The following is a 43,103-nucleotide window of genomic DNA, read 5'->3' as shown; positions in this document are numbered from 1 at the left end:
CACCACCATGCCCCGGACCCGGTCGCATCGACAATGAACGATCGCAGACGCGGGGCCGGAACGCCCGACATCAGCCGTGAACGATCGAGGCTAGCGCCGCCTCGATCTCCTGACCGCGCGCACGCGAACCGGGCCGCCCCCAGCCACGCCGGCTCCTCGACCTCCTCCCCGCGGCCAGCGCGAGCCGCGCGGCGTTGAGCGCCAGGTGCCGGGACCCGAGATGTCGCAGGCACGTCGACGCCTTGCCGACCTGGGCGAGCATGATCCCACCGGCCGCGGCGACCGCCCGGCGCGCCGGGACAGCCCACCCGCACACCGTCGGTCGGCAACTACTCATCCTGGTCGAGGGTGCTGATCGCGGCGCACCACGACACGAGCGGCGCCGGCAACTACGCCAGGCAGGCGCCCCTCGCCCTATTGGATGCCGCCAGCAGAGTCGGCTCGCCGGCGGCTGATGACACCGCCAACCGCCCGACGGGTGTGCGGGCCCGGCGGCCCGCGAAGGGCCGCGCCGCCGCTGAGGATCCCGGATGCCGTATGGCATCGGCGGGTTCGTGCTCGCGTCGACGGCACCCCCGGCATTTTTCTAACGGGAAGACCACCAGGTCGAGGGCGTCACGGCACGGAAGCCCAGCGACTCATACAGCGGCCTACCCAAACGGGAAGCCGTCAGCGTGACCGGCATGTCCACCATGTGGGCGAGAGACCCGAGCATGACCGCCCGCCCGACACCGGCGGACCGGAAAGCCGGCGACGTCCCCACCCAGTAGTGGCTGCCGAATCCGTCTTCCACGACGGTCACACACGCTCCAGCGACCTCGCCGTCACGCCGGGCCAGGAACACGTCCACCCCCGGCTGTTGCAGCAGGGCGGGAGGGAACATCTCACCGCCCCGGTGGGGCTCGAACCTGGCCAGCTCGAAAGCCGCGATCACCACCCGCTCAGCCGCGCGGAGGTCCTCCGCGGTCCTCGGGCGGATCACCTCCAGCGCCGGTTCGGCAACGGCGCCCGGCTGGCGCGCCATCACCGGCATCTGCCAACTGCGCATGTTGAGGTGGCTCAGATCCGTCGAGCTGAACGGGTCCTCGGCGTCGACCGGGCCGGTCGCCTGGTCGGCAAGGTCGGTTATCTCGGCCATCTCGTCGGCGCGGAGGTCGGGCGCCTGGATCAGGACGCGCAGGCCCGCACGCTCGTCGCCGACGACGGCCAGAAAGCCAGGTCGACGGATGACCTCGTGGCCACGGGCCCGCCCGGTGGCCGTCCAGAAGGCAGCGGAGTTGCGGGCCTGTCGGAAGGCGGCCTCAGTGCGAGTAGCGCGGTTGGTGGCGTCCAGTTCGATCGTCATGGCGGCGGCGGTTCTTTCCTCGCGGTCGGTCACGGGTGGAAGGCATCCTCAGGTCCGTTCGCAACGATTCAAGCCGCCGCCTCGAGCCACTGGCAGTGCCGATCAGTGTTGCGTTGCTTGGGCCAATGCAGCCGCGCGTGCCGCACCTTTCTTGTGCGTCCGCCATGGCAGGGCGAGGGCAATGGCTCGACCCGATCAGGGATGAAATCTATCAGTGACGATGCGTCACTAGGCATTGGGCAACAAACTCCGCGACTGCCTGGTTGACGGCGGCCGACCGGATCGATTCGAACAGGTCGAAGTTGTGGTGCGCGCCGGGCAACTCCGCGTATCGGACCGGAGCGCGGGATACCGCCCGTACCCGCTCGGTAAACGCGCGCGTCCGAGGCCGGTACCACGACATCGTTCTGGCCATGGATGATCAGCAGCGGCGGTCCGTCGCTCAGCGTGAGGTCTCCGTAGTTGCCGTAGCGTCCGATCAGCCCCGCGATGCCGTCCGCGCCCTCGCCGGCCACTCGCACCGCCAGGTATGCACCGGCCGAGCTGCCGGCGAGGAACAGTGTTTCCGGATCGAGGTAGCCGCCCGGCATTACGCACCCATCAGCCGGCGCCACACGGCCACATACCCGCGCAGGATCCACGGTACGAGCAGCCAGAAGGCGATGCCGGCGAGCGCGTGAACCGCCCAGGCGCCGGCGAGCGTCGGGCCGCCCCAGGAGTCGCGGTACTCGCCGCTCATGCCGAACAACGACCGTGCCGGGTACGCGAGGTTCACCACCACGCCGATCCAGCAGTACCCGACCACCGCCAGCGCCACCACATCCACCGGTACCGCGGCCAGCCCGTTGAGCCGGGACCGCCGCGGCTCACGCCGCAGCAGGGCGCTCCCGACTGTCCGCTGGGCTTCGCCGCCGTCCACCAGAGCCCAGAGCCCGAGCGGGACAGACAGCACAACGAAGACCGTGTATTTGTAAGGTTCTGCCGTCAGCGGCAACCTCCACCAAGGCACGTCGCACAGCGTAGCGACCATCGGCAATGAACTGATCTCAGCAAGAGTTGGATGGCGATGACGTTTCACGCTCTGCTGACCTTGGTGCTGTGGGAGTCGGCCGTCGGCATACTGGGAGACGCTGCTGGCGATGCCGGGCATGCTGTGGGCATGACCGAGCAACCCAAAGATCGTTCCGCCCTGTCCGGCGACACGCTGCCCGCTGCACCGCCAGTGATCTCTGTGATGTTGATCGTCTCCGATGCAGACGCCGCAGTCGCCTGGTACAGGACTGCACTGGGCGCGACGGAGCTGTGGAACCTCGGTGGCGTGGCCGGCCTTGAGATCAGCGGCGCCCCCTTCTTCCTCCACGAGGTCAATCCCGAGAACCCTACAGAGACCAGTCCCGGACAGGCGGGGGCCACGAGCACCCGCATCGAGGTGTTCGTCGATGACCCCGACACCTTCATCGAGCACGCCGTCGCGGCCGGCGCAGTCGCCGGAGCGGCAATCGAGGATCACCGCGTGCCGTGGGGGACGCACCGTCAAGGTGGCTTCACGGACCCGTTCGGTCACAACTGGTCCGTGGGCGATAGGTCGCCCCTGGGCTCTACAGGTATGCCGTACCCTGCCTCCTGACTGGCCGACTGCTGGCCCGCTGATCCGATGTCATGCCCGTTCGGCGCGCCTTGGCAGGTAGACGGAATGGGCCGGCCCACCCTGCCTGCGGTGCCTCGAACCGCCAGACCCGAGGAGTCGATACTGGGATGACGGCAGCGCGACCGACGCCCACGCAGGACGATGTGTTCGGGTACTTCCACACGTTGTCGAACTGGGGACGTTGGGGCGACGACGACGAGCTCGGCACTCTGAACCACATCACCGACGACGTCCGGCTGGGGGCGGCGCGGGCCGTGCGCCACGGCAGGAGCGTGTCGTGCGCATGGGAGGTATCCGTACCGGAGGAGATGGAGCGGTCGACGACGACGTGCCCGTGCGCCGCGGACATGCCGGGTGCCGAGAACATGCCGCTGCCCGGGTTCCGCAAAGACCGGCGCTGGGGCTTTTCATCCGAGCGGCTCAGCATCACGTTCCACGGCAACACCGTCACCCACCTCGACTCGCCGTGCCACATTTTCTGGGACGGCGCGATGTACAACGGGCGGTCGCACTCGTTGGTCGACGCCACGACGGGATCCGGGTGGGCGGCCGTCACGGCCGCGGCGAACGGGATCATCACGCGCGGCGTCCTGCTGGACATCGCAAGGGTCCGTGACGTGCCGTGGTTGGAGCCGGGGCAGGGCGTGTTTCCTGAGGATCTTGAGGAGGCCGAGCGTCGTCAGGGTGTGCGGGTGCGATCCGGCGATGCGGTACTCCTGCGCACCGGCTATGGCCGGGTCCGGCACGAGGCCGGTGCGGCCAACGGATTCACGCAGGCCGGCTGGCACGCGTCCTGCCTGCCGTGGCTGCATGAGCGGGGAGTCGCGCTGATCGGCGCCGACAGCCCCCAGGAGGTTCAGCCGTCGGGGTACGACGAAATGTTGATGCCGGTTCACGCCGTGGGCCTCGTCGCGATGGGGTTGTGGCTGCTCGACAACTGCGACCTGGAGGGGTGCCCGACGACGGCTGCTGAGCTCGACCAGTGGGACTTCCACCTCGCAGTCGCGCCGGTCCGCTTCGCCGGTACCTCCGGCAGCCCGGTGAACCCGATCGCCACCTTCTGACCGCGGGACTCCCGCCCGGCGGTGTCGGCACCCTTCACCGCCTCCCGCAGGGTGTGGAAGTGCTGCTTCAGGAATTCGTCGCGGCGGACCCGGTCGGCAGGGACGCGGAACGCGGCGCGCGGCCCGGGCCGCCCCGACCATCGGCACCCGTCCACATGGGATGATCAATCAGGCGTGATCTTCGCGCCTGAGGACTTCTGGGAGGACGTGTGCGCGGATCAGCGCGACGACTGGCCGTCTCGATTCTCGCCGTGGTTGCCGGTGCGGTGACATTCGCCTCGCCCGCACGGGCTGCGACCAACCCCTTCACCGCGGCGCAGGCCTGCAACAACGACTTCGGCGGATCGTGGGCGTATGCCAGCGACGGGCACCGGACGATCTATGCGTCCGACGGCACGAAGGTGGGCGATGTCTACCTGATGTACAACAGCGCCACCGGGTACAACTGCGTCGCGACGCTCAAGGCCGTGGCCGTCGGCTCGACGACCGGGGTCTCCGCCGGGATCCGGGTTTACGGCGGTTCCTGGGCCTACGACTCCGGCAGCTACAAGTACTACGCCGCGATCCAGCGTTCTGCGGTCGACAAGTGCGTGATGTACAGCGGTGAGGTGTTGTACGGCACCAGCTGGCAGAGCGCCGGCCGGTACAGCTGGGGCAACTGCGGCTGAGCCGCGGCTCCCCGCCACCGTGGTTTCGTGACGGTGAGGGCGCCGTGGCGGCGGCATGGGCTCCGATGTGGGGGTCCATGCCGCGCTGGCGCCGAGCCGTTCACCGGCGCTCGATCGCCTCAGGACGGCAGGGGACGCAGCGGCCGGCGGGCTGACCGATCTGCCCAGGAGGCTGGCACCAGCCACCAACGGTTGGCGTGGCGGCGCGCCGCCAGGCGGCGGTCCCCGCCGGCGCCCGCCGACGCGCCGGCATAAGCCGCCGCCACCCCCCGCGGCGCTTACGGGCGTGTCGCCGTTCACCCGGTCTTTCAGGACTTTGGGTGGCACGCTGACTGTCACCCCCGGCGTGTCCTGCGCACGGTCGCGCACGGCGCCGAGGACGTGTCGAGACCGGGCGACTACTTCGCAAGGGTTTGAGCGCGCGTGCGGCCGTACTCGGCCAGGGCGTGGAACGCTGCCTTCGGCGTCCACGAGCCGTCCGGCAGTACCCGCACGATCCCCCGCGCGGCCAGGTCGTAGTCGTGCTCCGGGTCGCCGGTGGTCGGCAGGTGACGGTTCGCGAACGTGTATACGAACGCCGCCTCCACCCCGCCCGCCTCGTAGTCGCGCAGCAGGTCCAGGACGTAGCGGGCCTGGCCCTCCTCATCACGCTCCAGTTGCGCGGTGAGCTTCGCGGCGCGCCCGTGCTCGTCGTACGTCACCGGCTCCGTCCGTCCCGCGACGTCGGCCGCGCCGCGGAATGTGCAGCAGCCGAACTCGGTCGCGGCGTACGGCTTGCCCTGCCCCACCGCCGACGCGAGGCCTTGCGGGAACGCCGCGGCGTTGGTCGCGTCGCGGTAGCCGGCGTCGCTGGCGATGATGTCGAACGGGGTCCAGTCGACGTCCTCCAGCGGGATCGAGGCGTAGCCGACGGGGCCGCCGAACCGCTCCCGCACCGCGGGCACCACCTCGGCGAGGAAGTCGCGTACTGCGGCGCGCGCGGCCGGGACCGCCTTCCGCATCCGCATCGGATCGGCGAACAGCGCCATGCGCTCTGCCAGGTCACGACCGGGCAGGAAGCCGGCGGTGAACATGGAGATCTCGGAGCCCGTGAGGTACACGACCGGAGTCCCGCCGCGCCGTAGCCGCTCGGCGCGCTCGGCGCCGTCGAGCAGGAACGCCATGAGCCCGTCGCGGTCGAGGTCGTTGGTGAAGGGGCAGTACCACACCTCGAGCCCGGCCTCGGCGGCGAATCGCGCGGCCATCTCCAGCCGGTCCTGGACACCGCCGGTGATGCGCACCGCGTCGCAGTGCAACTCCTCCCGGATGACGCGCAGGTCGCGCCGTACGGTCTCGGGCTTGAACGGCTCGTGCGTCGTGGAGCCGGCGCTTACGAAGCCGGTGTCGTAGTTCATGCCGAAGACGCGCATAGGGAGTTCTCCTCGCTCGTAAGGTACGCCCCGTACCCTATAGGGTACGTCGAGTACCCTGCAAGGCATGACCACGAGGCGCCGGGGAGCAGAACTGGAACGGGCCATCCTGCACGCGGCGGCGGAGGAACTGCGCGAGTCCGGCTACGCGGGGATGACCATGGACCGCGTCGCCGCCCGGGCCGGTACGAACAAGAACGCCATCTACCGCCGGTGGCCGAATCGGGCGGCGCTGGGCATCGCGGCGTACCGCCACCTCTCCGACGCCGTGATGCCGAACCCCGACACGGGCACTCTGCGCGGCGACGCGCTCGAGATGCTGCGGCGGGCGAACGAGACGTGGTCCTCGCCGCACGGAGCGGTGCTACGCGGCCTGCTGGCGGCTGCGGCGGATGACCCGGCGCTGCTCGAACTCATGCGTGAACGGTCGGGCGCGGAAACCATGGACCGCGCCTGGCTGACCATGCTCGAACGCGCCGTAGCACGCGGCGAGGCGCCGCCGGCGGCCGCCCATGCGCGGGTTGCGACCACGCCGATGATGCTGCTACGAGCCGAGTACGCGATGCGCGGCGTCCCCTCGGTCCCGGACGAGGTACTGATAGAAATCGTCGACGAGGTCTTCCTGCCTCTTGTACGCGGCCGCGCCTGAACGCCCACACCGAACGCGACCACGCGCGACTCGATGCGGGCCGCAGATGTGCCCCGTGCAATCCGGACCTTGCATCCACTCACCGGAGCCACGACCAAGTGCCCTGACAGTGAGGATGTAGGAGTGCTCGAGCACTACCGCTCGCTCGGCAAACTGGCATCCATCGGCGCGGCCCTCACACCAGCGGAGATCACCGCCAAGGCAGTGGACCACGAGTCGCAGTAGAAGAACCGACTTCCGAACTGTCGTTGATCGGTCGTTGGGCCGCCGCTGAATGCAGCACGCTGACCCTATGAACCGTCCGGTCGCATTCATCGCAGACCCGCCCGAAAGCCCGGCGGTGGCCGCCGCGTACCAGGAGGACCTCGACTCCGACGGCTACGTCAACAACCTCACTCGTGTCTGGGCCTGGCGCCCTGACGTGCTGAGGTCTTTCCAGGCCCTGCGCGCCGATCTCCTGGCCGAGTCAGGCCTGTCGCCGAGGGAAATGGCCGTGATGGTTGCCGCCACCGCCGCTGCCCGCGGCGACGCCTACTGCGCACTGGCATGGGGGTCGAGGCTGGCCGCGCTCAGTGACGAGGCGACGGCCGCGAAGGTGCTGCGAGGCGCTGATGGTGATCTGTCCGCGCGAGAGGTCGCTCTCGCCGCTTGGTCCCGTCAGGTCGTCCAAGATCCGAATGCCACGACCGAGACCCACGTGGACCGCTTACGCGATGCGGGTCTCAACGACCAGCAGATCTTCGAGGCGACAACCTTCATCGCGTTCCGACTGGCGTTCTCCACCATCAATGACGCGCTGGGAGCACGGCCGGACCCGCAGCTCGCTGAGAAGGCCCCTAGACTCGTCCGCGAAGCCGTCACCTACGGCCGCGAAGTCTAGGTGTGCGGAAGCGTTGCGTCCCTCCATCGCCAACGGCGTCCTGTGACAGTGGCGCGGGATGCTCTCTAGAGGGAGGCGTCAGCCAACGTATCGGTCGAGCTGGCCGGCGGGCCGCTCTGTTGCGGTCCATGTTGGCGGACAAGCGCCTGCTGATCGTGCTGGACAACGCCCGCTCAGCCACGCAGGTACGTCCGCTGCTGCCGGCAATTCGGGCTGCCCGGTTCTCGTCACCAGCAGGAACCTGCTGGCCGGCCTGATGGCCAGCGACGGGGCCCGCCGCCTGGCGGTCGGCCCGCTCAGCGAGGACAAGGCCCTCCGCCTGCTCGGCCGGATCCTCGGCTCGCGGCGCGTCGCGGACGAGCGGGCGGCCGCGGCCCGGCTGGCGCGAAAGGCGCAGTCACCCGCGTGCCGGCATACCGCAGGTGCTCAGCGCAGGACGGCGGCCAGCAGGTCTGTGCCCAGCGTCGTCAGCTCGGGCAGGTTGAGGGTGTAGTGGACGTAGCGTCCGTGCCGCCGGGTGGTGAGCAGGCCCGCGCGGCGCAGGACGGCGAGGTGGCGGGAGACCTCCGGGGGCGAGAGTTCCCAGGCGTGGGCCAGCTCGCCAGTGGTGTGCGGGCCGCGGGCCAGCGTGCGCAGCAGCCGCAGTCGTACCGGATGTGCGAGCGCCTCCAACCGGAGGGTGACCCTTTTCAGCGACACCGGCTCTGACGGACCCGGCTCGGCCACGGGGTACTGCACCACGGGCTGCCATCCAGGCGCGTGGACCACCACCAGGTGCGGGCTGCCGAAGACACTCGGAATGAAGGTGACTCCGGTCCCGTGGGCGGCGGTCGCGTTGTCCTGTAGCTTGTCCACGGCGATGCAGTCGCCGTCGGGTGCCAAGGTGACCGCGCCGGAGACCGAGGCGAGTGCCGCCCCGATGCCCTGGCGCTTCAGCAGGTCGTTCTTCAAACGCAGGTCGGTGGCCAGTTGCACGGCGGCGCCTGCCCAGGCGGCGTCGAAGAACGCCTCGGCGCATCGTTCGAGGGTGTGGCGCACCCGCGCCCGCACCGCGGCCGGGTCCGCGAGCAGCCGCTCCGCGAACGCCTCTTGGAGTGCGCCGCGGGCCTGGGCCAGGTCAAGGGCCCGCTCCCGCGCGGTCGCGTCGGCGAGCGGCGACGGCCCGGTGAAGCGGACCCGGTTGCTGCCGCACGTGGTAATCAGCGCCGCGGTCACATAGGTCTCGTCGTCGACCCGGTCCACATCGTCCAACTCCTCGGCGAGGGTCTGCCGAGGCCGGGCGGGGACGAGGAAATCGGCCCGCGACGAACGCCAGAGGAACTCCGCCTCCCGCAACCGCTCGGCCAGCTCCGGCGGGAGCCCGGCCCACACGTCCCCGGCCCAGACGGCCAGCCGCGGATGATGCCCAGGCTCGGCCAGGACGTGCAACATCGCGGTCAGCTCGGCCAGCGGGGAGGCCGCGAACCGCAGCCGCTCGGCCGGCAGCCCGGTGATGTCGATGCGCACCGTCATCCACCCATCATCCCTGCTCGGACGGCCAGCGACGGCGTCGCTTGACGATGTCCGTCAACCGACGTGCCGCATCCGGCAGCCCGTCGCAACCGTTGGCGCCATGGCAACGACCACCGGAATCCACCCCCACGCCCTCCTGCGAGCCTCCGGAGGCCCCCGCTACGCCGTCGCCCTGGCCGTGGACGCGCTCGGCACCGGCCTGCTGAGGCCCTTTCTGCTGCTCTACGGAGTGACGGTGCTCAGACTGTCCGCGCCCATCACCGGCACCGCCATGACAGCCGCCGTCGTCGCGGGTCTGGTGTGTATGCCCGCGGTGGGCCGATGGCTGGACCGGGGCGCCCGCAGCACGGTCGTGGCGGCGTCGATGCTGGTGCGGGTGCTGGGCGTGGCGCTGCTGCTGGCCACCCCGACGGGGAACATCTGGCTGTTCGCGGCAGCGGCGCTCTTCCTCGGCATCGGCAACCAGGCATGGCCCGCCGCCCACGCCGCCCTCGTGGCCAGCGTTGCCCGGGGCCGGGAACGCGACGCCGCCCTCGCAGGGGGACGCGCCCTGCGCAACGCCGGCCTGGGCGCCGGCGCACTCCTGGCCACGGCATGCCTGGCGGGCGGAACCCCCGCATTGCAGGCGCTGGCCGCCGTCACCGGGCTCGCCTACCTTGCCGCGGCCGCCTTGGCGTGGTCGGTCCACGTGCACGCTCGTCCCGCCGCCGCAGCCAGTGACAGGATCGACGAGCCCACACCCCGGATGCGCGTGCTGCTGGCCGCCAACGTGATCTACGTCTTCTGCCTCAACGTCCCCGAAATCGCGCTCCCTCTGGTCCTAGTGACGCAGATGCACGCCTCCCCGGTGTGGTCGGCGGCCATCTTTGTGGCCAACACGGTGCTGGTGGTCACCATGCAGGTTCCGGTCACCGTCGCGATGTCCCGCTTCCCTCGCCGGTCCGTGCTGGCAATCGCCGGCGTGGTGCTCACCGCGTCCTACCTCGGCTTCCTCGCGGCCACCTCCCTGGGACACGGCTGGGGTGCCCCGGCCGTCGCCGCGGTGTCCGTGGTCTGCACGATCGGCGAGATCATCTATGCAGGCAGCGCCACCGCGCTCGTCACCGCGCTCGCCCCGGCGCATGCCCTGGGGCGCGTCCTCGCGCGCTTCCAGCTCTCCACGGGCGTCGGGCTCGCCGTCTCTCCAGCGGTCATCACCGCTCTCGCACCGCTCGGCCCAACTGCCCTATGGGGCAGCCTCGCCGCCGCGACGCTCCTCTGCGCCTCCGCCGTCGCCCGCTGAGCATCAGGTCGTGGCAAGCGCCCGCAGGATCCGCTCACTTACCAGCCACACCGGACCGCTCGGCGCAGTCTTGGTAGTCAAGGCGGCACCGGTCGCCGGTCGAACGTCCTCGTCACGCGCCGCCAAGAGAGCTGAACTGGATGCCGGCCAGCCGCCAGCCCTCAGGCAGCTCGACCCACGTCTGGCTGACGCGGACGGTCAACGCCATCTCCTGCCCGCGCCAGGTTGAGTGGCTGCGCTGGACGCACCGGACGATAGCCGCGTGACCGTAGAAGAACACCTCGACCTCGCTGCTCTCCAGGTTGGTGTAGGCGAACTCGGCAAACTTGCCGAGCCACTGTGCTTTATCAAGCACATAGCCCTGCTCGCCGATGGACTGAAAGTCGTCGGCCAGCAACGTGTTCAGCACATCAATGTCCGCGCGTAGCTCGGCCTCGTCAAAGGCACGCTGGAGCCGATGGACGTCTGAGATCACGAACAGATCCTGCCCGACCGGTGTGTCCGGGTGGAAGCGGACCCCGCCGAACCCACCAGCCGGCACGCCGGGCAGGTGAGGCATCCGCTGATCGGCCAGGTCCGGATGCGGGGTACGCCGATCCGGATTCCATCCGTCATGAGCGCCTCGCGGCTTGAGCGTACGTTCCAACGACGGTTTGCAGCGATGCGGTTCGTGATGAATTGCCGCTACCCATCGGTGTTTGCGCGGCGGGCTGTCGTCAGGTGTTGTTCGCTCTGTCCAGGGTTAGCGCTATGGGTGCCTGGCCTGCACGAATGTGTCACCGGCTCCAACCGCAAGGTCTCGTAGGTACTGGCGGAGCTAACGGGTCGGTTGAGGTGAGGTAGCCGGGGAAGCAGACATCTCACCAGCCGCCCGCGATCCTCTCTAATCCCAAGGCCGCAGTTCTGAATCCTGCCGGGCGCACCACCGTCATCCCAGGTCAAGGCGGCCGGAAAGGCGGGTTGCGTCGGCCCGGCCCCGGCCTGCTGGCGACCTCCGGCGGGCATCGGCCGGGCCGCCGGCCACGCTTCTGAGCACCAGGAGTTCGAAGAACTGAGGCGGGACGATCGCCATCGTGATTGGTCTCGCCGGATGCCAATTCCTCTACGCCACTGGGCCGACATCAAGGGCGGCGCGCGTCGGCATGTTGGTGGCATACGGCCACCCTTGACCCCGACCGTGCGGGGTAGTCCTTCGGCGGGTCCTCACAATGCAAAGTTTCTTCGTGGCGCTGATGGCGTCTGCGATGCTGTGGGCGTGGAGTACGTGTCCAGAGTGCCGCGACCGCCGCTAGACGGGCTGATCGACGACCTTTACTACCTGGAGGGCGCGCCGCCGTACGCCCGGCTGACGCTGCCGCCGATGCCCGCGGCGTTGCTCATCGTCAACCTCGGGGCGCCGTTCCGCATCCGCGGCGGCACCGACATCGAGACGGCGGAGTACGCCGACGGCTGCGTGGTCACCACGCCCACCCGCGCGTTGGAGTTCGGCTACCCACTCCGGACCCGGTCCGTCGGCGTGCACTTCAAGCCGTGGGGGCTGGCGCCGTTCCTGCCGATGCCTGCGGGGGAGCTGTGTGACCGGCCGGTCACGGTAGAGCAGGTTTGGGGCCGGCCCGCCATTGCTGAGCTGCGAGACCGGCTGGCCACGGCGGACGGACCGCACGAGATGCTGACGCTGCTCGAGGAGGAGCTGATGCGACGGCTGTGCGAGACCGCCGGCCTGGGGCTGGTCCGCCATACGAGCAGCGTCATCGCGGCGACCAGCGGGGCGGTGGCGATTGGCGACCTGAGCGTGGCAGCCGGTGTCAGCAGCACTCATCTGGCACAGCGGTTCAAGGACCTCATCGGTGTCACGCCGAAGCGGCTGGCCCGCACCTACCGCTTCGCCGCCACCGTGTTCGCGATCAACCCCGCCGGGCCGATCGACTGGGGCGACCTCGCCGGTGGCGCAGGCTACTTCGACCAGGCCCACTTCGGCCACGAATTCCGGGCGTTCACCGGGCTCACGCCGACCCGGTACGTCGAAGTCCGGCGGCGGTTCCTGCGCGAACATCCCGGCCACGTGCTGGACAGCTGGCCGCTGCCGGCCGATTGATTTCTTACAAGAGCGACAGCTCACGACAGGCTAATTTGAGGGCACTCCAGAGGAGAGGAGAGCCCCGTGGGCAAGGTGGTCATGTACAGCTCGGTGTCGGTGGACGGCTTCGTCGCGGACGAGAATGACCAGCCCGGACCGCTGTTCGACTGGTTGTCCAGCGGTGACGTCCCGTTGGACGAGAGCGGCGAGTTGAAGGTGTCGCAGACGTCCTACGACTACGCCCGGCCGTACTGGGACCAGATCGGGGTGACAGTCGTCGGCCGCCACGTCTTCGACCTGACGGACGGCTGGGACGGGAAGCCGCCGGGCGGGATCGACCACGTGGTCGTCGTGACGCACCGGCCGGAACCCGAGGGCTGGGACCCCGAAGCGCCGTTCCACTTCGTCGACGGCGTCAAGGCAGCCGTGGCCAAAGCGCAGGAGCTTGCGGGTGACCGCGTGGTCGAGGTCGCCGCTGGCGACGTCGGTGGCCAGGTGCTTGCCGCGGGTCTGGTCGACGAGGTGCGCATGGACGTCGTACCCGTGGTATTCGGGTCCGGCAAGCGCTACTTCGGGTCGGTCCACGCGCAGCACCTGCTGGAGGATCCTGACATGGTGATTCACGGCAACCGGGTGCTTCACCTGCGCTATCGGGTGCGCCGTCGACCGATGTGAGCGAATACGCAAGAAAGTCCATTGCGAACGGTGACACAAGATCGGGCCCAGGCTGGCAATGGCCGGGCAGCCGACGCCGATCCGCCCCGGCACTTCACCTGCGGCAAGCTCAACTCAAGATCACAGGTCGCCGGTTTCCGTCGTATCTTGACCGACCCCGACCCCAAGGAAGAGCGGCTCTTCACCAATGCAGGGTGTAGTCGGGTCTGTACCCGCCTGTCTCGAGTAGGGATCGGGCGATGTGGTTGGTGAGGTTGCGGAGACCGAGGGCGGAGCCGAGCAGGTGCTTCAGGCTTGCTCAGGATGCGGCCGAGCCGACGCTGGCCGGCAACGACGGACGGCTGACCAGGCGCACAGACGCCTGGCCAGCCGTCCCTGATTTTCTGCTAACCCCGAGGCCCTCGTGTTGCTCTGGCAGTCCGCATCCCGTCGGCAAGAGGTCGGAGGGCAGCGGGGGAGTGGTGAGCGATGCCGAGAGGCGCATCGGGCCGCGTGGGAGGCGGAGGTGCGTTCGCTCCAGGTGACCCAACCTGGGCCAAGCTGGTCGACGTCGAGACAGTAGTTGACACCACCCCAAGTCGTCCGGATGTATGCACCCCGACGTTCACCTTCGTCGCCCGCATCGGGCCGGCCCTGACCTTCGTTCGCGCCCGGTCAGGAACGACCGCGCGCGGACCGCCGCGTGATGCAGTCCGGGCCAAGGCCACCTTGCCTCTCGCCCCGGCTCAGGCCCACGTCGGCGGCTCGTAGCAGGCCGAACGAGCGTTCCCCGCAAGTTCTGCCGCTCAGCGGAGTGCCGCTCTTGATGCGGGGAGCGATCTCCCCGCGGCTGATGCCCGGCCCCCTCGGCGGTGCGCCAGGCGGGGTGAAGGGGCGCGGGGTCGTCGAAGATGACCGAGACCTCGATGGGAGGGGGGCCTGCGGGCGGAGACTGGGCGAGCAATCCCCGGCATGCGTCCCAATCCCCGGCGAACCGGTTGCGCCAGGCGATCAGCGGCTCGCGAAGGAACTGGGCGCGGAAAGGCGAGAAGCTGCCGCGGCAGCCCGCCGGAAGGGTCCGATTGAGGTACCGGACCGGGACGCGATTGTGGAGTTTGCTTCTGCTGCTGTGGTCGCACGGGCCCAGGAGCCGGATGTCGAGGAGGGGGGTGCCGTTGGCGTTGACGCGCAACTTCCCGTTGCCGGTGCCGGTGAGGCCGCAATGGCAGCGGACGCAGCGGCAGGCGAGCAGGGGAAGGCGCATGCGCCGAACGGACCAGGACAGCGCGATATGAGGACGCGTAGACATGATCTCTCTTAAGACCTGATGGAAGGCATGGGAAAAAGGCCGACGGCTACGTCGGCGACCGATGCGCGGGATGTTGTCAGGTCTAAAGAGCAGGCGGCGTCACGCGGAGTGAAACCCTCTCGTGAGTGTTGGGAAACGAATATCCAGTTACAAGGTAGGGCCGGACGGGCTGGGGAGGCCACCTGTTTTGTCCTGGTGCCGAGCCGGCTCGCTGCGGGTGTGCCGGCCACCTTGCGGTGGTGGCCTCGATGGAGCCGCCGTTGTGGCCGCAGGAAGGGTTCCAGGCCCTGCCCCGCTGATACGTCGAGCCGTTCGAAAACAGGGCTGGGCACGGTCGCATCGTCCGCTACTACCAGTTCATCGAGGGATGACTGCGACGACCGCGACACTGCCCAGTCCCGGCGCAGCTACCACATCAGCAGCGGCGACGGCATCTATGGGCTGTTGCTGTGCAGCCACGAACCGCCCATCCCAGGTATCGGCGAGGTCGCGGTCCACGCCGTCTCGCTCGGCTTCTGCAGCCTGTTGGTGCTGCGCGGACAGTAGGTGCCGCCGGTGAGGCTCGGAGATCGTCCCGAGCGCCACGGTCGTCAGGCATCCACCCCGGGCGGGCCGGGTTCAGGGGCAGGGGCGAGCTCGCGCAGCACCCGGCTGAGCTGGTCGATGCGGGATTGGGCCTCGGTGCGCAGCCGCTGGGCGAGCGCGTCCCAGTCCTGTCGGGTGGGCGCCTGCCCGGGTGGCAGCGCTGCGAGTGCCTGACCCACCTCGGCCAAGGTGAGGCCGACCGGCTGGCACGCTTCGATCATCGCCAGCCGGCACATCACATCGCCGTGGTAACGGCGCTGGTTACCGGCCGTGCGGTCGCTGCTGATCAGGCCCTGGGCTTCATAGAAGCGGATCGCTGACGTGGCGACGCCGCTGCGCTGCGCCACCTGGCCGACGGTCAGGCCCGGCTCGTGCCAGTCGAAAGACGTGTCGTGCTTCACGCCCCGAGTATGCCCACCCGAGGTTGACTTCAACAAATGTTGAGGTTCTACGGTCGGCTTCATCGAATTCACGAGAGTTCCCTGGAGGAGACCATGATCGTGGTAACCGGCGCGACGGGCAACATCGGGCGGCATGTGGTGCAGCGGCTGCTCGCCGCGGGACACCGCGTACGCGCCGTCACCCGCGATCCCAGCCGCGCGAATCTGCCAGCAGCCGTGGAGGTGGTGGCCGCTGACCTGGCCGATCCGCAGACCCTGCGCCCGCACCTGGACGGTGTCCGGGCCGTCTTTTTGATCTGGCCGTTCGTCGACCCGGCCGCGGCAGCGCAGCTCGCTCCGCGCGTCGCCGACGTGCTGACCAGTGCCGGGTCGCCCCGGGTGGTGTGCGTTTCGGCCGCCTCCGCCGAGACCGACCCGTACTCGTTCTGGGCTGTGGTGGAGCGCGCCATCACCGCGTCCGGGCTGCCCTGGACGATGCTGCGTCCCACCGGCATCGCCACGAACACGCTCGGCTGGGCCGAGTCGATCCGAGCCGAGGGCGTGGTGCGCTGGCCCTACGGCGCGGCGGCCCGTTCGATGGTCCACGAGGACGACATCGCCGCGGTGGCGGTCGAGGCGCTGACCAGCGACCGGCACGACAAGCAGACCTACGTGCTCAGCGGCCCGGAGACGGTCACCCAGGCCGAGCAGGTGCGCATCATCGGCGAGGCAATCGGCCGTGACCTGCACTGGAAGGACGTGCCCGCCCAGGCCATCCGGCCGATGCTGGCCGCGGCGATGGGCAGCCCCGCGTTCGCGGACGCGGCATTGGCGGGCTGGGCTGCCATGGTGGAGGCGCCGGAGCAGGTGACCGGCGACGTGCCGGCGGTACTGGGCCGCCCTGCGCGTACGTTCGCCCAATGGGCCGCCGACCACGCGGCCGACTTCGCGTGAGCCCGCCCAAGCGCAGGTGCTCTCCACGCGCCAAGAGCACACCTGCCCGCTGGGGAGGCCGTGCGATGTGCCCGATGCCCGTACGACGATCCGATTGACTGGCCGAGGCCGACCGGCTCGGCGAAGCCCATGCCGGCCAACACGCCTTCCACGCCGGGCGCGCCGACCTGCTGCGGCGACTCGGGCGCGGCGGCGAGTCGCCGGGGCGTACGGCCGGGGGTTTCGCCGGCAACACCGCGGAGCGGGCGTACCTCACCCGCCGCCGCGACCGCCTTGCCGACTGACCGACACGTTGGAGGCAACCCGTTCCGGCACGTTCGCGGCCCCAGAAGACGATGACGAAACGGCTTGCCGATAGGCGGTGCCCCTGTCATGCTGCGCGGCGATGAGTACCCCCAGCGAACTTCTGGCCTTACATGACGAGCAGGTGCGGGGCAGCATCGCCTCGCGGCTACCGAACAACTGGAAGCCGTCGTGGGACGGCCCTGTCCTGCAGATCGCCACTCCGGGGAGAGGACTCGCCTTCGCTCACGACCTCGACGGGCTCAGCGTGGAGGAACTGGACGCCCTCATCGGGCGCGTGCGTGACCGCGCCGCTGCGCGCGGCCAGGCGGTCGAGTGGAAGACCTACGGCCATGACCGCCGGGATCTCACTGAGCGGCTGCGGCTGGCCGGCTTCGCGCCGGAGGACGAGGAAACGGTGGTCGTCGGTCTGGCAACCACGTTGAACGCGGCCGGCGACGTGCCCGACGGCGTCGCTATCCGCGAAACCAGCGACCTGGCCGACCTGGAACGCATCGCGGCCATGGAGTCCGAGGTGTGGGGTGTGGACTGGTCGTGGCTGGCCGACGACCTACGCGACCGTATCGAATCGGCTCCCGAGAACATCGTCGTTCTCGTCGCGGAGGCTGCGGGCCAGGTCGTGTCGGCCGCTTGGCTGGTCATCATTCCCGGCACGGAGTTCGCGGCACTTTGGGGCGGATCGACCCTTGCCCAGTGGCGCCGCAAGGGCATCTACCGCGCGCTGGTGGCCCGCCGCGCACAGATCGCCGCCGAGCGGGGCATCAAGTACCTCATGGTCGACGCGTCCGAGGACAGCAGGCCCATTCTTCAACGGCTCGGTCTGCACGCGGTCGGTACCACCACTCCGTGGGTATGGAGTCCGACCACCTGACCGACGTTCCTACCCAATTCGGCAGGTCTGGACGGTCAGGGTCTGGTCGAGGGGGTCTGCGGGTGGCGTCAGGGCGGTGACAGCCGTCCGGTCAAGGCGAGGAACCTCCCGACCAGCCCGGGCGGTGCCGTATAGGGACGTGCCGGCTCGTGGTCGGGTCGATGATCGGAGACACTCTCACCGTGCGAAACGACCTCGAGCAGATCGAAGCGGCCTTCGTCGGCACACCACTGGCCGGCCTGCCGATCGGTCACGGCCCGTGGGGCACCGTCCTCGTCGCCGACGTCGAGCCCCGTCGCCTGCAGGAGGCCTGGCAGGCGGCCGAGGCACTGGTGCCGGTCATCGGACGGCGGCCCGTCATGGTCACCGACGACTTCGACGACACGCTGAGGATCCGGCCGGAGCCGCAGCCGGGTCCGTCGGAGTCGGAACTGCGCGCGTTCGCCGAGGCCGCAAGGTCTTCTCAACCCTGGATGGTCTACCGCCATTACAGCGAGGACGAAGAGGTCGACGAGGGCGTGGTCGAGTACTACGCGCGTGGCGTGGCCGGCGTCGACCTCACGGCCCTGGTGTCGGACGTGGCGCTGCCGGCTCCGCATCCGGAGCTGGAGCGGGCGCTGTACGACCGGCTGCTCGCCGACGCCGACCTGCACGCCCGGGTGCTTGACAGCGTGCGGTTCGTGACGCAGACCGACTACTGGTACACGCCGAACAGTGTCCTGCTCATGCTGACGCCCACCAGTGACGTCCGCAGCTTCGGGTACTGGGTGGACTTCTTCGGCGCCCCGACCCGCGAGTACCAGCAGAGGTTGGCCGAGGTGCTGGCGCAGTGGCGTCACCGGTGGGACGCCCGCCTGGTCGCGTCGTGGGGCACGATGCTTCAGTTCCAGGTGGGCCGTCGCCCGACGCCGGGCGACGAGGCGTGGACCGCGGCCGGGCAGCTCAAGGCGCTCGCCTAGAACCTGGACCTGAGCCGGTGGGAGGTCGCCGTCGCCTTGCCCGCCGGCGACGCCTGGTTCGTGCACGACCGGCCCTGACGGTCCAGCTGCCGCTGCTGCTCGACGTCGAGGAAGGCGCCACTGTCAGGTGACGTCACGGCAAGCAACCGTCGCCGACGCACGCGCCGCCGAGACCCGCCGCGAGATTTCCTGGCCGATCCCGCGAAATCCGCGCGGCGCTCAGACGCGCTGGCGCTGCGCGCGCTGCCGGACCAGCTCCTCCACCGCACTCGGCAGCGTTGTCTCGAAGTCGATCCGCTTGGCCCACGTCGAAGTCACCACGATGCGGACCATGCCGTCGTAGAGCGAGCGCACCTCCGCCTCCCACTCGACCCGCTGCTCGGGCGTCATCTGGTACGTGCCGTTCATCGCCAGGTACTCCTGCGGGATGCCGTTACCTGTCAGTGCGCTTTAGCGACTGGTCGGTATGTCCCGCCTTGCGGTGGGACGGTCCCGGTCTTGTCCGCCTGAGCGGGGCCGGGTTGACGTTTCATGGCCACCGGCCCGCCGGGGCGGGTCTTACGGTCGGCTCCACGTCCTGCTACCGGGCCACTCCCGGCGGTGGTCGCCTCGGCCGCGAGGGCGGCGAGGTTACGCGCGGCGTTCAGGTCCCGATCGAGGACCAGGCCGCAGGAGTCGCAGGTGTAGGTTCGGACACGCAGCGGCAGTTTGGCTTTCACCGCGCCGCAGCCCGAGCAGGTTTTGCTGGAGGGATACCAGCGGTCGGCGACGATCCGCCGGCCACCGTTCCATGAGGCCTTATAGCCCACCTGTCGACGGATCTCGGCGAAGCCGGCATCCGCGACCTGCCGGGCCAGCCGCCGGTTGGCCAGCATGCCGGCCACGTAGAGGTCTTCGACCACGATCGTGCCGTACGCGCGGGCCAACCCGGTAGTGAGCTTGTGCAGGCCCTCACGGCGCAGGTTCGCCACCCGCGCATGCGCGCGGGAGACCTGCCGGCGGGCGCGTTCCCACCGATTCGAAGGCCGCCGGCCGGTGCGCCGGTCCGGGCCGACGCGGCGGGACATCCGCCGGGACAGACGCCGCATCCGCTGGGCCGCCTCGTCCAGATGCCGCGGGTTGGGCACCATCTCACCGGTGGACAGCACCGCCAGGTGGCTGATCCCCACATCCACACCGACCACCGCCCGCGGGCGCGTCGGGGTGCGGGTGCGCTCGGCCCGCTCGATTTCGACGCAGAACGCGACCTGCCACCGCCCGCCGTCCCGGCGCACCGTCGCCGACAGAATCCGAGCCGTGCCCACCTCCAGACGGCGGGCGAGCTTACGGGCGGACTCGTGCAGCTTGAGCCGGCCCAGCCGGGGCAGCACCACATGCTTACGGTCCGGCTCCACCCGAATCGCACCCGTGGTGAACCGGACACTCGGCGTGCTACGGCGACGGGACTTAAACCGCGGAAACCCGACTCGCCGCCCCTTCCGCTTGCCCGCACGCGAGTCAGACCAGTTCTTCAACCCACGGGCCAGGTTGTCCAGGCCAGTGTTGTAAGCCTCTTTGGAGCACTCCGGCCACCACGGCGCCACATCCGGCTTCGCCTGGTTCCACGCCTTACGCAACGGTGGCAGCGACCAGCCGACCGCCGGGGTCAGCAGTTCCTCGGGCGTGCCGTAGGAGCGTTCGGCGGCGCGCTGGTCCATGACGGCCTTCACCTTGGCCAGTGCCCAGTTGTACGCCACCCTCGCCGCGCCCGCATGCGCCAGCACCGACCGCTCCTGAGCCGGGGTCAAATCGAGCGCAAAACGATACGCCTGCATACTGCGCACACCCACCCCCCACTCACCCCCTCCGGGATCAGTGTCGGCGACGGGTGCGACACACCCGCAGTCCCTCGCCCAAACACCGCACCAGAACGCGTCTTTGGCTGCTAAAGAACACACTCCCTTGGCGGCAGTTGACACCCCTCCACGACATCCAGTTCTGCGCGGCCGCGCTGGAGCAGGATCTTGGGCGGGTGTACCTCGGTGTCGATGGTGAGGGCGACCGTCGGGTTCGCGCGCAGGGCATGCAGTTTCGGGGCGTTCTTCGACGTGCACAGAATGCTCTGCGCGCCGTTTCAGGTGAACGCGATCGGGATGGCGCGCGTGTGCCGTCCTTGGCGACGTAGGCCAACCGCGCCAGATCGCGGGCCAGCAGTTCCTGGCTGAGCGGCGGGCTCAGGACCCCGCTGATCTCGTTGGGCTGCATCACTGTTCCTCCATTTGTCGCTCCCGGTCGCTACCCGTGGTGGCCGTTGCTGTCTCTGAACGGAGCCGGTGCCGCGTTCTCGACACACCCCGGGTCGGGCGGCGGCGTGGACCCGGTGGGCACGCGCGGGGGCACGCCGGCCACGGGCGGCCTGCTCGGGGCAGCGCATGAGGTCTGCGACCAGCGTGCGGACGGCGTTACGGGTACGACCTCACCGGGGCGCAGTGTCCTCGGCCGCTCCCGCTTCGACGAGTCTGGCGAGGTTCGCCAGGGCGATGCGCGTACCCGTCTCGTTGTCTTCGGCCGGGATCGCGTCGGGAATACCGTCGTGCACGACGACGACTTGCGTGCCGCGCTCCACGTCGGTGAGGGTCGTCGTCATGGTCATCGCACCGGCGAGCGCGGGATCGTCGGTTTCGAACTCGACGACCTCGACCACCTGCCGGCCGGGCACGATCCTGGTGAAGTGGCCGTGGTAGGTGTCGGTGTGTGCCGTCGACTTGCCGGTATTGTCCGGCGCCTCGTAGGTGAGCGAGACGCGCAACGAGCCGCCCTCGCGGGCGTCGAACTCGTGCACGTGGCCGCTCATGCCGGTGGGGACCCGCCACGTGGCGACCGCGGCCGGGTCCAGCAGTGCCTGAAAGACGGCTGAGCGCGGTGCCTTGACGAGTTGGGATACCTGGGTCGAGTACATGGAGTGAATCTAGTGTCCGGCGTGCGGGATCGGGGGCACTCGAGACGTGACACCAGCGCCGAAAGGGCCATGCGCCTACCGGCGTGCCCCGACGAACAACCCTCAGCCACGCCGGCGTTCACAGCCCACCTACGCACCCCACGCAGCGGCGCCCGGTCATCCTTCCTCAAGGCCGACCGGACGGCCCACGACTGCGGTTACTCACAGAACGGGCGGGTCATGGCGGTGAGAAGGGAATTCTCGCTGTCGTCACCGGCGAGCTGCCAGGTGAACGCGCCCCGCAGCCCGTGCCTCGCCGCGAACGCCGATCGCTCCTCAATGGAGTCGGCGTCCTCGTAGCTCACGAACGTTTGCGTACCAGGATGGTAGAGCCACGGTGCGCGGGCGACCGGATGGCGGTGGCGCTGCCATGCCGGGTCGGGCAGCAGGTCACGGCTGATGTCGCGCCAGGTGCCGACATCAACCGTACCGGTCTGGGGCTGGAACAGACCGGCTTGCTCGCCGGGCGAGGTGACGCGGAATCCGCGGCCGTAGAACGGCACGCCGAGCACGAGCTTGTCCCGTGGTACGCCGTGACGCTCGTAGTAGTCGACCGCGCCGGTGATGTTGTTCCACCGCCGCAGGCTGGGATCGAGCGGGTCGTCGGCGACTTCCGCCAGCGGCGCGTTGAACGTCGCGATCGGGGAGAAGCCCGTACCGAAGTCGTAGGTCATGACGTTGACGAAGTCGAGGAGATCGGCGAGCTGCTCGAGTTCGAAGCTGTTCGCCGGGTCGTAAGGGCCGTCCGACTGCAGCCGTCCGGCCGGCAGGGCGGCGGTCAGCAGGCGGTCCTGGCCGAGACGCTCACGCAGATCCTCGACGAGCAGGGTGCAGTTGCGCCGGTCCTCGGGCCGGCGGGTGAGCTCGGCCGGACCGCCCGACACCGGAAACTCCCAATCCAGATCCAGGCCGTCGACGCCGGCGACGAGCTCCACGCATGCGTCGACCAGGTCGGCGCGTGTGCGCGGGGTCAGCGCGGCGTCGGAGAACGCGCCGGCACCCCAGCCGCCGACCGAGATCACGATGCGCAGGTGTGGATACGCCTGCTTGATCGCGGCGAGCTGCGCCGGTGCGGCGGACGGAAGCGTCAGGCGGCCGTCCTCGATTGTGGCGAATGCATAGAACAGGTGGGTCAACCGGTCGGCGGGAAGGTGCTCGATCGGATAGGCGTGCGCGTCTACTCCGGGAAAGTAGGCACCCAGAACCGTCGGCCCCATGATCATCGAAACACCGTAGCAGCGGGTGTCAGAGCCGACCGGGTGAAATCGACGCGATGGGCTTGTCGGCGAGCTGGCCGCGCAGGACCCCGATGCCCGAGCCGACGAGCCGATCGGCCGCGAGGAGTCGGATCGCCGGTTCTGGCCGGACCAGCGGTGGCAGAGCCTGGCCAATACGCTGAGCCCCGTCCGCACTATCTGGGAGAGTCATGACAAGCAGGTTCACCGAGTTGACCGTTGACTGCCACGATCCGGAGAGGCTCGCGGCCTTCTGGTGCGAGGTCCTGAACTTCAAGGTGATCGACCGGAGCGAGGGCAAGGTCGAGATCGGCTCGTGGATGCCAACCGTCGAGGATGTTCGGGCCCGTCAGATGCCGCCCACCCTGCTGTTCGTCCAGGTGCCTGAGGGAAAGACCGTGAAGAACCGGCTTCACCTCGATGTCAGCCCAATCGACGGCAGCACCGAGGAGGAGGTGACCAGATTACTCGGCCTGGGCGCGACTAGGACGGATGTGGGCCAGGGCTCAGACCGGAACTGGGTGGTCATGGCAGACCCCGAGGGCAACGAGTTCGACGTCCTACGCACCCTGGCACCGCAGGCTTAGGCCGCCCGCGGCACCCGCGCCCCGTCACACACCGCAACCGTCACGCCGCCGAGGAAACCTCGGTGCGCCATCTTCCTTCGGGGCTCCGCGTCGATATCGTCCTGCGGCACCGCCCTAAACATTGCCGAGGGGCCTCGGCTGCTCGGGTCAGCCCGCGTTGAGGTTGGTGCGGCGGACGATCCACCAGAGGGCGGCGAGCGCCACCGCGGCCAGGCCCAGGTAGCCGGTCGCGACGATCAGATGGAAGTCGGGGATCCGGCTGCCCGGCTGGTACTGCAGGTGGTGCAGAAGATGGTTGTCGAACTCGCAGGAGAGGATCTTGCCGCCATCGTTGTCGGGCGGGCAGAGGTGTTGCAGCTCGACGCCGCTGAGCTCGCGCCCAGAGGCGTCGAACGCGCCGGACGGCCCCCCGCTACCGTAGTCGATCATGCCGCCCTTGACGACCAGGGCGTTGTCACGCAGCAGGCCACCGTCCGGGCCGCCCACCTGCAGCTGCGCGGACAGCGGCTTCATGAGGGTTGGGTAACGCCACTGGACGAAGTAGGTCAGGCCGATGAAGCCCGCAATCACGCCGAACACGGCGGGGAGCGTGCGTTTGATCGCGGCGCCGAGTGCGACGCCGACCGCGAACCAGCAGATGCTGATCGCGACCGGCAGCATCCCGGTGTTCAGGAACGGCACGTAGTCGAACAGGATTGCCGGAGCGACCTGGGTCTCCAGGTGCGCCAGGTGGTCGCTGACGCCGGCGACGACCGCGGTCACAGCCGCCACGAACAGGCCGAGTATGCCCAGCTTGGTCCACAGCCAGCGCACCGGGGAGACGTCCTGGCTCCAGGCCAGCAGCAGGGTTCGCTGCTCGTGCTCCCTGGTCAGCACCGGGACGCCGATGAACACGCCGATCAGCAGCGGCATGTACTGCACCAGCCGCGACAGGGCACCCAAGGTCAAGACCAGGTTCGAGGACCCGCCGAGCCGCTCGCCTTGCGGAGAGTGCTCCGGGCAGAACGTGTTGTGGCACTGGTGCCACAGGTCCGTAAGTTCCATGGACAGGTAGGTCATCCAGCCCACCAGGACGGCGGCCAGCACGAGCATGCCGATCAGGGCCCAGCGGTGCTGACGCCAGGTCAGCCACAGCAGACCGTGGGGGCCGCCGGCGGACCCGAGATCGTCCTGGTGGTGCGTTGGGGCGGGCGCTTGGGTGACCGCGCTCATGCTGCTGTCTCCAGATCACGGTGTGCCTTGGACGATGCCTTCAGGTAGGTCAGGATCAGCTCGTCCAGGGTGATGGGTTGGGCGGTCCAGCCGGGGGCGACGACGGCGTGCGCCGCCGGTGGCGCCGGCTGCCGGAGGATGAACGTGGACTGGCGGTCAGTGTGCTGGGCCTGCACGACCGCGCCCGGCCCAGGCGGCTGGTCCGCGCGGGGTCCGGTCAGCCGCACGTGACTATCGAGTAACTCCTCGACATCGCCGTTGAGCACGGGCCGGCCCGCGTCGAGCAGCAGCAGATGGTCACCGACGCCACTGAGCTCGGCGATGATGTGGGTCGACAGCATGACGGTCATGTCACCATCGGCGGCCTCCGCCATGAGTTCGCCAGTCACCTCGGTGCGAGCCACCGGGTCCAGGTTCGCCAGGGGCTCGTCCAACAGCAGCACCGCCGGGCGGGAGCCCAGGGCGACCGCCAGCGCGACCTGCGCCCGCTGCCCGCCGGACAGCTTGCCGCAGCGGCGGTCCAGGGGGATGTCGAAGCGCTGCAGCCACGACAGCGCCCGCCGCTCGTCCCACACCCGGTTCATCGACCTTCCGAAGCGGAGCATGTCCGAGACACTGAAGTCCCGGTAGAGCGGCTTGTCCTGGGCCAGGATCGCGACCCGGCTTCCGGCTGAACCACCCCCGTCGGTGGACCTGCCCTTCACCACCGGCCGGCCGTGGACCAGCAGCGAGCCGGAGGTGGCCGCCAACGTGCCGGCGATGATGCTCATCAGCGTCGACTTGCCCGCGCCGTTCGCGCCGACCAGCGCGATGATGCGGCTGGCGGGCAGTTCGAAGCTGCACTCGCGTAGTGCCCAGACGGTGCCGTAGCGCCTGCTTACGTCGCGGGCTTCCACGGCGATGGACTGCTCGCTCATGCGGCGCCTTCCGTCTTCTGGAGCCCAGCGGCCTGCGTCCGGTGGCCGCCAGCCTGGCGCGCCGAGTTCTCGGCGATCACCGAGGCGAGCAGCGCCTGGACGTCCTCGTCCTCCAGACCGGCGTCGCGGGCTTGGCCGAGCCACCGCGCCAGGCTGCTGCGTAGGCGGGCCATGACGTGGGGATCCGCGTGGCCGAGCGTTCCGCTGACGAAGGTGCCCGCCCCCTGCCGCGCCTCAACCAGGCCGGACAGCTCCAGTTCCCGGTAGGCCTTGAGCACGGTGGTCGGGTTGACCGTGCACGAGGTCACGACGCTGCGCACGGTGGGGAGTTGGTCCCCGGGCTGCAGCGTCCCGATGCGTAGCGCTTCGCGCACCTGCCGTACCAGTTGAGCGTAGGCGGGGACGCTGCTGGACCGGTCGACATGGAAGTTGATCACCAAAATCCTCGCTATCCGCTCCGGGCATCGCAGATTGTTCTAATGAAGTAGAACACCAGTCTACCAGCATGGCAAGGACCTGCCCGACGGGCTGGCGGTTTCGAACGGCCCGCCATTGCCTGCCCAGCACGATTGCTGTGTGGGGCGGCAGTCCGCACCTTCAGACGCTTTTCCGGCAAATAGCGACTGGGCGGACCCCGGTCGACTCGGGCCACCGCCGCCGCGCTGACTGCCTGTCGGTCAGATCCTCAAGCCCTGACAATCGTGGCAAGAAGCCGCCCCCTGTTGAATCCGGCTGCCACCCAACAGCTTCAACAGGAGGCTCCGCTTGACAGCTACTGTTGCTCCGCATGACCCACATCGAGCTCGAGATCACCGGGGAGCTGGTCCGGGATCTGGTGCGCGACCAGCACCCCGACCTCGCCGATCGCCCAGTTCAGCTGGGCGCGCGTGGATGGGACAATCAACTGTGGCGGCTCGGTGACGACCTGGCCGTCCGGCTTCCCTGGGCGACTGGGGCCGCGGACGCACTGTTGCGCAAGGAGTACTCCTGGCTGCCGAAGCTTGCCCCGCGCCTTCCGCTGCCGATCCCGATCCCGCAGCGATTCGGCGAGCCTTCTGAACGGTTCCCCCGCCCCTGGCTCATCACCACCTGGGTTCCGGGCACGCCGGCCGACCGGATCCCCGTCTCTCGCGCTGCGGACGCAGCCGAATCCTTGGCCAATTTCCTGACGGCTCTCCACCAACCCGCCCCCAGCGGCGCGCCCACCGGCCGGGACCGCGGTGGGCCACTGGCCGACCTCGCCGACGGATTCGCCGCGGCGCTCACCTCCGCCACCGAGCGGAGGCTGGTCGACGATCCGGATGCCGTCCGCGCTGTCTGGCACGACGCGGTCACCGCGCCCCAATGGACCGGCCCTGCGCTGTGGCTGCACGCCGACCTGCACCCGGCCAACGTGCTCACCGCCGACGGCACCTTCTGCGGCGTGATCGACTTCGGTGACCTCTGCGCGGGCGACCCGGCATATGACCTCGCCGCCGGGTGGCTCCTGCTACCGGACGAGGCACCGACCACTTCTACGCGGCGTACCAACCGACCCCGGACACCACCACCATGCGCCGCGCGCGCGGTTGGGCCATGGCACGCGCGCTTGGCGGCATCCTCATCGGCGATGCCGGCGTCCACGGCCGCCCAGGCGGCAAGCCCACGTGGGGCCCACCCGCCCACGCGGCCCTGCAACGCCTCATCGCCACAATCCGCTGACCCGGCGATTGCCGGTGGCTGATACAGACGGTGCGGCCCACGCCAACCACAATGCGGCTCGCATCATCGCATCACGTGGTGCCGCGAGCCGGGGCGGGTCAATCGCCCGCACGCGGCCCGGCCTCGCAGCCGGCGAGGACAGTGATCTGCAAGCCCACCATTCATGGGCGTAGTTGACGGGGTCACGCAGGCGGTGCGGTGGCGGCCGATCGGCGACCGCCATGCGAGGCGACCAGGGCGTCCGCCACGACCGCGGCGTCCGCCTCGGCCACGTCGGCGGGGTACTCCGGCAGCAGGTCGTCCCAGACCACCATCCAGGATCCGAAGAGCTGCGCCTGGCCCTCCGGCCGGGCGAAGAACCAGACGTGCAGGTGAGCGCCGCCGTCGCCGATGCGGTAGACGTGGGCTCGCGAGACATGCGGCAGAGCCTGCACATGACGGACGATTCGCGTGGTCAGCAGTCCCAGCTCCGCGGCCAGATCGTCGGGAAGGTCCGCCATGTCATAGTGGTCGCGCGGGTACAGCATCAGCACCAGCGGTACGCCGACCCCCGGGACACGGGCCAGCCGCCAGTGATCGTTGAACCAGATTCCGTCGTCGCGCTCCTGACAGTTCCGGCACTCCGCCGGATCCTCGCCGTGCCGAGCGGGTTCGGGCAGCACCGGCGGGCGCAGCGGCGCGACGCGCAAGCCATCCTGTTCGAACGGGCTGATGTTCCACCCCGTCATGCGCGCCAGCGGAAGCCGCCGCTCGCTGTCCGCGACGGCCACCGCATGGTCATAGAACTCGTCCGGACTCAAGGCCATGGTGCGGAGAGTACTACCAAGATCCCATCGAGCTGTTGCCCGCGGTGTCTTGCCTGACGACCCGACCGAGGACGCCGCCATCTGCCCCTCGGGGCCATCGGTGCGCTCGTCTTGAGATGGGGCAGTGGCCGTGGCATCAAGCGACGCAGAACTCGTTACCCTCGGGGTCCTGCATGACGACGTGGCCGAGCACGTCGCCGTACCACTCCTCGCGGATCACCGTCGCGCCGGCGGCGACCAACTCGGGGACTCTCTGCCGGATCAGGCGGGCGCGCTCGATCATGTCCCAGGGGCCAGGACCGGCCACCCGAACATCGATATGCATCCGGTTCTTGCTGGACTTGCCCTCGGGCACCTTCAAGAAACCAATGGCGGGGCCCCGGCCATCCGGGTCGACGATGGACGCCTTATCGGGCCCGTCGAAACCGGATTCCTTGACATAGCCGAGGGCCAGCGCCCAGAAGGCAGCGATCCGCTGCGGGTCGTCGGCATCGCATCCCAAGGTCCAGAAAGTCGCCATGCTGTCAACGTACGGAAGGTGCGACGCGCTGTCATCGGCACGAGCGTGCGGCGTAACCCGTCGGGCGACGGTATGAGGACCCAGCGCCCGGTCGGCGGCAAAATGAGTGAGTACCGCTCAGGTGGGGGAGGAGTCGTCCGGCGCTTCGAGGACCAATACCGTCATGTCCAACAGTCGCTGGTAGTACGCGGCCTCATCGTCGTCCAACTCCGGGATGACGTGGAGGAGTTCCTGTTCGCATGCCGCAAGGATGTGCCCGCGCCCGTCATCGATACTTCCGCCCTGATGCAGCCAGGTACTGACGCAGCCGGCCACATTGGAGTCGAGCAGCACCATGCTGACGCCAGCCACATCAGCGCTTCTCAGCCGGCCAGGAAACGGGGTCTGCGCGTGCGCTTCCCAGAGTTCGGCGACTGCGGCAAGTCGGTCTGTCATGCGAACCAGCGCTCCGATCGTTGACATACCGACTGTAGGCGTACGCGCTTCGGCACGACCGGGTCCTCGTGCAGGGACGTTCGACCACCGACGGTCACCTGGGGCGACGGGGCGCTCCGACATCGACGCACACCTCTGGCGGGTATTGGACTAGATGAATCCCAGCCGTCTGAGGATCTGGTCGGTCCGGCTTGAGGTACTCACGAACGGCGTGGTCGAGGACACCCGCGGGCAGCGGCCAAGCGCCGTCCTGCGGCGCGCCCAGTCGGCCCAATGCGGGAGGGATCGCCTCCATCCAGCCGAACAGGCCGCGTCGTTTCATTCCCTGTCGGTACAGCGCCCGGCCAGCCTCGGTGGGCCAGTGTCGGTCGGCTTCGACACCCACCCCGACTAGGCCCGCGCCGCTGTGAGCCCAGTATCCGATCTGTAGGCGGATGCTGGTGTCAGTTGTCGCCGTCGAGGACGTCGCGCAGTTTGTGGGCGAAGGCCTCGGGCTGGCCGGGGTATCCGGACTCGGCACCGAGGAAACCGCCGTGGTGGCTGGGGAACACGGTCGGCTGCTGGCCGAGCAGGTCGGCGATGGCGACCGAGGTACGTCCGGTGAAGATGCCTGCGGACTCCTCGCCCACCCCGATCACGATACGGGCCGGCGCCGCAAGCAGAGCGTCCACGCTAGGGCGGTAGCTGCTCACCGCCCACGACCGGTCGGACAGCAGCGGATCATCACGCGAGCCGTCGTCCTCGCTCGACAGGCCGAACTGGGCGGGTTCCGGCGGCAGTTGGGCGAAGTAGTCGTCGGTGAACTCGCCGCGCCACGACGTCATGGCGATGAAGGCCGCCATGCCGGCGCTCGACCCCTTGGCCTCGTAGATGGTGCGAACGCCGCTGCGCGCACGCTCGGCGGCCTCGGCGTCAGAGAGCACCGGGATCAGTGGCGGCTCGTGGGCCACCAGGGTGATCACGTCGTGGGGATAGGCCGTCACGAGCGCCAGCGCGGTGACGGCGCCGCCACTGCTGGCGAACATCTCGACCGGCCCAACGCCGAGGGCCTCGATAACGGCGTGGACATCGGTGGCCTGGACCGTCGGGTCATTGTCGGTCCGGCCGTCCTTGCGGCTGCTGCGGCCGAGGCCGCGGGGGTCGTACGTGACCACGGTGCGGTCGGAGAAGTGTGCGGCCAAGGTAGCGAAGCCGCTGGCGGTCATCGGCTGACCGATCATGAACAGTGGTGGGCGTCCGTCGGCGGTGGGCAGCGGACCGCGCACGTCGTAGACGATGCCGGCCTCTGCAGTCTCCAGCATGTAGGTGTTGGTCATGACAGTGCTGACTCCTCCGGCGCTGAGATCTCATCGGCCGAGAACTCGTCGGATCGTGCGCAAAAGGCGGCGGCATCGGGCCGCGCGGAGGCGTTCGTACGCAGGGTCATGAGTGGGCCGGTGTCATGCGCGGGCCGCGATACGGCAGGGTGGCGCTGTAGACCACGTTGGTGGTGGTGCTGCCGAACGCGGCGAGTTCGTCGACGACCTGTTCCAGGTGTGCCATTGACGTCGCGGCCACCTTCAGTACGTAACAGTCGTCTCCGGTGGTGCGCAGGCACTCCAGGAGCTCCGGCCGTCGCTCCAGTAGCCGGTGCAGCGGTTCATGCCGGCTGCCGGGGTACTTCAGCCGGACCACCGCGAGCACGGCGAAGCCCGCCTTGGCCAGGTCGACCTCAGCGCGGTAGCCGGTGATCACACCGGTCGCCTCCAGCCGCCTCACCCGTTCAGTGGTGGCCGATGCGCTCAGCTTGACCCGGCGGCTGAGCTCGGTGATGGGCAGGCGGCCGTCGCCCTGCAACTCGGTCAGGATCGACCAATCGATAGCATCAAGATTCTCGGCCATCGGGCGAATCTAGCGGCGGATTCACGGCGAAGCCCAGAAAAGGCCGGCAAGATGATGTTCAACACCAGACGCGTCGTGACTAGCGTTAGATCTGTGCAAATTGGTGTCAACGTACCGAACTTCGCCCCCGGTACCGACCCCGGTGTGCTGCGGCGATGGGCGCAAACGGTCGAGGGCCTCGGCTTCGACCTGCTGATGGTCTCCGATCACATCGCGGTGACCCCGGACGTGGCCGAGAAGTATCCCGCGCCGTTCTACGAGCCGTTCACCACGCTGTCCTGGCTGGCCGGGGCGACCACCCGGGTTCGGTTGGGCACCACGGTGCTCGTCGTTCCGTACCGGCAACCGCTGCTCACCGCCCGAATGGCGGCGAACCTCAACCGGCTCAGCGGCGGCCGGCTCGTCCTCGGCGTCGGCGTCGGCTGGGCCCGGCAGGAGTTCGAGGCGCTCGGCGTGCCGTTCGGGCGGCGCGGCGCGCTGACCGACGAATACCTCCACGCCATGCGTGAGGCCTGGCGGAACACCGATGACTACAACACGGCCGCGATCCCCATCTGGGTCGGCGGCAACAGCGACGCCGGCATCCGTCGCGCGGTGCTGCTCGGTGACGCCTGGCACCCGCTGCGGGTCACGCCCGCATGGCTGGCGGACGCAGCCGGGTGGCTGAAGGCCACCGCCGACGAGCTGGGCCGCCCAGTACCCGCCTTGACACCACGCATCAAACTCCGCGAGACCCGAGAAGCGGTCACCGCTGCAGACCGGCTCGCCGGCGTCGGCACCATCGAGCAGATCATCGCCGACCTCGACCAGATCCGCCTACTCGGCGCGGAGGCGGTGGTGCTCGACCCGTTCAACGGCGACCCGACCGAGATCCGCCACCCCGAACGCGCCTGGCAAACCCTCGCGGTCGTGGCCGCTCACCACAAATCCCAGGAGGACCGATGACCCCCGACGACGAGAAGTTTCTCCGCCGCGCCGTGGAACTCGCCAGCCAGGCAGGGGCGTCCGGCGAACGCCCCTTCGGCTCGTTGCTGGTCGGTCCGGACGGCACCATCCTGATCGAGGACCACAACTCCGTGGTCTCCGACTCGGATATCACCGCCCACCCGGAGCTCAAGCTGGCCGCTGGGCCGCCCGGGAGCTCGCCCCCGACGTGGCGGCAGGCACCACCATGTTCACCAGCTGCCAACCCTGCCCGATGTGCGCCACCGCGATCGCCCGGTCCGGCCTCGGCCGAGTCGTGTACGCCTTGTCCGCCGAACAGTTCGAGCAGGTCAAGCCGGCCACCGCGCCGCTGCCCCCGTGCGGTACGAGGGACCGGCGCTGTTCGACGAGGCACGCCAGCCGATTGACAACTATTACTAGAGCCGGCTACAGCCGGTCGACGGCGAGACGCACTCCGAGCCCGACGAACACGATGCCGGTCGCCCGCTCGAACAACAGCTTGGCGCGCGGACGCATCAGCACCGTACGCACCCGGTCCACGAGCAGGACCAGCACCGCACACCACAGGACACCCTCGACCAGGTGCACGCTCACCAGGGCGACCGAGGCCGGCAGCGGCGCATAGCCGGATGGGATGAACTGCGGCAACAACGACAGGTACACGATGCCGACCTTCGGGTTGAGCAGGTTCGTCACGACGCCCTGGCGGAACGCCATCCCGGCGGTGACCGGCGGCTACTCAGCCGGATCGAGTGCGGCGATGGCTGCGCGGCTGCGCAGTCGCCTGGATGCCGAGCCATAGCAGGTAAGCGGCGCCAGCGTAGCGCACCGCATCGTACGCGAGTTGAGACGCGGCGAGCAGGGCGGTGAGCCCGACCGCGCTCGCGACGCCCCAAACAAGGCAGCCGAACGAGATGCCGGCGTTGGCGGCAAACGCCACCCGCCGACCGGAGACGGCCGCGGTGCGGACCATGAGGAGCGTGTCGACACCCGGGGTGACGGTGAGAACGGCCGCGACAGCGGCGAACGCGAGCATGGAGGCAAGCACGGAGCCCCATCTAACCACGCCCCGGTTGCCCCGGGTCGCGCCCTCGGAGGCGTGCGACCCATCAGGCTCACCAGCTGTTGTTCAATCCGGCGGCCGTCCACCCGCACAGAGTGCATCGGCGAGGCAGCCGATACGGAACTCGAACGCGCGATCAACATCTCCGCCGAGCTTGAAGGCGCCCGCCAGCTCCATGCCTGGAGCGAAGATCAGCTGGTAACCCGCTGGGCGGGCGTGCGCGAAAGCGCCCGGCCGGCAGGATCTCAAGTGAGATCCGACCGGGCGTGGGCGACGCCCTATCGGATCACAAGGTCAGCGTCATCGCTACTGGCCATAGCCATTATGGCTACGTACCCTAGCGATCATGACGACGATCACAACACGGGACCGGGCGCCGCGATGAAGCTCGGTCCGCACCTGCACCGCATCGGAAATGACATCGTGGCTGCCTACCTCGTTGACACCGATGAAGGCGTGACCGTGATCGACGCGGGCCTGGCCGGCCACTGGCACGACCTGAACGCCGAGCTCGCAAGCATGAACCGATCGGTGAACGACATCCGAGGCGTCGTCCTCACACACGGCGACACCGACCACCTCGGCTTCGCGGAGCGGCTCAGACGCGATCACGGTGTGGCGGTCTATGTTCATGAGGCCGACGCCGCCCGCGCGCGCGGTGAGGTCAAACCACAGATCTCCTGGGGCCGCATGAAGCTCGGCGCGACGCTCGGCTTCTTCTGGTATGCGCTCCGCAAGGGAGGGTTCCGCACCACCTATCTCACCGAGGTGGTCGGCGTGCACGACGGCCAGGTACTCGACCTGCCCGGCGCACCGCGCATCATCGGCCTTCCGGGCCATTCCCCGGGCAGCATCGCCATCCACGTGCCCGTCGCCGACGCGATCTTCGTCGGCGACGGGTTGACCACCCGGCATGTGCTGACCGGACAGCGTGGTCCTCAGCCGGCGCCCTTCACCGACGATCTGCAGCAGGCAGTGGCGTCGCTCAGCCACCTCGAAGGTATTCAGGCAACGTGGCTGCTTCCCGGCCACGGCACGCCGTGGTCCGGTGGAGTCGCGGAGGCGGTGCGGGCAATCAGGACCGCGGCAGCCTAGACAGGCAACGGAAGCCCCCTGGGCGGCGGAGAACTGCCCTGCACAACCGGGCTCGCGATCGAACACGCACCGCGGCCGGCCGAGCCGCACTGAGCGCATCCGGAAAGGCCGCTCACCGACATGCAACTCGCATCGAGAATGCAAAGCTCCGCGGCGGGTTGATCAATGTCCGGTACGGTCGAGGAGAGCCAGCAACGTCACTCATATCCCATGGCCGGGATGACCTTGCCGAGTGCTTCTTCGATCAACTCTCGGGTTTCGACGTCGAACTGGTTGTTGCGCTTCGTTAGCTTGTGCGACTGAAACGATGAAGGAGTGGCGAAGTCGTCAACGCCGAGCTGTTCGAACAGGGCCCGGCGCTGCCCGGGCCAGTCGGCTGCGAGGTCTTCTGCTTTCACCTCGATGTATCGCCTGCCCGTCAGGCCGACCGTGTTCTTCCAGGCGAGCCAACGGTGGTAGACGGGCTTGAGGTAGGCGAGCGCGCCGTCGACGGTGGGCGGTGCCCATGGCTGGGCCAGGTGGGATGCGAGCACTGAGACCGGGTGGCGCTTGATGTGCACGATCGTCGCTTCGGGGACGAGTTCCCAGAGGAAGTCCATGCACAGCAGGTTGAACGGTGTCTTCTCACACCAGGTCGGCTTGCCCGCGTCGGCGGCTGCTCCGCCGAACAGGGTGTCGATCAGGCTCCGTAAGATTCCGAGCAGTTCGCCCCGGTCGCTGAAATACCTGGGGACTACCCTCCGGCGGCTCGGCGGCGCGAACGGCCCGGCAGGCCGGTCGGCGTGCCCGAAGCCTTCCGCGGGCGCGGGTTCGTCGTATGTGTCGGCGACCAACTGCGGCCAGAGCTGTTGCACCGCGTCCCGGTAGCGATGCTGGCCGACGAGCTCGGGGACGGTTTTGCCGCGATCGTCGCGCCGGCCGGGCACTCGTACGGTGAGGAAGTCGCTCAGCCGGTGCAGGGCATCCTCACCGACGGTGGGGTCGTATCGATCGGTGAGGGCGTCGGTCAGGTCCCGCAGGCCACCGGGGTCGATGAGGAACCTGGTCTCCATGGGAATCCGATGGATCAGCGGATGCTCGCCGATGATGTCGGCGATCCGTGATGTTCCCGAACGACCTGTACCCGCGACGAAGATCGGTGAGGGGGAGGGCATGGCGAGCAGTCAAGCTTTCAGCCGAGCGTCTGTGCAAACCATTTATGCCCTTCACCCGCTACCGCGGGCCGAACCTGCACCCGCCGCGCCGAGTGCCTGCCGGACCGCCCCCTCCAACGTGCGAGCGAAGAATTGCCGAAGCCTCCCCGCGCGCGGCATCCTTCATCTCCGCCGACCCGGGCCCAGCGGCGAGCACGGCGGCCGATGCCTGACCAGTTCGACTCCAACGCCAGCAGTGTGCCCTGATGGGAGAGGCAATCTCTGGTTTGTTGCTGGTCGCTGCGAAGGGAAGTGTTCCCCCAACCGTCCACCGCACCGAGTCCGCCCCGGTAGCCGCCACGGCGGCCGCCGAGGCGGTCGGAGGTGCCTTGATTTCCACGCGGTCGGTTGGGTGGCTCGCCCGCCGCCCTGTTCGATCAGGGCAGGAGCAGCCCGATGCGCAGCGCGTACTGCGTCAGCAGCACGGCGGCGAAGGTGAGCAGGCCGGCGCGCAGCAGCACGGTCCGGGTCACGCCCGCGCGGCCCGTCACACACGCCCGCACCAGCAGCACGGCGCAGACGAGTGCCGCGACAAGCAGCAGTCGCAGCAGCAACCATGGCAGTGGCTGGCCAAGCAACGTCATGCCGGCCGCTCCCTGGGCGGCGACGATCGCGACGAGGTATCCGGCGCTGCCCAGCGCGGTGAGCAGGCCGGTGGCGACGAGCCACCGAGCCGGCCTCGCCCCCGCTGCTGCGCCACGACGCCCGCGGATCCGCCGGATCACCGCGGCGATCGGCCAGCTCAACAGGGCGGCAAGCAGCAGGGCGAAGACGGCGAACCCGGGCCAGCCCACCGGGGTCACCGGCGCGCTGTCGTGGCGCTGCCGAGGCAGCGCGTCGCTGCTCGATGCGGGGACGGCGCCTCCGGTCACGGCGGAGATCCACGAGGTCATCGCCTCGGCATAGCCAGGCGTGAGCTGCCCATCGGGGTAGCCGCCGATGGTCGGGCCGCCTGGGGTGTGGTAGCCGTCCTCGGTGACGCGCCCGGCGTGGCTAGCGCCCGGCAGGATCCGCAAGGTCACGCTGGGACTGGCGGTGAGCTGCCGACTGAAGATCTGCGCGCTCTCCCGCGGCGGGACCAGGGCGTCCCGCTCGCCCCAGAAGGCGAGGACCGGCTGGCGGATCCGGTTCAGCACCGGGACCGGGTCGTAGCCGGCGGCGGGGAAGAGACCGAGTCCCGCGACCACCTCGACGCTGTGGTTGGCCAACCCGTCGGCGGTGGTCGCCGTGACGCCGCGGTGGCTCATCAGGCCGCCCAGGAACCAGGCCTGGGTACGTGCCGGGCTCCAGCCGGAGCCGCCGAGCGTGATCAGAAAGCGGACGTCGGTTGATCGTGACGCGGCCAGCGGCGCGACCCAGCCGCCCTCGCTGAAACCCCAGAGGCCGACCTTGTCCGCATCAACGTAGGGCTGGGTGCGGAGCGCGCGTACCCCCGCGAGCGCGTCACCGGCAAGCGCGGAAAAGTCACGGTGGAACTTCGAGTAGTCGGCGCGCTTGTCATAGATGAGCGCGACGATGCCGGCGCTCGCCAGCGCCTCCGCCTCCTGCGTGAGACCCGCGCGGTAGCCGACACCCGATCCGTGTACCAGGACCACGCCGGGGTGGCGTACCGACGTGTCCAGGTCGGCGCGGCGCACGACCGAACCGTGCAGCGTCGTGCCGCCGTTGGCGAAGGTGACCTCGGTGGCGACGAACCCTGCCGACGGCGCGTACCGGGGCGGACCCTCCTGGTCCCCGGTTGCCGGCGCCGGAGTCGCAACGCCGCTCCGCCCGCTGGCGAGGTGCGTGACCCCCTTGCGGGCGAAGGACGGTGACATACCGACAGCCAGCACGGCGACCACCGCGGCGGCCGCGACGAAGAGTCGCTTCAGCGATTTCTGCATACCGAAAATGGTCGAGACAAGGGGCTTCATGGTCCTCGCCGACGCGGGCGATTTCCGCCTCCCTCGCGCGGCGGAGCCGCCCGTCAGGCGCCGGGGGTGATGAGCCCCGACTCGTACGCGCAGATCACCGCCTGCACCCGATCGCGCAACCCGAGCTTGCTGAGCACGTTGCTCACGTGCGTCTTGACCGTGTGTTCGCTGACGAACAGGGCGGCGGCTATCTCCGGATTGGACAGCCCTCGCCCCAGCAGGCCCAGCGTTTCGTGTTCGCGGTCGGTGAGCTGATCAAGCCCAGGGACCGGGCGGGCCCGAGGCCGCGGCCGCAGAGCATCATCGATGAGTTTGCGGGTCACGGCCGGCGCCAACATCGACTGGCCACGGACGACGACCCGTACCGCGTGTACGAGGTCCTCCCCGCGTACGTCCTTGAGCAGGAAACCGCTCGCCCCGACCTGAAGCGCCGAGAACACGTACTCATCCGAGTCAAAGGTGGTCAGCATGATGACGCGCGTGTCGTAGCGCGCGCAGATCCGCCGCGCCGCCTCGATGCCATCGAGGTTCGGCATCTGGATGTCCAGCAGCGCCACGTCGGGATGCTCGGCCGCGACGGCGTCGATCGCCGCCTGCCCATCCGCGACTTGAGCGACGACCTCGATGTCCGACTGCGTACCGAGAATCATGGCGAAACCGGTCCGGACCAACTCCTGGTCGTCCGCCACCACCACGCGGATCACGCGAGCACCGCCTCGACGACGAAGCCCCGCCCGTCCCGCCGCGGGCCGAAACGCACCGCGCCGCCGACCTCGGCCACCCTCGCCCTCATCCCGGCCAGGCCCGCACCCTCACCGCCGGTAGGCACGTCGCTGCCCGTTCCGTCGTCGGTCACTGTCAGGCGGACCTCGTCACGGTCCCAACGTACCGCCACCTCAACCGTCGTCGCCTCGGCGTGCTTGAGACTGTTGGTCAACGCCTCCTGCACCACCCGATACCCGACGGTCTGCACCCGGTGAGGCAGCTCCCGCGGCTCACCGTGCACCGTCATGCCTACCCGCACCCCGCTGGGCGCCGCACGGCGTACCAGATCCGGCAGATCAGCCAGCAACGGCCCGGCGGCGCGAAGCTTCCCGATCGTGGTACGCAGCTGCGCCATGGCATCCCGCCCGGTCGCCGAGATGGCCTGGAACACCGGCTTCGCCGCCGAGCCCGCCTCAGAGGTCATCGCGCCCGCCTCGGCCTGGACGACCATGACACTGAACGCGTGCCCGAGGATGTCGTGCAGATCGCGGGCGATGCGCACGCGTTCCCGCTCAAGCGCGAGCTCGGTGGACTTCCTGCTGCTCTCGGCAGTAAATACGCGCCGCGTACGGACGGTGGCCCCCAGCGCGTACGCGGCGCCCCACGTCAACGTCTCCCGCACACCCGTCGAGATCGATCCGACGGCGACCACTACGCCGACCGGGATGATCGCCAAGGCGGCGATGCGGGCGGGGCGGCGGGCAAGCTCACCGACGGTGTAGATGGCGATGAGCCCGCCATACCAGACAGACTGCGAGGGCCCCTCCCTGCCGACGACCGCGTACGCCTCAATGCCGAGCACGATGACCAGGAAACAGGCGAACGGTGCGTGGCGGCGCCATAGGAGCGGCAGGGTGGTGAACAGCGTCGGGACGTACTGCGCAAGCGTCCAGGGCTGCCCGGGGTGGCGCATGGAGAACAGGAACGGCACGGACTGCAGCAGAAGCGCGAACGCGGCCAGCCCAAGATCCTTCACCGCGAGTGTCCGCACGGAGATCAACTTACCCATCGGCGCAGCCTCAGGCGTCGCGAGGGCGGCCAGAGCGTGAGCCATCCGGGGTAAGGCCCTCGTCACCGTGGGTGCTGTCCGGCACCATCGCCTCCGGTCGTCCGAGCCACCTGCCCAACGCGCTCCGCTGTGGGCCTTCACGAGAACGGACGATGGATGCGGGGCCTGACGCGTCGTGCGGCCGTTCCGGGCTCTGGCCTTAACGGCCGTGTCAGGCTCAGCAGCGGTCAGGCCGATTCGGCGGCCGCCTGACGGGCAGGGGAGCGGATCGGGCTCGGCAGGTCGCCTCGGGTGACGGGCGGCGGCTACGACACGCTCGGCGCGGCGGCACCGCATCCGCAGGACCGACCCGGTCACGCCTGCTCAGCGGCCAGGTGCTCGATCGGCGCGTCACCGAAGCGGGTCGCGCTGATCAGCTCGGCGGCCCAGTGCAGCCAGAACGGCTGTGACGCGAACGCCGTCACGTGCGGGTCGCAGTCCAGCCTCGTTCCAGCCACGACCGTACCCAATGTGGCGGCCCATATTGGACGTTGCCCCCGATACGACGGGAACGACCTCGCTGGCGCCACCTCCTCGAACCGCACGCTCAAGCACTCTGCGAACGGCTTGCGTCGTACGCCCCCGTCAACAGCGGCGAACTCGATCTCAACACTGGCACCGCCACGCCCGGCAACCGTAACGCCACCGCTCACCAACCGCCCCTGCCCATCGCATCTCGACGAAGCCGGCAAATGATCTGGTGAAGCATGCCGAGGGGTGGCGAGGCCGGTGGTCGCCAGCTCGAGCACTGGTCCTCGACGACCGGAGGGTCGAAATCGACGTCGCGGGAGTTCGGGCTTCAGGAGCCGCGCCGGAGGGCGGAGAGGCCCCACAGTTCGGCGATGCGCCCGTCGCATACCCGGAACATCTCCAGCATCGTCGGTGGCGGCTGCCCGGGAATGCCGCGCACGCTCGTGCGAACTGCGGCCTTGCCCTCCTCGACAACCATGTCCTCGACGACGACCTGGACGTCCGGGACCGCCTCGTGGAACCGTTGCCACGCCTGTGCGACGCTCTCCGGCCCAGTGGTCCCGAGCGGGTGGCTGTAGAAGTCTGCCGTGAAGATCTCCGCCACAGCGCCGTAGTCGCGGGTGTTGAACGCTTCATACATGCGTAGGGCCGCAGCGCGCACGTCGTCTGTCATCGGCTCTCCAGGTCGGTCACGTTCGCGCGGATGCGCCGGAGGACCCGCAGCACGACCTCCTGTTCGCGTGCGGTGACCGCGTCGAGCAGCCGCTCCTGATACGACTGGTGGGATCGCACCAGGTCGTCCGCCATCCGCTTGCCGGCGGGAGTCAATGCGGCCAGGGTGTAGCGGTTGTCGGCCGGGTCGAGGCGGCGGCCAACCAGCCCTTCGACCTCGAATTCCTTGACCAGCCGGGTGACGCTTGCGCCGTCGATGCCCAGCGCCTGGCGCAGGGCGCTGTGGCTGGTCTCGCCGTCACGCCGGAGCCGGACGAGTAACTGCACTCGCTGCGGGCCCATGCCCACGTGTCGGGCGAACGCCTGCCGCAACTCGGCGCAGGTGCCGCCGAGCTCGCGGAAAAACGCGTCCTCGGGTGTCTCGTTATCCACCGTCTCTTTATAGCCTCAACTCTTGATCCAATCAAACGTCGTCGACAGGGCAGTCGGGCTGACCAGTTCTGTCAGGCCGGGGGCGGGTTCGACCCCGCTGTCAGCGGCGCACTAGTAGGCGTTCTGGACATCACGGGCGGCGGATCACGCTCTTCCAAACTGACGCTCTGCGCCGCTCCGACAAGCGAGCGGTTCGCATCGAGCGCCGCCTTTCAGCGTTGATCGTGTAGGCCGTCGTTTCCGAGGGCGTCGAGGTCGACCGGCGTGCCGTCCTCGAAGAGCATGCCGGTGGGTCCGTCGGCGGGCAGCATGGCTGCCCAGGCCACCCAGCGTGCGCTTTCTACCGTCGGCCGTCCGTCGTTGTCGGCACCGAGTTCCGGGTGGCTGGCGAACCGCCCAGGGTCAACGGAGTTGACCAGGATTCCGGCATCGCGTAGCTCGACGGCCAGCGAGGTGGTCAGGGCGTCGGCGGTGAACTTGGCCATTGAGTATCCGGGCGCGCCGACGGGGCGGGGCAGCGCGGCGCCGGCACGGACCTGCATCGCGGCCCCGGAGGACACCGTGACGATCCGGGCCGCCGGTGCCGCCTGCAGGAGAGGCAGGCAGGCCTGCGTGAGCGCCCACGGGCCGAAGACGCAGACCTCGAAGGCGGCACGTACCGCGTCGGTGTCGGCGTCCAGGAGGCGGAACGTGTCCCAGTCAGGCATCAGAGCGGCGTTGTGGACCAGCGCGTCGAGCCGGCCGAACTCGGTAGCAAGCCGCGCCGCGGCCTCGGTGATCGTCGCGGGATCGGTCAGGTCGATGCGTACCGCGGTGGCTCCCAAGCCGGCGGCGGACAACTCCTCGGCCCGCAGCCGGGTCTGGTCGAGGTCGCGGCCGGCCAGAACGGCATGGAATCCGCGCGTCGCGAGCTCGCGGGCGACGGCGACTCCGAGCCCGTAAGGGCGACTGGCCCCGATGACGAGGGCGACCCTGCCGGCGGGGTGGTCGTCGGCGCTGGAGGTGGTGGGCATGGGAGACATTCTCCTGATCCCACCCGGCGCCACCTCTTACAACCCCGAAATGCTCCGAGCCAGCCTGCCCGATGGGCCTCTAACACCGCGATCAACGTTCCAGGGACGCCGGGAGCTGAGCGAGGACGAGTGGGCGCGGGCGCATCGCAATCCGGCGGGGATGGTCATTGACACGGCGGCCATGGAGCAGGCCACCAGGGCGAATAGGGGGAGCCAGGATGCGGGCAAGCCGCCCCAGTGACCATCGAGGACCCGGCCCGGGCGGCGGTACGGGCCGAGCGTCGCCGGCTGCTACGGCGCCATCGTGCCCGGCCGGCGGCGGCCGGGTTGGGGCGCTCCGGCGGAGCCAGTCTGTGTCTGGTTTCATCCCGTGTCGCGCTGACACAGCACGCGGTCGGGCGTGAGGATGTGGGCATGAGTTCCTCGCAGCCCGTCGTCGACCCCGCGCCCGAGCCGGACACGACCGCGGGCGAGCCGAACACTTCTGGCGCTGAGTCCAAGCCCCCAGCGTCGGACTCCTCCGGGTCTTCCCCGGATCACCGCTACCTGCTCGACAACGCCCGGGTGGAGGCGGGCGAGCGGTTCACCTGGTTGGCCGAGCTGTTCGACGGTGTCACGCGTGGGCACTTCGACCGACTCGGCGTGAGGGCGGGCTGGCGCTGCTGGGAAGTCGGTGCCGGCGGCCCCAGCATTCCCGAGGCACTCGCCACGGCCGTCGGACCAACCGGTTACGTGCTGGCCACGGACATCAATCCGGCCTGGTTGGACCCGCACGGCGGGTACGAGGTGCTCCGGCACGACATCGTCGGGGACCCGCCGCCGCAGCCGGGCACGTTCGACCTGGTACACGCGCGGCTCGTGCTCGTTCACGTGCCCGACCGTGCCCGGGCGTTGGCGACGATGGTGGCGGCGCTGCGGCCCGGCGGTTGGCTATTGGTGGAAGATGCCGACACCGAGCTGCAGCCGCTGGCCTGCCTCGATGAGGTTGGCCCGGCGCAGCGGCGCGCCAACCGGCTGCGGCGCGCCGTCCGGGAGTTGATGACCCGCCGAGGCGCGGATCTGCGCTACGGCCGTACGCTGCCGCGGGCGTTGCGTGCGGCGGGCCTGGTCGATGTCGCGGCGGCCGGCTGCTTCCCGATCGGTGGGGTAGCCTGCGACCGGCTGGAGACCTCGACGGTGCGCATGGTCCGCGCCGAGTTGCTCGCGGCAGGGCTGGCCAACGACGCCGAGATCGACGCGCACCTGGCCGCCGTCGATGCCAGCGAGCTCGACCTCACCCTCGCGCCGCTGATCTCGGCATGGGGACGCCGCCCAGGCTGAGCAGACGAGCCCATGCCCGGACCGTAGCAAGCACCCTCTCGCGTTCTGAGCCCTGCATTTACGTGCCCGTGGCCAAGGCCCGGAGCGGTCCGGAAAAGGCACGAGCGGTCACACGTTGCCTGCTTGACCTGGAGCACCAACGCGTAGTCGGCAATGATCTTCGCCGTTCCAACGGATGGCCGACACCCGACGATGCACAGTCTTTCGTGTTGGACGACGGTGAATCAGTCCAGGCCGCCGTGGGATTACGGGTGGCCTGCTAGCCTCGATCGTTCACGGCTGATGTCGGGCGTTCCGGCCCCGCGTCTGCGATCGTTCATTGTCGATGCGACCGGGTCCGGGGCATGGTGGTG

Annotated in this window: 43 protein-coding genes and 2 pseudogenes; 17 read left to right on the top strand and 28 right to left on the bottom strand. The window is 69.3% G+C overall.

Annotation, left to right across the window (positions count from 1 at the left end):
- Positions 1-586: 586 nt before the first annotated feature.
- Both ACWEVO_RS00850 and ACWEVO_RS00845 read right to left on the bottom strand, forming a co-directional pair.
- The gene (locus ACWEVO_RS00850; RefSeq protein ID WP_452305475.1) at positions 587-1,378 is read right to left on the bottom strand and encodes a GNAT family N-acetyltransferase; all 792 of its coding nucleotides are present in this window, start codon (positions 1,376-1,378) and stop codon (positions 587-589) included.
- A gap of 556 nt (positions 1,379-1,934) precedes the next feature.
- Positions 1,935-2,297, bottom strand: coding sequence for a hypothetical protein (locus ACWEVO_RS00845; protein WP_452305474.1), 363 nt, complete (start codon positions 2,295-2,297; stop codon positions 1,935-1,937).
- A 108-nt stretch (positions 2,298-2,405) separates the two neighbouring features.
- Between ACWEVO_RS00845 and ACWEVO_RS00840 the strand changes: the two genes are divergently transcribed.
- From ACWEVO_RS00840 to ACWEVO_RS00830, 3 genes are all read left to right on the top strand, one after another.
- The gene (locus ACWEVO_RS00840) at positions 2,406-2,972 is read left to right on the top strand and encodes a VOC family protein (RefSeq protein WP_452305473.1); all 567 of its coding nucleotides are present in this window, start codon (positions 2,406-2,408) and stop codon (positions 2,970-2,972) included.
- 128 nt (positions 2,973-3,100) lie between these two features.
- A complete protein-coding gene (locus tag ACWEVO_RS00835) occupies positions 3,101-4,057 on the top strand; it encodes a cyclase family protein (RefSeq protein ID WP_452305472.1) in 957 nt (318 codons plus the stop codon).
- A gap of 209 nt (positions 4,058-4,266) precedes the next feature.
- A complete protein-coding gene (locus ACWEVO_RS00830) occupies positions 4,267-4,725 on the top strand; it encodes a hypothetical protein (RefSeq protein WP_452305471.1) in 459 nt (152 codons plus the stop codon).
- 398 nt (positions 4,726-5,123) lie between these two features.
- On the opposite strand, the gene ACWEVO_RS00825 is transcribed toward ACWEVO_RS00830, so the two are convergent.
- Positions 5,124-6,134, bottom strand: coding sequence for a hypothetical protein (locus ACWEVO_RS00825; protein ID WP_452305470.1), 1,011 nt, complete (start codon positions 6,132-6,134; stop codon positions 5,124-5,126).
- A gap of 67 nt (positions 6,135-6,201) precedes the next feature.
- On the opposite strand from ACWEVO_RS00825, the gene ACWEVO_RS00820 reads away from it, so the two are divergent.
- Both ACWEVO_RS00820 and ACWEVO_RS00815 read left to right on the top strand, forming a co-directional pair.
- Positions 6,202-6,783 (top strand): TetR/AcrR family transcriptional regulator, encoded by a 582-nt coding sequence (locus tag ACWEVO_RS00820; RefSeq protein ID WP_452305469.1) that lies wholly within the window; start codon positions 6,202-6,204, stop codon positions 6,781-6,783.
- Between the two features lie 292 nt (positions 6,784-7,075).
- Positions 7,076-7,663 carry a carboxymuconolactone decarboxylase family protein gene (locus ACWEVO_RS00815; RefSeq protein ID WP_452305468.1) on the top strand — a complete coding sequence of 196 codons (588 nt, stop codon included), beginning with the start codon at positions 7,076-7,078 and terminating at the stop codon, positions 7,661-7,663.
- Between the two features lie 426 nt (positions 7,664-8,089).
- Here the strand turns inward: ACWEVO_RS00815 and ACWEVO_RS00810 are convergent, their stop codons facing one another.
- Complete coding sequence (locus tag ACWEVO_RS00810; protein WP_452305467.1) at positions 8,090-9,175, bottom strand: DUF5937 family protein; 1,086 nt, start codon at positions 9,173-9,175, stop codon at positions 8,090-8,092.
- A 100-nt stretch (positions 9,176-9,275) separates the two neighbouring features.
- On the opposite strand from ACWEVO_RS00810, the gene ACWEVO_RS00805 reads away from it, so the two are divergent.
- Positions 9,276-10,457 (top strand): MFS transporter, encoded by a 1,182-nt coding sequence (locus ACWEVO_RS00805; RefSeq protein ID WP_452305466.1) that lies wholly within the window; start codon positions 9,276-9,278, stop codon positions 10,455-10,457.
- 112 nt (positions 10,458-10,569) lie between these two features.
- On the opposite strand, the gene ACWEVO_RS00800 is transcribed toward ACWEVO_RS00805, so the two are convergent.
- The gene (locus tag ACWEVO_RS00800; RefSeq protein ID WP_452305465.1) at positions 10,570-11,103 is read right to left on the bottom strand and encodes a nuclear transport factor 2 family protein; all 534 of its coding nucleotides are present in this window, start codon (positions 11,101-11,103) and stop codon (positions 10,570-10,572) included.
- Positions 11,104-11,712: 609 nt separating this feature from the next.
- Here ACWEVO_RS00800 and ACWEVO_RS00795 point away from each other — a divergent pair.
- Both ACWEVO_RS00795 and ACWEVO_RS00790 read left to right on the top strand, forming a co-directional pair.
- Complete coding sequence (locus ACWEVO_RS00795; protein WP_452305464.1) at positions 11,713-12,552, top strand: helix-turn-helix domain-containing protein; 840 nt, start codon at positions 11,713-11,715, stop codon at positions 12,550-12,552.
- Between the two features lie 66 nt (positions 12,553-12,618).
- On the top strand, positions 12,619-13,209 hold the full coding sequence (locus ACWEVO_RS00790; RefSeq protein ID WP_452305463.1) for a dihydrofolate reductase family protein: 591 nt from the start codon (positions 12,619-12,621) through the stop codon (positions 13,207-13,209).
- A 1,878-nt stretch (positions 13,210-15,087) separates the two neighbouring features.
- Here ACWEVO_RS00790 and soxR read toward each other — a convergent pair.
- Entirely contained in the window at positions 15,088-15,483 is a 396-nt protein-coding gene (gene soxR, locus ACWEVO_RS00785; RefSeq protein WP_452305462.1) for a redox-sensitive transcriptional activator SoxR, read from the bottom strand.
- 93 nt (positions 15,484-15,576) lie between these two features.
- On the opposite strand from soxR, the gene ACWEVO_RS00780 reads away from it, so the two are divergent.
- The 3 genes from ACWEVO_RS00780 to ACWEVO_RS00770 all read left to right on the top strand — a co-directional run bounded on the left by ACWEVO_RS00780 (position 15,577) and on the right by ACWEVO_RS00770 (position 18,549).
- On the top strand, positions 15,577-16,416 hold the full coding sequence (locus ACWEVO_RS00780; protein ID WP_452305461.1) for an SDR family oxidoreductase: 840 nt from the start codon (positions 15,577-15,579) through the stop codon (positions 16,414-16,416).
- Between the two features lie 385 nt (positions 16,417-16,801).
- The gene (locus tag ACWEVO_RS00775; protein WP_452305460.1) at positions 16,802-17,590 is read left to right on the top strand and encodes a GNAT family N-acetyltransferase; all 789 of its coding nucleotides are present in this window, start codon (positions 16,802-16,804) and stop codon (positions 17,588-17,590) included.
- Between the two features lie 182 nt (positions 17,591-17,772).
- A complete protein-coding gene (locus tag ACWEVO_RS00770) occupies positions 17,773-18,549 on the top strand; it encodes a DUF4253 domain-containing protein (protein WP_452305459.1) in 777 nt (258 codons plus the stop codon).
- Positions 18,550-18,768: 219 nt separating this feature from the next.
- On the opposite strand, the gene ACWEVO_RS00765 is transcribed toward ACWEVO_RS00770, so the two are convergent.
- From ACWEVO_RS00765 to ACWEVO_RS00750, 4 genes are all read right to left on the bottom strand, one after another.
- The gene (locus ACWEVO_RS00765) at positions 18,769-18,957 is read right to left on the bottom strand and encodes a hypothetical protein (protein WP_452305458.1); all 189 of its coding nucleotides are present in this window, start codon (positions 18,955-18,957) and stop codon (positions 18,769-18,771) included.
- Between the two features lie 32 nt (positions 18,958-18,989).
- The gene (tnpB, locus tag ACWEVO_RS00760) at positions 18,990-20,363 is read right to left on the bottom strand and encodes an IS607 family element RNA-guided endonuclease TnpB (protein WP_452305477.1); all 1,374 of its coding nucleotides are present in this window, start codon (positions 20,361-20,363) and stop codon (positions 18,990-18,992) included.
- A gap of 641 nt (positions 20,364-21,004) precedes the next feature.
- On the bottom strand, positions 21,005-21,487 hold the full coding sequence (locus tag ACWEVO_RS00755) for an SRPBCC family protein (protein ID WP_452305457.1): 483 nt from the start codon (positions 21,485-21,487) through the stop codon (positions 21,005-21,007).
- Positions 21,488-21,684: 197 nt separating this feature from the next.
- Complete coding sequence (locus ACWEVO_RS00750) at positions 21,685-22,749, bottom strand: glycoside hydrolase family 18 protein (RefSeq protein WP_452305456.1); 1,065 nt, start codon at positions 22,747-22,749, stop codon at positions 21,685-21,687.
- Positions 22,750-22,952: 203 nt separating this feature from the next.
- On the opposite strand from ACWEVO_RS00750, the gene ACWEVO_RS00745 reads away from it, so the two are divergent.
- Positions 22,953-23,348 (top strand): VOC family protein, encoded by a 396-nt coding sequence (locus ACWEVO_RS00745; protein WP_452305455.1) that lies wholly within the window; start codon positions 22,953-22,955, stop codon positions 23,346-23,348.
- A gap of 147 nt (positions 23,349-23,495) precedes the next feature.
- Here ACWEVO_RS00745 and ACWEVO_RS00740 read toward each other — a convergent pair whose 3' ends face one another.
- The 3 genes from ACWEVO_RS00740 to ACWEVO_RS00730 are packed head-to-tail and all read right to left on the bottom strand — an operon-like array spanning position 23,496 to position 25,914.
- A complete protein-coding gene (locus ACWEVO_RS00740; protein ID WP_452305454.1) occupies positions 23,496-24,560 on the bottom strand; it encodes an ABC transporter permease in 1,065 nt (354 codons plus the stop codon).
- The gene (locus tag ACWEVO_RS00735) at positions 24,557-25,477 is read right to left on the bottom strand and encodes an ABC transporter ATP-binding protein (protein WP_452305453.1); all 921 of its coding nucleotides are present in this window, start codon (positions 25,475-25,477) and stop codon (positions 24,557-24,559) included. Before ACWEVO_RS00735 ends, ACWEVO_RS00740 begins: the two co-directional genes overlap by 4 nt.
- Positions 25,474-25,914: a GntR family transcriptional regulator gene (locus tag ACWEVO_RS00730; RefSeq protein ID WP_452305476.1), complete on the bottom strand. Its 441-nt coding sequence runs from the start codon at positions 25,912-25,914 to the stop codon at positions 25,474-25,476. Before ACWEVO_RS00730 ends, ACWEVO_RS00735 begins: the two co-directional genes overlap by 4 nt.
- A 350-nt stretch (positions 25,915-26,264) precedes the next feature.
- Between ACWEVO_RS00730 and ACWEVO_RS00725 the strand changes: the two are divergent.
- Positions 26,265-27,178, top strand: a pseudogene (locus ACWEVO_RS00725) (aminoglycoside phosphotransferase family protein).
- A gap of 182 nt (positions 27,179-27,360) precedes the next feature.
- Here the strand turns inward: ACWEVO_RS00725 and ACWEVO_RS00720 are convergent.
- The 5 genes from ACWEVO_RS00720 to ACWEVO_RS00700 all read right to left on the bottom strand — a co-directional run bounded on the left by ACWEVO_RS00720 (position 27,361) and on the right by ACWEVO_RS00700 (position 30,820).
- Positions 27,361-27,984, bottom strand: a complete 624-nt coding sequence (locus ACWEVO_RS00720; RefSeq protein ID WP_452305452.1) for a hypothetical protein — start codon at positions 27,982-27,984, stop codon at positions 27,361-27,363.
- Between the two features lie 136 nt (positions 27,985-28,120).
- Positions 28,121-28,504, bottom strand: coding sequence for a VOC family protein (locus tag ACWEVO_RS00715; protein WP_452305451.1), 384 nt, complete (start codon positions 28,502-28,504; stop codon positions 28,121-28,123).
- Between the two features lie 117 nt (positions 28,505-28,621).
- Positions 28,622-28,966 (bottom strand): hypothetical protein, encoded by a 345-nt coding sequence (locus ACWEVO_RS00710; RefSeq protein WP_452305450.1) that lies wholly within the window; start codon positions 28,964-28,966, stop codon positions 28,622-28,624.
- 416 nt (positions 28,967-29,382) lie between these two features.
- On the bottom strand, positions 29,383-30,255 hold the full coding sequence (locus ACWEVO_RS00705) for an alpha/beta fold hydrolase (protein WP_452305449.1): 873 nt from the start codon (positions 30,253-30,255) through the stop codon (positions 29,383-29,385).
- Between the two features lie 106 nt (positions 30,256-30,361).
- Positions 30,362-30,820 (bottom strand): Lrp/AsnC family transcriptional regulator, encoded by a 459-nt coding sequence (locus tag ACWEVO_RS00700; RefSeq protein ID WP_452305448.1) that lies wholly within the window; start codon positions 30,818-30,820, stop codon positions 30,362-30,364.
- A gap of 51 nt (positions 30,821-30,871) precedes the next feature.
- Between ACWEVO_RS00700 and ACWEVO_RS00695 the strand changes: the two genes are divergently transcribed.
- Together ACWEVO_RS00695 and ACWEVO_RS00690 are read left to right on the top strand one after the other, a co-directional pair.
- On the top strand, positions 30,872-31,765 hold the full coding sequence (locus ACWEVO_RS00695) for an LLM class flavin-dependent oxidoreductase (RefSeq protein WP_452305447.1): 894 nt from the start codon (positions 30,872-30,874) through the stop codon (positions 31,763-31,765).
- 226 nt (positions 31,766-31,991) lie between these two features.
- A pseudogene (locus ACWEVO_RS00690) lies at positions 31,992-32,039 on the top strand (nucleoside deaminase); the annotation flags it as partial.
- A 152-nt stretch (positions 32,040-32,191) separates the two neighbouring features.
- Here ACWEVO_RS00690 and ACWEVO_RS00685 read toward each other — a convergent pair.
- Both ACWEVO_RS00685 and ACWEVO_RS00680 read right to left on the bottom strand, forming a co-directional pair.
- Positions 32,192-32,482 carry a LysE family translocator gene (locus tag ACWEVO_RS00685; protein WP_452305446.1) on the bottom strand — a complete coding sequence of 97 codons (291 nt, stop codon included), beginning with the start codon at positions 32,480-32,482 and terminating at the stop codon, positions 32,192-32,194.
- A 22-nt stretch (positions 32,483-32,504) separates the two neighbouring features.
- Complete coding sequence (locus ACWEVO_RS00680; RefSeq protein ID WP_452305445.1) at positions 32,505-32,801, bottom strand: LysE family translocator; 297 nt, start codon at positions 32,799-32,801, stop codon at positions 32,505-32,507.
- Positions 32,802-33,209: 408 nt separating this feature from the next.
- Here ACWEVO_RS00680 and ACWEVO_RS00675 point away from each other — a divergent pair, with 408 nt between their 5' ends.
- Positions 33,210-33,923, top strand: a complete 714-nt coding sequence (locus tag ACWEVO_RS00675; RefSeq protein WP_452305444.1) for an MBL fold metallo-hydrolase — start codon at positions 33,210-33,212, stop codon at positions 33,921-33,923.
- A 197-nt stretch (positions 33,924-34,120) separates the two neighbouring features.
- On the opposite strand, the gene ACWEVO_RS00670 is transcribed toward ACWEVO_RS00675, so the two are convergent.
- The 8 genes from ACWEVO_RS00670 to ACWEVO_RS00635 form a co-directional block, all read right to left on the bottom strand.
- On the bottom strand, positions 34,121-35,077 hold the full coding sequence (locus ACWEVO_RS00670; RefSeq protein ID WP_452305443.1) for a sulfotransferase family protein: 957 nt from the start codon (positions 35,075-35,077) through the stop codon (positions 34,121-34,123).
- 416 nt (positions 35,078-35,493) lie between these two features.
- The gene (locus tag ACWEVO_RS00665; RefSeq protein ID WP_452305442.1) at positions 35,494-36,999 is read right to left on the bottom strand and encodes an alpha/beta hydrolase family protein; all 1,506 of its coding nucleotides are present in this window, start codon (positions 36,997-36,999) and stop codon (positions 35,494-35,496) included.
- 83 nt (positions 37,000-37,082) lie between these two features.
- A complete protein-coding gene (locus tag ACWEVO_RS00660) occupies positions 37,083-37,733 on the bottom strand; it encodes a response regulator (protein ID WP_452305441.1) in 651 nt (216 codons plus the stop codon).
- Positions 37,730-38,803, bottom strand: a complete 1,074-nt coding sequence (locus ACWEVO_RS00655; RefSeq protein ID WP_452305440.1) for a sensor histidine kinase — start codon at positions 38,801-38,803, stop codon at positions 37,730-37,732. The genes ACWEVO_RS00660 and ACWEVO_RS00655 overlap by 4 nt, the downstream gene beginning before the upstream one ends.
- Positions 38,804-39,156: 353 nt before the next feature.
- Positions 39,157-39,300: a hypothetical protein gene (locus tag ACWEVO_RS00650; protein WP_452305439.1), complete on the bottom strand. Its 144-nt coding sequence runs from the start codon at positions 39,298-39,300 to the stop codon at positions 39,157-39,159.
- A gap of 341 nt (positions 39,301-39,641) precedes the next feature.
- On the bottom strand, positions 39,642-39,986 hold the full coding sequence (locus ACWEVO_RS00645; RefSeq protein WP_452305438.1) for a nuclear transport factor 2 family protein: 345 nt from the start codon (positions 39,984-39,986) through the stop codon (positions 39,642-39,644).
- Entirely contained in the window at positions 39,983-40,417 is a 435-nt protein-coding gene (locus ACWEVO_RS00640; RefSeq protein ID WP_452305437.1) for a MarR family winged helix-turn-helix transcriptional regulator, read from the bottom strand. Before ACWEVO_RS00640 ends, ACWEVO_RS00645 begins: the two co-directional genes overlap by 4 nt.
- 212 nt (positions 40,418-40,629) lie before the next feature.
- Positions 40,630-41,430, bottom strand: a complete 801-nt coding sequence (locus tag ACWEVO_RS00635) for an SDR family NAD(P)-dependent oxidoreductase (RefSeq protein WP_452305436.1) — start codon at positions 41,428-41,430, stop codon at positions 40,630-40,632.
- Between the two features lie 237 nt (positions 41,431-41,667).
- Between ACWEVO_RS00635 and ACWEVO_RS00630 the strand changes: the two genes are divergently transcribed.
- Positions 41,668-42,750: a methyltransferase domain-containing protein gene (locus ACWEVO_RS00630; protein ID WP_452305435.1), complete on the top strand. Its 1,083-nt coding sequence runs from the start codon at positions 41,668-41,670 to the stop codon at positions 42,748-42,750.
- The last annotated feature ends 353 nt before the right edge of the window (positions 42,751-43,103 follow it).

It is taken from the genome of Micromonospora sp. NPDC003776 (assembly GCF_053605645.1).
The sequence above is the reverse complement of the archived record's forward strand: the minus strand, read 5'-3'. Positions and strand labels throughout refer to the sequence as shown.

Bases quoted from the DNA above. Each gene is read 5' to 3' on its own strand.
- ACWEVO_RS00685 (WP_452305446.1), bottom strand. From the start codon at position 32,482: ATGGCGTTCCGCCAGGGCGTCGTGACGAACCTGCTCAACCCGAAGGTC.
- ACWEVO_RS00715 (WP_452305451.1), bottom strand. From the start codon at position 28,504: ATGGCGACTTTCTGGACCTTGGGATGCGATGCCGACGACCCGCAGCGG.
- ACWEVO_RS00735 (WP_452305453.1), bottom strand. From the start codon at position 25,477: ATGAGCGAGCAGTCCATCGCCGTGGAAGCCCGCGACGTAAGCAGGCGC.
- ACWEVO_RS00670 (WP_452305443.1), bottom strand. From the start codon at position 35,077: ATGCCCTCCCCCTCACCGATCTTCGTCGCGGGTACAGGTCGTTCGGGA.
- ACWEVO_RS00740 (WP_452305454.1), bottom strand. From the start codon at position 24,560: ATGAGCGCGGTCACCCAAGCGCCCGCCCCAACGCACCACCAGGACGAT.
- ACWEVO_RS00775 (WP_452305460.1), top strand. From the start codon at position 16,802: ATGAGTACCCCCAGCGAACTTCTGGCCTTACATGACGAGCAGGTGCGG.
- tnpB (WP_452305477.1), bottom strand. From the start codon at position 20,363: ATGCAGGCGTATCGTTTTGCGCTCGATTTGACCCCGGCTCAGGAGCGG.
- ACWEVO_RS00805 (WP_452305466.1), top strand. From the start codon at position 9,276: ATGGCAACGACCACCGGAATCCACCCCCACGCCCTCCTGCGAGCCTCC.
- ACWEVO_RS00655 (WP_452305440.1), bottom strand. From the start codon at position 38,803: ATGGGTAAGTTGATCTCCGTGCGGACACTCGCGGTGAAGGATCTTGGG.
- ACWEVO_RS00840 (WP_452305473.1), top strand. From the start codon at position 2,406: ATGGCGATGACGTTTCACGCTCTGCTGACCTTGGTGCTGTGGGAGTCG.
- ACWEVO_RS00750 (WP_452305456.1), bottom strand. From the start codon at position 22,749: ATGATCATGGGGCCGACGGTTCTGGGTGCCTACTTTCCCGGAGTAGAC.
- ACWEVO_RS00745 (WP_452305455.1), top strand. From the start codon at position 22,953: ATGACAAGCAGGTTCACCGAGTTGACCGTTGACTGCCACGATCCGGAG.
- ACWEVO_RS00675 (WP_452305444.1), top strand. From the start codon at position 33,210: ATGAAGCTCGGTCCGCACCTGCACCGCATCGGAAATGACATCGTGGCT.
- ACWEVO_RS00705 (WP_452305449.1), bottom strand. From the start codon at position 30,255: ATGACCAACACCTACATGCTGGAGACTGCAGAGGCCGGCATCGTCTAC.
- ACWEVO_RS00695 (WP_452305447.1), top strand. From the start codon at position 30,872: ATGATGTTCAACACCAGACGCGTCGTGACTAGCGTTAGATCTGTGCAA.
- ACWEVO_RS00780 (WP_452305461.1), top strand. From the start codon at position 15,577: ATGATCGTGGTAACCGGCGCGACGGGCAACATCGGGCGGCATGTGGTG.
- ACWEVO_RS00700 (WP_452305448.1), bottom strand. From the start codon at position 30,820: ATGGCCGAGAATCTTGATGCTATCGATTGGTCGATCCTGACCGAGTTG.
- ACWEVO_RS00765 (WP_452305458.1), bottom strand. From the start codon at position 18,957: ATGAACGGCACGTACCAGATGACGCCCGAGCAGCGGGTCGAGTGGGAG.
- ACWEVO_RS00810 (WP_452305467.1), bottom strand. From the start codon at position 9,175: ATGACGGTGCGCATCGACATCACCGGGCTGCCGGCCGAGCGGCTGCGG.
- ACWEVO_RS00820 (WP_452305469.1), top strand. From the start codon at position 6,202: ATGACCACGAGGCGCCGGGGAGCAGAACTGGAACGGGCCATCCTGCAC.
- ACWEVO_RS00665 (WP_452305442.1), bottom strand. From the start codon at position 36,999: ATGCAGAAATCGCTGAAGCGACTCTTCGTCGCGGCCGCCGCGGTGGTC.
- ACWEVO_RS00710 (WP_452305450.1), bottom strand. From the start codon at position 28,966: ATGTCAACGATCGGAGCGCTGGTTCGCATGACAGACCGACTTGCCGCA.
- ACWEVO_RS00680 (WP_452305445.1), bottom strand. From the start codon at position 32,801: ATGCTCGCGTTCGCCGCTGTCGCGGCCGTTCTCACCGTCACCCCGGGT.
- ACWEVO_RS00635 (WP_452305436.1), bottom strand. From the start codon at position 41,430: ATGCCCACCACCTCCAGCGCCGACGACCACCCCGCCGGCAGGGTCGCC.
- ACWEVO_RS00825 (WP_452305470.1), bottom strand. From the start codon at position 6,134: ATGCGCGTCTTCGGCATGAACTACGACACCGGCTTCGTAAGCGCCGGC.
- ACWEVO_RS00835 (WP_452305472.1), top strand. From the start codon at position 3,101: ATGACGGCAGCGCGACCGACGCCCACGCAGGACGATGTGTTCGGGTAC.
- ACWEVO_RS00645 (WP_452305438.1), bottom strand. From the start codon at position 39,986: ATGACAGACGACGTGCGCGCTGCGGCCCTACGCATGTATGAAGCGTTC.
- ACWEVO_RS00815 (WP_452305468.1), top strand. From the start codon at position 7,076: ATGAACCGTCCGGTCGCATTCATCGCAGACCCGCCCGAAAGCCCGGCG.
- ACWEVO_RS00720 (WP_452305452.1), bottom strand. From the start codon at position 27,984: ATGGCCTTGAGTCCGGACGAGTTCTATGACCATGCGGTGGCCGTCGCG.
- ACWEVO_RS00755 (WP_452305457.1), bottom strand. From the start codon at position 21,487: ATGTACTCGACCCAGGTATCCCAACTCGTCAAGGCACCGCGCTCAGCC.